This is a genomic window from Leptospira paudalimensis (assembly GCF_026151345.1).
GTDB classification, from domain to species: Bacteria; Spirochaetota; Leptospiria; order Leptospirales; family Leptospiraceae; genus Leptospira_A; species Leptospira_A paudalimensis.
The window spans coordinates 592,902-650,572 of record NZ_JAMQPR010000001.1 but is presented as its reverse complement, the minus strand read 5'-3'; the positions used below and the strand labels follow the sequence as shown (position 1 = coordinate 650,572).

The window sequence follows — 57,671 nt, the reverse complement described above, 5'->3', positions numbered from 1 at the left end:
AAACTTACGTAGTGATGAAATTTTACAATCCGTTGCTCAAAAGATGGTGGAACTCGAAAGCCTACTCGAAACCAAATCAGACTTCCTCGACAATTCCCTTTCTAAAATTGCAGAAACCGCTAGAGAAAAATTATTAACCCATGCTGATGTAATGGTGAATGAAACAGCGGGCCGACTTGACCATGCGAGAAAAGAAATGGATTTACTCCTCGAATCCATGAAGTATGCACAAGGTGACTTGGATGTTCGGCTCACGAAGTTTGAAGACACATCTTCCTTACTTTCAGACAAAGTAGATAAGTTTGATGAAAGGTTAGAAGAAAAATACCAAAGAGCATCTTCCAAAGTAGAAGAGAAAGTATCACTCCTTGAGAAAAAAATCCAAGAACGTTTTGAATCAATCGTAGACCAAGTAAGCCATACCAAAGATTCATTTATGAAAGGTCTAAGCCAAGAAACGGATGCGATCAAACGTGAGATTGAAGACCTCTCTCTCGAAACACTTTCCAAACGAGATGACATCATCAATGAAACCAGAAGGCAAGCGGATGGAATCAACCAAACCATCATCCAATTCCAAGAAAAATACTTAGAAGCAGAGAATAAACTCCTCCGCCAAGCAGACATCCGCAAACAAGAACTCATCCGTGAAATCGAAGCCTTCTCCGAAGAATTTCATAGAATTTCAGAAGAACTCAGAGAAGAAGCAAACACTCTCAAAAAAAGCGCATTACAAGAGTTAAAAGAATTTGATCGTGAACTTGAAACGGTTCGTTCTGGCCAAGAGATGGTGATCAAATCCTCTCTTTTTGAACTCAAAAAAGAGTTAGAAGAGAGAATGCATTCTGATTTCAAAATCCAAAAACATGAAATGGAATCAGATTTAAGTTCTATTCAATCGCAAGTAAAAGAACTGAACGAAACCATCACGGCACAAACCAAAGATGTGGATGAATACGTAGAAGAATTGAAGTCTGCACTCCGCGAATCCGCTCACGAAATCTTAGAAACAGCAGAAGAAAAAGCCAAAGAATCCGAAACCATTGTCACAGAAAAAATCCGTATCGCGAATGCGAATTTAGAACAATTTGTGAGCAAATGGGAAGAAGGACTTGGAAGGATCCGCGAAGACCAAAATTATAGCATTGAAAAACTCCAAGACCGCTTAAAAGAAATCCATGTGGAAGGCGCTGACTTACTTGGTGAATTCCAAAACCAATTCCAAAAAGCAAAATCCAATTTGGAACTTGTAGCCGAATCCAAAACCAAAGAAAGTATCTCGCGATTGGAAGAAGAAGCAAAACTGGCACGAAGTGAAGTCGAAAGGATTCTCAAACACTTAGAAGAATCTGGGGAATCTTTTTTCAATTTACAAGAAGAGAAGATGGATCGTTTGAACGAAACCATCGATTCCAAAATCTCACACCAACTTACCAAACTTCTCGACAAAGGCAATGTCCAACTTGGTCAATTGGAAGAAAAAATTTCGAATCACCTAAATACAGTTCGTCGCAACCTAGAAGAAAGTATCAAACGTTCCAAAGACGAATCCAAAAAACAAATTGAGACTTACCAAAGGGATTACGAAAAATCCTTCAAAGAAATTGCAAAAGAAAGCCAAGATTTCTTAAAGGACAGCCTGAACCGTTTCCATGATCTCAAATATGAAATCCAAAATGGATTAGAATCCTTAAACGAAACCAAAGAAGAAACTTTATCTGGTTTCCAAAACGAACTGGAATCACTCAAAGAAGAAATCTTAACTTTATCGAGTGAACTTGAAACTGTCAAAGAACACTCTGATTTATTTGCATCCGCCAAACAAATTGCAGACGAATCAAACAAAGCAGTGGAAGAAATTTCAGAAGCCTTACGTTCCTTGGAAAAAGGAAAACCAGATTTGGAACTTGTACAATCTGCCATCTCTGAATTCAGCGAAATGAGATCTCAAATCGCAAACGAACTTGAGGCATTGAAAGAAGCACAGTTCCAATCAGAAGACATTGATAAACAAATCCAAATCCTTGCATCCAATTTAGTCCATGTTTCCGAAACTATGGAAGGGTTTGAACAGAGTCTAACAGAGATTACGTCCATCGAATCTCGAGTGACAAATCTTACAAAAGAACAATCCAAAATCGAATCCTTTTTGTCTTCACTCCAAGAGTCACAAGATTCTGTTTTCCATTTGGTGGAAAACTTGGAAGGTCAAAAACACAATGCACGGGAATTACAAGCTCGCCTCGACATCCTCGACCGCGAAATCGACGTGGTGGAAGCGAGAGAAAAAGAACTCACAGAAACCATCCGCCAAGCTGAGAACCGCACTTCTTTCCTTGTGGAACGAGAAGCACAAATTGATTCCGTCGAACGCAAATTTGACAAAATCGAAGAACTGCTAGGTGACCTATCGGACCGCCACCGCCAAATCCTCACCCTGCAAAAACGTTTGGAAGACCTGAAGGATTCCACAAAGGACACCAAGGATGATTTGGAATCCCTCCTTGGGGAAGCAGACGAAACCTTCGAAAAACTCTCCCAATTTTTGGACATTGTGCAAGGAGCGATGCAAAATCCCACCGCTTCCCCCAAAATGGACCGCAAAAATTCGGGAAATCCCTTGGTCGAGCGAAAAAGAGCGACCATCCAGAGCCTTCACGACAACTACCAGTGGTCTTCCGAGGCAATTAGTGAAAAATTAAATATTGAAAAATCCCTCGTGGATACCATCCTCGGAGTTAGAAAGAAATAACCGAGGTATCCATGTCCGAAGAACAAACAGAAACAACGTCGAAAGAATCCCTTATTGTCACTTCTAAAGTGAAAGCTTACATCAAAAGTAAGGGATTTATGACTTCCGGGGATGCCATTGACGGTATCAACGAAGAAATTTACCGTTTGATCGACAAAGCTCTCGAAAGAACTTCTGCCAACAAAAGAACAACGGTTCGGTCGACTGATTTCTAATCCGTGATTTATATCAAAAACAAATCAGAAATTGAAAAGATGAGGAAGGCGGGTAAATTTGCCGCCGAACTCCTCGTTTATTTGGAACCCTTTGTGAAATCGGGTGTTTCCACTTTGGAACTCAACGATATCGCAGAAACCTATACCAAAAAGAACGGACACCGTTCTGCCCCACTCGGTTACAAAGGATTCCCGAAATCCATATGTACATCCATCAACCAAGTGGTCTGCCATGGGATTCCCAAAAAAGAAGACGTTTTACAAGACGGTGACATCGTGAATTTAGATGTCTCTCCCATTGTGGATGGTTACATCGGAGACACTTCCAAAACCTTTATTGTGGGTGGAAAAACCTCTCCCGAAGCTGAAAAACTGGTAGCTGATACCGAAAAAGCCATGTGGATTGGAATCGAACAAATCAAACCGGGGAACCGCATTGATGATATCGGGAACGCCATTGATGATTTTTTAACCCCAATGGGGTATGGAATCGTTCGTGATCTAATGGGCCATGGTGTAGGAAGAAATTTCCATGAAGAACCACAAGTGCCCCACTTTCGTTCTCCCCGAAAATTAGCCAAAATGGAAACAGGTATGATTTTTACCGTAGAACCGATGGTCAATTTGGGAACTTGGGAAGTGAATTTTGATCGTTCTGACAAATGGACGGTCCGTACCAAAGACGGAAAATTATCAGCACAGTTCGAACATACCATCCTTGTCACAGACAAAGGGTATGAAATTCTAACCAAAGTCTGAAGAAAACGTTCTTGCATTCCCCAACCAATTGTCGTCTAATCGAGAGAGAGGATTTCGTATGAAATTAACAGTGAGTTTAGTATCCATTTTATTTTTTGTTACTTCTGCATTTGCCATTTGCCCAGGAAAAGAAAAACGTTCCTGCCCAGGCCATGACAAATTGCTTGAGTGCCCACACGACGGAAAATAATTCCAATGAACCGTGCCATCCTCTTCGTCGATGACGAACAAATCATATTGATGAGTTTGAAATCTCAGCTGAAAAAACATTTTGGGAACGAGTATCGTTATGAAACTGCCCAGAATACAGAAGAGGCATGGTCCATCATTGAAGAATTAGCAGAAGAAGGCATCAATATCCTCATCATCATTTCGGATTGGCTTATGCCGAACCAACGTGGTGATGAATTCTTACGCGAAGTACACAAAACCTACCCCAAAATCAAAAAAATAATTATTTCCGGACACATTGATGAACATTCCCTAAACCAATTAAAAGGGGAAGTGGATCTCCATAGTTTTTTAAACAAACCTTGGTCGGAATCGGATTTAATCAAAAAAGTAGAAGACGCTATAACGAAGATTGCCTAGGTTTTCCTAGGAAACCTCCGTATGTCCCAAAACATTTTAAAAAATACAATCGAAGATTTAGAACTCCTACGTTCAACAGTCCCTTTAGTTCATAATATTACCAACTACGTTGTGATGAATAACACTGCAAATGCACTTCTTGCCATTGGTGCTTCTCCCATTATGGCTCATGCCATTGAAGAAGTGGAAGAAATGGTTACAATTTGTTCGGCAACTGTCATCAATATTGGAACTCTATCAGAACCTTGGATCCAAAGTATGGAAAAAGCAGCTAAAAAAGCTGTCACCATTGGCAAACCATTGGTTTTAGATCCAGTGGGTGCAGGAGCAAGTAACATTCGTAATACGGCAATTCGAAGAATTTTGGATGCAGGACACCCAAGTATTGTCAGAGGCAATGCATCAGAAATTTTATCTACACTTTCATCTTCCGGAAAAACAAAAGGTGTGGATGCAACTGATTCCTCCGAGTCCGCTGTGGACACAGGGAAGTCTTTATCCAATGTCACAGGTGGTGTGGTAGTCATCTCTGGTGCCACTGATTATATCTTAAAAGGCACAATCCAAGCCCAAATCTCCAATGGTGATGCACTGATGACAAAGGTGACAGGCCTTGGTTGTACAGCTTCTGCACTTTGTGGTGCCTTTGCAGCGGTACAAAAAGACCAGTTCCGTGCGGCAACTTCTGCGATGGCAGTGATGGGAATTGCTGGTGAGATGGCAAAAACCAAAACTTCCAGCCCAGGCAGTTTCCAAGTGGCATTCCTTGATGCCCTGTATGAACTGAATGCAGATACCATTAAACAAAGGTTAAATGCAAAATAAAATCCAAGGGGTGTATCTGGTGACAGATAGGCCTCTTTGTATCCACCATCGTTTAGAAGATGTTGTTCGTTTGTCTGCGAATGGTGGAGTTTCCCTTGTTCAACTCCGGGAAAAAGAAACCCCAACCCGAGAATTTTTAGAACTTGCGATCCACTTAAAAAAAATCCTAAGCCCTTTCCAAGTTCCCCTCCTCATCAATGACCGAGTGGATCTCTGTTTGGCATCGGGAGCTGATGGTGTCCATCTGGGCCAATCGGACCTACCGTGGAATGTTGCAAGGAAACTCCTTGGAGAAAGGGCGATCATTGGTCTTTCCATCGAAACAAAAGAAGATTGGGAAAATTTACAAAAAGAAAATCCCAATCCAACTCTCGATTATTTGGCAGTTTCACCCGTATTCGATACAAAAACCAAAACCAATACAAAACCCGCATGGGGCCTAGCAGGTGTTCAATGGCTTCGAGAAAAATCGACTCTCCCGATTGTAGCCATTGGTGGGATCCATTTAGACAATGCAAAGGATGTGATCGAGGCAGGTGCCAATTCACTCGCTGTAGTGAGTGCGATTTGTTCTGCAAAGGACCCGAAACTCGCGACTGAAACCTTACGAAATTTGTTTTAAGTGGATTGGTTTCGGTTCCAAATCGAAACCCCTATTCTTTCGATTGGTGAATCTTGGAAATAAGTTTGGAACTCTTCTTCGGATAACGTCTGTTTCTCTTGGAAGGATGGATCCTTCCAAAATTCCCTGGGTAAAAAACTAGGTTCCATCGTTTCTACTTGGTTTCGTTTGGCGATGCCTTCATTCCAAGGGCAAACCTCTTGGCAAAGGTCACAACCATACACCCAACCCTGTTTATCCCATTTTAAAAAAGAATCTGTGACTTCTGTATGAGTTCTATCTTCGATGGTAAGGTACGAAATACATTTGGATGCATCGAGCTTATATGGTTCCAAGGCATTTGTTGGGCATACATCCAAACAACGCCTACAACTCCCACAATGGTCAGTTGTGGTTTCCTCTGGATTAGTTTCACCTAACTCTAAATCGGTGAGTATGATGGATAGAAAGAAATAAGATCCTAACTTTGGATGGATAAGGTTTGTATGTTTCCCTTGCCATACGATCCTTGATTCTCTTGTGAGAATTTTTTCGGCGATGGGCAAACTATCAACAGATTGGCGGAAATGATTTTGTGGGTACAGTGCCTTCAGTTCTTTTAGGATTTGGTTTCCTTTTTTTCGTAATACAATATGGTAATCAGTACCAAGAGCATAACGAGATACTTTCCTTTGCATACGAGCTAAAAGGCCTTCCCCTTCAGTCGATCGGTAAACAAATCCCAAACAAATGGCCGATGTGGGTTTAAAACCCAAATTCTCAAATCGATTGCGAATGGAAAGAGCATGGTCTTTGGCAAACCAGTCCATATTCCCGTGTTTTTTTTCAGAAATCCACTGGTCCAAATACGCTAGGTCTTTTGCTGGGATTTTCGCTTTTGTAAATCCAACAAAGGAAAATCCTTCTTTTTCACAAAGCGACTTGATTTGAGATTGGATAGGAAGGTGGGATGGTTCCATGGCAAATGAAGAGAATGAAGTGTATCTTACAAAAATCCAAAACCTTTTGCCAAGCCATTTGTTGGTCCAGGTTCCAAAACTCATCCCGCATTTTCAAAAACTAGAAGCCCTGGTTCCTTTGCCAAAAGAATTACCAGATCTCTTAAAAAAAGGGATCTATTTTGCCCTCTTACAATCGGTGGTCCGCCTTTTAAACAGAGAAACGGATCCCCTGTTACCAGAAATTGTTCCTGAATACAAGGAACTCATCCGCACCATTATCGAAACCTATGAAACTCTCAAACCGGAAGTGGAATCAAATTGGTTAGAGGAATGCATCCAGTTTGGAGATAAATCTGCCTACCATTGGGAGTGGAAACATTTTGATTCCAAAGAGTTGTTTTAATACTGATCGGAAAGGTAGTCCTTGCATCACATCCTTTCCTTTTCCAAACTCATTCGGAATTCTTTTGGAATTGGTAATTTTTTCTTTCCTCTGTAATCAAAATACACTTGGACTGTTTTTGCTTTTACATACAAAACATCTGTTTTTTGGTTTTTGATTTCATATGAAAATTCCCAAGAACTATTTCCAATTTGAGAAACCCAAGTATTTACATAGATGGAATCTCCTGGCAAAACAGAAGATACCAAATCCATTTCCACACGTGCTAAGACAAAGGGAATGTCTTCTAAGCTTGTAACAGATAAATAGCGATTACAAAAATCAAGTCTTGCCAACTCTAAATACGCCGAATAACTTGCGTTATTCACTCTTCGCATCGGGTCCATATCATTAAATCGTATTTGGATTTCAGTTCGGATCATCTCTCTGACAAAAATGCTATGACATTCAGATTTGTCACCCTTATCCTAAAATAGAAAGTTTGATTCCAACGGATCGAAACCTTTCTCTTTCTTTTGCTGTTCTCCCAAAAATTGGCTCCAAGGAGTCAGTTTGGATCACATCAGGATCAATTCCCAATGAGACCAAAACTTGGCGGATGTAATGGACCCTTTCTTTTGCCAATTTTCGATTTTTTGCCAAATTGCCCGATGTGTCTGCTGAACCCACAAGTAGTACTGAATCTAACGTTAGTTTTAAAAAAGGGCTCATCCATTCTTTGAGTTTTCGTATTTCCTGATGTTCCAATTTAGATTCTCCCGCAGGGAAATAGACCACACTTTCTACCATTTGGGAGATTGGTTCTATTGTTTGTGATGAGGACAAATTGTACGATGGAGTAACAGTTTTTATCCGCGGTCTGTTTCTTTTTGGCCAAAGCCAATAGAGAAAAACGAACAAACTAACCAAGATTAGGGAAATCCAATACATACACGGATTAGACTAGAAAAAGTGAGATTGGAATCTAACAAACCGCTAGACAATATATTTCCCGTTTGGTAAAATCCTCCTTATGGGTACAACACGATCTAAGATTCTAACCTATGTTTTGTTCTATGTTGTGCTCTTCCAATGCAAACCACCTGAACTGTCCAATGCCTGTGATGGAAAATCAAATGGTTATGCACTTGGTTCACTCATTCGTTTTGTCACTGGAGATCGATCTCCTTCTTGCCTTCCCTCTTTTGATTTCCAGGACCTATGGGGAGTTTTCCAAGCTCCGTCAGGTGATGTGGGTGTGAATGCGATGGCAAGTTACAAAGACCAAATCATCATTGGTGGAAATTTTCAGTTGATGGGACCTTCTACGGGGAGTGCTGCCTTCTTACAAACATCAAATGGGAAAGTGGTACCAAACCGGTATTGTCGTTATCTTAAAATTGTGGGCACTACCTTGATTGCCATCCCCGATGGAGGAGGTGGATTTTATATCGGTGGAGAATTTTATGCCGTCCAAGGGGAAGCTCGGTATGCTGTTGCTCATATCTTACCCGGTTGCCAAGTGGACCGTGTCTTTAAAGTCCCGAGAGATATCACAGATTCTCGTCTCATCTATTCCTTATCATTGAACGGTGAACACTTGTATGTGGGAGGAGACTTTACTTCCTGGGGAGACACATCCCAAAAATACCTAGTTCGATTAAATCGTTATACTGGTGACATTGATACATCGTTTTCAGTCCAAAACATAGATAGTACAGTTTTTGATTTAGATACGATCTTCAATTCTCTTTATGTTTGTGGTGGTTTTTCACAGATAGGTGGTATCACCAAACGAGGAATTGCAAAAGTTTCATTCGCCAATGGTGCTGTCGATACATCGTTTAACCCATCGATTACGACAGGATCTTGTCTTGATTTACATTTCGGAACCGATTCTCAAGGTAGCCCCAATCTGTTTATCGTTGGGGACTTCACTGCACCTAGCAGGAATTATGCTCTATCTGTGACTCCAGACGGAACTTTGACAAATTGGAACCCAAATCCCAATGCACAAGTGAACTCAGTCCAACAATACCAAAACAAAATTTACTTGGGTGGAGGGTTCACAACGATAAACGGTGGAACAGTTGCCTCTTATATGGCTGCTGTAAACCAGGATACTGGCACAATCATCACCAACAATTATGCACTAAATGCATACGTTGCTTCCTTACAAGTCATTGAAAATACTTTGTACATCAGTGGTCAGTTTACAACTGTAAAAGGAATCCCTAGAATTTCAATGGCTTCCCTTGATCTAACAAATGAATCTGTGACTCCCTTTGATCCAAATTTTGAAGGTGTGATCAGTAACCCTGGGTCTACTTTTTTATCTGCCGGGAATGGGATTATATTCGTTACGTCTGACCGATCGACTGTGAATGTAGTACCCAGAAATCATTTTGCAGTCATCGATGAATACACGGGAGCACCTATTGAAGGAACTCCTAACTTTGATTATCCGATCAAATCAATGAATGTGAATGGAAATCGATTGTTTGTGGGAGGAACGTTTACAAATATTGGAGGCCAATCAAGAACTTCCTTTGCCATTTTAGATTTACCCCATTACCAAGTAAGTTCCACGAATATTGTTCTGTCTGGTTCTCCCGAAATCCGTACCATTACAAGTGATGAGTCAAAAGTGTATGCTGGTGGGATCAGTTTAGGCACAGTGAATGGCCAAACAAGAAATGGAGTATTTGCCTTAAACTTATCTGACCTTTCCTTAAGTACTTGGAATCCAGATTTAGGTGGTGGAAGTAGTGGAGAAAGTATCCTCGTTGTGAACGACCTTGTATTCATTGGAGGAAGTTTTACCCAAATCAATGGAGTTGGTGGTTACCAAAATTTACAAGCAGTCGACAAACTGAATGGAACAAGATTGGATATTCCAAGTTCTTCTACTTTACCCGGTGGTCTTGTCTATAGCCTAACTTATGCGAATTCCAAAATTTATATTGGTGGATTTTTTTCCTCTGTGACCGGGGTTGGTACGGTTAATAATGCAGCTGTATACGACCTTAGTACGAAAACATACCTCCAACCAAATCCAGTTTCAGCAGAAAATATGGTTAATTCTGTAAAAGCCTATCCAGATGGAAATGTGTTTTATGGTGGATCCTTTGCAAACATCAACGGAGATACAAAATTCAATACCTTTGGCGTTTACCAATCATCTACCAATTCGATGTACCAATGGAATGCGGGAATTACCAATGTTGTTTACACATCCATGTTTAAAAATGGAAGGTATTACTTAGGTGGGATCTTTAGTGTGGCTCTTCGTGAATTGAATGGAGGGCTCGTCAGAACCACATTAACTGAATGAGAACCAACTTCTCGTTAGTTGGAGTATAAAAATAAAATCAAAATGATCTCCTATCACAAATGGATAGTCCATTTCATATCCTTAAAACCAAATGTCATTGATCCCACGACAAAACGTTCCCCTCCAAAACAGTCGACAAGCAAAGACCATTTTTAGAATGGAGTGAATGGTTCGATTTTTCCGAATTTCACTTCGGCTTTTGATTCTTTTCTCTTTCACACTATCCTTTACTTTATGCAAACCATCACCCTTAGAAAGCACTTGTGATGTTGAGTCCAAATCTTTTTTTCTGGCATCCCTTATGAGATTTGCCACTGGTGATAAATCTCCCTCTTGCCTTCCTGCCTTTCCATTTTACGAAGAGTTTGGTTTGTATGGAGGGGTGTTTGGTCCACCCGCAAAAGTATATGCCATGACATCCTACAGGAATCATCTATTGATAGCAGGTGATTTTACGTTAGCTGGACTTGCGACAGGAAGTGTCTCTGTATTACACCCTCAATCAGGGGCTGCCGTCCCCAGTCGTTTTTGTCCTTTTTTAAAAGTGAAGGGAGCCACCTACACCGCCGTATCGGATGGCAGTGGTGGTTTTTACATTGGAGGGGAATTCACCCATGTCCAAGGGTACGCAAGAAGCCAAGTGGCCCATATCCTACCCGGTTGCCAATTGGATCCCAATTTTAATCCAGTTTCGGATCCTTCGCGTTCCATTTACGCCTTACACTTACTTGGTGATAATTTATATGTAGGTGGTTTTTTTGGCTCTTGGGGATCTGGAACTCAAAGTAATCTTGCTTCTTTAAATCGATATACTGGCCAATTGAATAGTGGGTTTAATGCAGGGAATATCGATAACTTTGTTTATGCGATCACATCCTTTGGGTCTTCCCTTTTTGTGGGAGGAAGTTTCCAGACAGTCAATTCAGTCTCTAAATTTGGGATTGTGAAACTATCTGCATCCACTGGGAGTATCGATTCTAGTTTTACAAGCCAACTCTCCAGTTCCGGATCCGCATTTGATTTGTATATGGGTACTGATTTCCAAGGAAGTCCAATTTTATATGTGGGTGGGAGTTTTACAACACCTAGAAATAACGCAGTAGCCTTTTATCCTGATGGGACATTAACAACTTGGAACCCAAATCCCAATGCCACTGTTGAATCCATCCAACAGTATGAAAATCAAGTGTATCTAGGTGGATCGTTTACTTCTGTTACAGGAGCGGCAACAACGAACGGTCTTGTTGCAGTGGATAACCAATCGGGAACTGTTACCAATAATACGTTTGGTGTAAACCAATCGGTATCTACCATACAAATCATCGGGAACCAATTGTATGCCCTTGGCCAATTCACAAATGCGAAAGGGATTCCCAGAAATTATGCAGCTGGTTTTGATCTGCCCAGTGGTACTCTAAACAATTGGAATCCTTCCCTGGAAGAACCTGTTACAAATCCTGGTGGTGCCATCATACCTTATGGAGGTGCCATAGCACTAACAAATGCTAAATCATCAGTGAATGTCCAAGCAAAAAGAAATTTTGTTGTGATTGATGAAGCGTCTGGTGCTCCCATTGATGGTACTCCTCAATTCGATTATCCAATTAAATCCATTCATGTAAAAGACAATCATCTCTATCTTGGTGGCAGTTTTGAAACCATCAATGGCATTGCGAGAAGAGGATTTGCAGTTCTCAATTTACCAACTTACGAATTAAATCCGACTAACTTACAAATCACAGACCCTTCGCTTGAAATCAGAACCATCACAAGTGCCAATGGCCAAATTTTCTTTGGCGGAACGGGGATGACCACTGTGTCTGGGCAAACACGAAACGGAGTTGCTGCCATTTCTTCTGATACATTCCAACTCACCAATTGGAACCCAAACATCGGAGCCAATAGTGCCACCTCCATGCTTGTGATCGGTGATGCCCTATTTTTAGGAGGGCTTTACACAACGTTAAATGGAAACAATACCATCAGCAACTACCGTGCAGTTGATTTAGTGAATGGAACAGCCATTTCCTTACCTTCCACAAGCAATTATCCATCGAGTGATGTGACAACACAAAGCCTGTATGAAGGGAAAATTTATTTAGGAGGGATCTTCACATCAATTTCAGGGATTGGGAGTTTTCCAAACTTTGCAATTTTTGATTTAGGCACACAATCTTATGTAAACCCTTCTCCCATTTATGCAAATGGTTTTGTGAATACCATCACACCTGGTGCGGATGGAAAATTTTTTGTAGGTGGATCGTTTACGGGACTCAATGGCTCAACAACTTCCAATTATGCAGGAGCGTTCCAATCAAAAACAAATACAATCGTGAACTGGGCACCAAACCCTGATAATACGGTATTTGTCAGTATGTATCGGAATGGGAAATGGCATGTTGGTGGTGAATTTATCCATGCCTTCAACAAACCATATGGTGGATTCTTTTTAACCGACTTAACAGAGCCACCTAACAACTAAGACAAACAATTATTTTGTTTTTTTCTTACGTTTGAGAATGAATTGAATGGCTTCCTCTCCTTTTTTGACACCGAGTAAGGCTGTTTTGTACAATTTAGTACGAATGGTGGTCGTGAGTTTGACAGGTAGTGGTTCGTCAGGAGCCACTGTGATGATCTTTACTCCTCTCGGAGGTTTTACCACAATTTCTCTCGCTAAATTAAAATGAAAATGGTGGAGTTTACGCATCATCCTTCGGATGGTTCTGTGTTTTGGGAAGGCGAGTAAACTTGTTAGGCGAGTGAGTGGCCCTGATATATGACGAATTGGTGAATTCATAATCACTACAATTTCTTTATAACCAGCTTCAATGATATCTTGGATGGGAAGAGGATTGAGGATGGCTGCATCTGAATACAATTTCCCATTTAACATGTGTTTTCCTCTAGTTGCAATTGGCAAAGATGTTGCCGCTTTTAATAAATCAAAAACATTACTTGATGTTGCTTTGATGTATTCAATGGAATGTGTGTGTAAATTACTAACAGCAATGACAAAATGAGGCAATTTTTTGGAATCCAACGTTTCGGATTCCAAACGAACTTTTTTACGAAAGATAAAATCAATGAGGTATTCTTGGTTTAAGAATGTTTTCCCTTGGAATGGGTGAAAGTAGGAAATGAGTTTACGGCCGGAGAGATCTCTGTACCAAACCCCAAGTGCTTTTTCACTTTTCACAGGTTCCACTTTTGGCATCGACACATAATACGCCGCAGCACAAGCTCCAGAGGAGACACCCACCACCAAATCAAAGTAATTTGGTCTTAAGAACCGATTCCAAGCATAAAGGACACCACCCGAAAAGGCTCCCTTCATGCCACCACCTTCCACTAACAGGGCCCGTTTTGTCCCTTTTGCCTTGGGAATTTTGGGAGTTTGGTTCGGATTTTGGTCAGTCATAGGTCTCTCCATACCAGAGTCTTCCCACCCAGATTTGGTTGCAAAAAGGATTCAAAAAAAATGGAAAGAGGACAATAAAAATCGCTACGAAGGCAATTGATTTGTATGCTCGGAATTCGCACCATTGAAATCGAAGTCGAAGGTGATTCTGTTAAGGGAACCTTACAATGGTCTACCAATTCCTTTTACCAATTGGAAATGTATGTCCCTTACTCAGGACCTGTGTATACATTTTCCTTTCCGAAATTATTCCCACCCTTCCAAGAAGAAACTTTGGCAGAAATCGAACAAAATGCTAAAAGCCACCTTCGCACTTTGTATTATAAATGTGAAGGCATAAAGAAGGAAATCCCTAAGATAGAAACTGTTCTCAAAGAGTTTTGGATGGAGATCCAATCAATCCCCGTACTTTCCCCAAGTGAGTGGAAACAAAAAAATGAATTTTTAAAACAGGCTATGCTTGCAGGTTATATGGACAAAGCCATATACGAAAAAACAATTTATGATCTAACAACTGTCATGGAAAAAAAACAAAATGAACGCGAGAAACGTTGCGAATCATTTTTATCTCAGTACCTTCCCGAGTTTTCTCACTTACAAAATCATTTTTCGTGGATTCGTTTCTGTTATGAATTCACAGAAAAAAAACACTTACTCCTTCTTTAAAAAATCCTTTTTCTTGCCAAAGAGATGCGGATGGACTTTACTTTCCAATAGATGGGAAATTTATTTCCCGTTACTATAGAATAGAACTTGGAAATTAGCTATGCGACCAATGGACCAAATCACAGGCAAAGAACAAAAAAACCATGTGATCTTACACTATTTAATGAACCAGGAAATGAAAGCCAATTGTAACGGTCAGGTGCAAACCATGACGGTTATACAAGAAGTGCCTGGTGGTGAAGAAATTATTGTACAATGGGCTGAAGTTTGGCCTATTGGTGAGGGAACTACTATTGTTCTTTCCAAGTTACTTGCTCGTTATCTAGAACTCCATTGTACCTTTGTCAAACAATTGGCCCCACATAAAATCCAATTAAAGGTCGAAAAAGTACTTATTGCAAAAAAAGAAAGGTTAAACCCTCGATTTACCATCACCGAAGAAGGAATGGTCAATGTAACCAACATCGTCAGTTCCAAAACCATCATCGAAGCCAATATGTTTAATATCCCAACACTTGTACGTGTGAACTTTGAAGACTATCGCAAACGTATGATGGTTCGTTCTGGTGAAGCTGGGATCATGGATATTTTTAAATCGGGAATGGAACGTAAGTTTGATGTTGTGAAATCAACTCAAAAAATTTTGTTCATCAAAGATGCAACTAATCCAGAAAGTTACCGAATGGATGAAGAAGGTTTTTTAAATTACGAAGAAGATATCGAAGAGAATGCCGACAAACTTGCGTTCGCCGCTCGTGATAAAAAAATCAAATCAGAACTTATATTACCCATTTTGTACAAAAACGAATTAGAAGAAATTATACCAATTGGATATTATTTCTTACAAACCAAAGACAAAAACATCACCGAAGACGATTTAAAGTTTTACCAAACACAAATTGCAGAAATGATCGAAAGGATCAAAGATGCAAACTTGATGACAACTGTGGAAAAATTTCCAGTCATCGACTTATCTACGACAGGTCTCAAACTAAGAATCACAAACAGCAGTTTGGTGGAAACTCTACCCAAACAAAAAGGAATTTTATTAGAATTGGTATTCAAACTCCAAACCCCTTTCCGTTTTTTTGGGAAAATTGCTTGGTCTCATAAAGAAGAATCAGGTGATTTGCTTGTGGGAGTGGAATTTTCTGGAAAACGAACCTATGCCGAAAAAGTTCGTTTTGAAGAGAACATTGAAATCATCAAAAACAATGGCAGGACTGCTGCCTAATTTTTTAACGAATTTCCAATTTGATTGTTTTTGTAAATTTGGGAATTTCGTAAGCGCAAACATAGTATAACATCTTTAAGTCGATGTAATCATAGGCTCTTGCCAAATCCTTTTGCCACATGGTATCCATTTTTTCCCAAGGAAGATTTGGGTACTTTTGTTTTTCCGAATTCGGAATTTTTAAAGATTCCGTTTGAATGGTTTTTAACATTTCTTCTGCAAAAAAACTATCATGTTCCCCTTCTTTGAATTCTTGGATTTGATTTCGGAAAATAAAAGCTTCCAATTCTTTGCAATAAAAGACCAATTCATGAAACATGGTTTCAACTTAAAATTCGAAGTTCCCTAGGCTAGTTTTTTTCATTGGCAAAGTTCTGCCGTTTCTTTACCCTTTCGATAGATATGAAACCATTCCTTTCCATTTTGATTTCGATACTGTTTCTTTTGGTTCTCCCCATCGCTTCCGCAGAAAAAGATTTCCAGATCATTGACCTTGTCATTGGCAAAGGGGATGAAGCGTTTTCTGGTTCTTATGTGACTGTTCATTATGTAGGCAAATTGCAAAACGGAACCAAATTTGATAGTTCCAGAGACCGCAACCGTCCCTTTGAATTCAATTTAGGTGCTGGGGAAGTGGTGAAGGGATGGGACAAAGGGATCAAAGGCATGCGTGTGGGTGGTAAACGAAAACTCATCATCCCTCCAGAACTTGGGTATGGAAGTAAACGTGTGGGAAACATCCCTCCTGATTCCACACTCATCTTTGAAGTCGAACTATTAAAGATCTATTAGTACAAAGACTTAACTAGTTTCGAAGATTCGAAAGCAAGGAATTTCGATTGGGGAAATTCCTTGACAAGACCTAGAATCATTCTATGCTGTTTCCTCTATGGAAAGGAAACAAATTTTAGCGACCACCTCTCTTCTCGTACTCTTCGTACTTCTCCTCACAAACTGCAAACCCAAATCAGACTCTGATGAAGATACCTTACTCTTGTTAGCTGTAGCAGCTTCTAGAATTTGTGCCAATTCAGCATACACAGGAACCACTGTTGTGGCTTCTACTGCCACTTTGGATACAAACACAGATTGTATCACTGGTATGACCTCTTCTATGTCAGCTGACTTACCTGCTTGGATCCGTAACAATTTTAAATGTGCAGTGGGTACTGTATCCGGAAGTAATTATGTATTCCGTTCCCAAAATATCCCAAATAACAAAAGTTTTTATTTTGGTTCGACGTCTCCTCGATACGAAGCTCTTGCGAATGGACAAAAATCTGCGGGGAACAACCAAATTTCGTCTCAGTGTTTGGTGTATACGATTCCTAGTTCCCCTGCTGCCAAATCAAATCCACTCACTGGAACTCAAAGTGGGTATGCTTCCGTTGGGATTACTGTGAATGGTCTTGCTATTTTTAATAACGCTGCCGCTGCCCCTGATACTCTATCCACAGAAGCACAAACATTCGATAAGTACAATGGCCACCCACAAAATGCAGGGATCTACCACCACCACTCACAACCTTTGAATGTTACTAATGACAATGCAAATTTGATTGGGATGTTAATTGATGGCTACCCAGTTTATGGTTTAAAATGTGATAATGGAACTGCCAGCACTGCCGACGATGATACGCCTGGAAATGTTGGTCCAGCACTTGACACAAATCATGGACATACTGCTGCAACTGTTTTGTTTCCTTCTGGAATTTATCATTACCATTATGCGTATGATTCAACTGCAACAATCAATACTTTAATCGGTTCTTATTTCCATGGAACACCAGGAACGGTTTCCAACTAACAGGATCTTGTTGTTCCCACTTCGATTTGTCTTTGTTTCTCTTTTGTTTTTCCTTTGTTTGTCTTGTGGCAAAGAAACGGTCAAACAAGGGGACAAAGACCTTTCGGAAGACCAAAACCATTTTCTATTGTACAAGGGAAAACCATTCAATGGGTTTTACGTGGCCGAAAATACCGTCCTTGCCGAAACCTATGAAACCGAATTTTACAAAGGTGTACCTCACGGAAGTTATACGGTAAAATCCTTTTCGGGTGTCTTACTCGAATCTCGGCACATTCGGTACGGGCAAAAACATGGAACCCAAACCTTGTATTTCCCATCGGGCCAAATCCGCCAATCTTCAGAATATGAAATGGGAGTCCCTGTCGGCGAACATTTTGAATACTTTGACAATGGACAATTGGCAACCTACCAAACCTTCTTCCCTTCTGGGAAACCCAAGGTGGTGAAAAAATGGAACAAACGGGGACAAATTTATTTGAACCAAGTGTTTTTGGAATCGGGAGAAAGTTTTGGCCGTCCAGGGAGTAAACTCTGTGATCCCATCCCAGAAGAGACAGTGAACCAAACGGGCATTAACTCTCCTAACACCACCACCAAACTTTGATAAGTCGATTTAAGGGAAGGTACCCTTTTACAAATGAATGAAACAAAACCAAGTCTGAATCTGATAAAACCAAATTTCTTTTTTCAGAAATCGATTCTTAGAACCATTTCCATCTTTCTTTTCTGTTTGGTAAGTTTGTTTGTTTTGGGAAATTGTAAGGAAAACCAGTCTTCTCCCGAAACGGATTCTTTGCCTTATTTTTTTGGAAAAGACTTTGATCCCATTTGGACAAAAGTTCCAAACGAAACCTCTGGTTTACACCAAATCCCCGAAGGATTCAAACTCATAAATCATTTGGGAAACCAAATCCTACTCAGAGAACATTCCCCTAAAATCAGTTTGGTTGTTTTCTTTTATGCAACCTGTCGTGGGATTTGTCCGATGATCACAAAAAATATCATCCAAATTGAACCACAGTTAGCCGAATTCAATGACTTAGAAATTCATTCCATCTCCATCAATCCAAAGGAAGACACACCCGCAGTTCTTTCCAAGTACCGCACTCTCTACAAAATCCAAAACCCAAACTGGAATTTTTATACAGGGGAACTTTTGGACATTGAATCGTTTGCCAAAACCACATGTGGGGCGGAAGTCGAAGGATTTTCTGTGGAAAAAAACAAATACGAATTTGTTCATACCGAAAATATTTTTTTATTTGATGGAAACAAATACCTTCGGGGGATTTACCGCGCCAAAGGTACGGGCGATATACAGAGGTTAGTCGCAGACCTTAGGATCCTCACCAAATAATTGGTTGGGTTCCTAAGGGGAATCGAAGAGAACGAATCGAAGATTCTAGGGATCTTAATTTTTGATTTTGTACCCAGTACGAAAGATAAGCCATGTGACAGTCAAACAAACCGAAAGGAACACAAGGATCATCCCAATACTCACTGACAAAGCAACATCCGCTCGTTCAAAAAAACTATAACGAAACCCACTCACCAAATACAATACTGGGTTAAACATACTGATTTTTTGCCAAAAACTGGGTAACATTTGGATGGAATAAAAACTCCCACCGAGAAACACAAGAGGAGTGATAACAAGCATCGGAATCATTTGTAGTTTTTCAAAACTGTCAGCCCAAATCCCAATCACAAACCCAAACAAACTAAAACTAATGCATGTTAGTAGGAGAAAAAATACCATCAGAAATGGATGGTCAATGCGAATGGGAACAAAAAAAGAAGCAGTGATGAGCATAAGAATCCCGAGCATCAGTGATTTAGTGGCCGCAGCTCCCACATACCCAATCACCACTTCCCACATGGTCACAGGTGCCGAAAGGATTTCATAAATGGTTCCATTGAACTTGGGAAAATAAATCCCAAAGGATGCATTGGAAATACTTTCTGTGAGGAGTGATAACATCACAAGGCCTGGTACAATAAAACTTCCATAATGGATTCCATCAATCTCTTGGATCCGAGACCCAATCGCAGATCCAAATACAATGAAGTACAAAGATGTAGATAAAACAGGAGAGGCTATACTTTGTAATAACGTACGAAATGTACGAGCCATTTCAAATTGATAAATCGCTTGGATTGCATGGAAATTCATACGGGCTCCTGTAATAACTGAACAAAAATTTCTTCTAAGCTACTTTGTTTTGTACTCAAATCACTGAATTGGATTTTTTCTTTTTTGAGATCATCCAAAAGTTTGGTCATCACACTACTATCATCCGAACGATCATACGTGAATACAAAGGTGGTATTGTTATCTGAAAGTTCTAGTTTGTACTTTGATAACGACTTTGGAATCGATTTGATTGATTTTTTCAATTCAATCCGCAATTGTTTGGTTCCCAATTGTTTCATGAGTTTGTCTTTGTTTTCGGTGAGGAAAATTTCTCCCTTACGGATCACAGAGATACGGTCGGCAATTAACTCTGCTTCTTCGATATAATGGGTTGTGAGGATGATGGTGACACCATTTTTACGAAGGGATTCTACAATCTTCCACATATCCTTACGGAGTTCCACATCCACACCAGCACTTGGTTCATCCAAAAACAAAATTTTTGGTTCGTGTGACAATGCTTTGGCGATTAAAACCCTTCGTTTCATCCCACCAGATAAAGTCATGATCCTTTGGTCTTTTTTGTCCCAAAGAGAAAGGGATTTTAATACTTCTTCGATGTATTTAGGATTTGCTGGTTTTCCATACAAACCACGAGTAAAACTCACACTCGCCCAAACGGTTTCAAAAGCATGGACACTGAGTTCTTGTGGGACAAGTCCAATGAGAGACCTTGTTTCTTTGAAATCTTGGATGATATCGTATCCAGAGACTTTCACCTCACCGGAACTAGGTGATACGATCCCACAGATCAAATTGATTAAAGTGGTTTTCCCAGCACCATTGGGTCCAAGTAGGGCATGGATCTCTCCCTCACCCACTTCCCAATTCACTGATTTGAGTGCTTGGAAACCATTGTCATAGGACTTGGAAACTTGTTTTACAGTTAGGATTGGTTTCAAACGGTTTCATCCTTCCAGCCAATGTCACTGAGGAAGTCGTCATAACCACCATCATAGACAAAAACTCGGTCATCATCGAATACAATGAGTTTTGTGGCCACAGCGCGCAAGTGCATTTCGTTGTGGGTAACCATGATCACAGATCCATCAAAGTTATCAATCGCCTCAATGAGCGAGTCACAAGATTGCATGTCCAAGTGGTTTGTGGGCTCATCTAAGTAGAGTAAGTGGCAAGGAGTCACAAGGATTTTTCCAAGTAACACTCGGCTCTTTTCTCCCCCTGAAAGCACTTTGATTCTTTTTAAGGCAAGGTCTTCCGAGAACATCAAACCACCAGCAATATTACGAGCTTTCCCTTCCGAACAGTTGGGATCAGCACTCATAATTTCTTGGACAACCGTATTACTTTCGTTCATGTTCAGTTTGTTTGTTTGCCCAAAGTATCCTTCTTTTAAGATAGGGTGTTTTTTCACACTACCTGTCACAGGAGTGAGTTCACCCGCTATCAATTTGAGAAGGGTTGATTTTCCTTTTCCGTTTTTTCCGATGATACAAATTCGATCTTCTGGCCCAACACTGATGGAAAAATTTTCAAACAAAAAAGGAGATTTTCCATCATAAGAAAATGAAACATCTTCTACGCTTAACATTTGGTTGGCGGAAAAAGGCGCACTATTAAAATACAATTCCATATCTTCAATGGTATCAAGTGCCTTCATCTCACCTTGTTTTTCTAATTTTTTGACACGAGATTGTGTGCGACTTGCAAAACTTGCTTTTGCTTTGAACTTAGCGATAAACATCTCTTCTTGTTTGCGTTTTTTGGCTTCATTCAATCGAGTTTTTTCATAAATTTCTTCGGCTTGGTTGATTTGAGTGTACAACTTTTCAGTATCACCTTGCACTTTGATTGCCTTTGTACGGTGGATGGCGACTGTATGAGTCACAACACTGTCCATAAAACTTCGATCGTGTGTGATGAGAATGATCTCTCCTTCCCATTCCTTAAGGAATTCCTCTAACCAACGTATGGTGACAATGTCCAAATAGTTGTTAGGTTCATCCAAGATGAGCATATCGGGTGCAGACACTAAAAGTTTTGCCAAGTTCATTCGGATTTGGTACCCACCGGAAAACTCTTCGGGGCTACGTTCCATGTCTTTTTCGGAGAAGCCAAGTCCGAATAAAATGCGTTCTACCTTCCATGTTTCGTACTCATCCCCTTCCGGTAGACCCAGTGCACATTCTTCGAGTACGGTTGGTTTGGTGAAGACCAAATGTTGTTCCAAGTGGCCGATTCGGTATCCTTTGGGAATTGTGATGTTTCCCGAATCAGGTTCGGTTTTTCCTTGGATGATTTGGACAAGGGTTGATTTTCCATGTCCATTCCGACCGACAAGTCCAACCCTTTCCCCCCGATTCACACTGAATTGTAAATCATCAAATAAAACGTTACCATTGAATTGTTTGTTTAAGCCAGATATTTTGATCATATAATTTCCGAAGGGAGAGTAGAGATAAAACCAAGATGCAAAAAGTATCCGAAAGGACGAGTAGAAAGAATTGGAATCAAATGTGTTTTTTAAGGATTTAATGAAAAATTTCTGACATAATCACTAAGGCACAAACGTTAGAAATTATGAACTTTTTTTGGACTCCCAAAAGACCGAAACTGTACTGTGCGAACTTATCTTTTGTATTTACTAGGAGGCCTTTGTTTGTTAGGAGTGGACTCGTCCTACTCGAATGGAAACTTACAAGTGGCCTTTGGTGCAGAAGAAAACTACCTCCTCGTTCGTTCCCTCGATTCCAGTGTCATCCATTTAGGAGACGCGGAAGATAAAATAGAATACCGAAACATCATCGATGAATACCTACGCTTCAAAAGCCTTCATATCCAAGGAAATTATGGAGAAGCTTACCTTGCTGTTCGTTCAACACAATACAAACTCATCCAACTTTATGATAAAATCCTTACAAAAAACATAACACTTGTTCGAAGTGAACTTGAGTTACTTGGCAGAAAAGCAAGAGACAAAGAAAAAACACAAACCAAGGCTTTTTTACGTTTGGCGTTACGTGATGTCAGTGAAGCGGAACAAAAATTGGTGATGGCAAGGAACATACGTCCCTATTTGTATCTTTTGAAACTGAGAGAAATGTTGTTTGCTCTCAAGATTTTAAAACATTCTGGCAAGTTTGTTATTTTTTTAAACTTACTCCATGATGGACAGTACATGGATTCAATCGAGTTTTATGATTTTGAAACCATTGAATCAGAACTCATTCGTGGTTTTGGTCCGAGTTCCAAATACCTCGCCATCCATTACGACAATGCCTTTCTCCCCTTCCGAGAAGAAAGTATCTATGAAGACAAAATGACAAATTTCAAAACCCAAACCATCAACCAAAACGAAACACTGAAATAAAATCTGTGTTGGCCAATCGATTAATCCTTTCAGATGTTCCCATTAGGTAGTTTTTAATTGGATGAAGTCCCTTGCACGATTTGCTTTTTCTTTTGCTTCCTCAATGGTTTTGCCAAGTGCTAAGCTAACTCCCATTCGGCGTTTTCCAACCACTTCTGGTTTTCCAAAAATACGAATGTCAACTCCTGGAATCGACAAAGCTTCCTTTAGTCCCACGTATTCAGGTGACTTGGTATCTCCTTCGAGTAAGATCGCAGAACTAGCGGCTGGTGTTTGGAATATGAGTTCAGGGATTGGTAGGCCAAGTAGTGCTCTCGCGTGCAATGAAAATTCAGAAATATTTTGAGAGATCAGGGTGACAAGTCCTGTGTCATGTGGTCTTGGAGATACTTCACTAAAGTACACTTCGTCCCCTTGGACAAAAAGTTCTACACCAAAGATTCCAAAACCACCAAGCCCTGTTGTGACTTTTTCAGCAATTTGTTTTGCAGATTCTAATGCTAAGTTTGACATTGGCTGGGGCATCCAAGACTCCACATAATCTCCATTAACTTGTCTATGCCCTATTGGTGGTAAAAAACTTGTACCACCAATGTGACGGATTGTGAGTAAAGTAATTTCAAAATCAAAAGGAATGAACTCTTCAATGATCATCTTCCCTTTGCCAGTGCGCCCTCCTGTTTGGCCGTATTCCCAAGCTTTCTGGATGTCAGATTCTGTTTTGACCAAACTCTGTCCTTTTCCAGAAGAACTCATGATGGGTTTTACCACACAAGGGTATCCAATCGTATGGATGGCTTTTGAAAAATCATCTTCTGTATCTGCAAATAGATAAGCAGATGTTTTTAAACCTAATTCTTTTGCTACAAAATTTCGAATTCCCTCACGGTTCATAGTGAGGTTCACGGCTTTGGCACTGGGAATGATTTTGAATCCCTCGGATTCTAAACGGACTAAAGTTTCTGTATGGATGGCTTCAATTTCAGGCACAACATAATTTGGCTTTAACTCGCGTATGGTTGCTTCTAACTCTTTTGGATCGAGCATATTGATGACACGAGACTCTTGTGCCACAAGCATAGCAGGTGCATTTGGATAACGATCCACAGCAATGACATGGACACCCAATCGATTGGCTTCTATTGCTACCTCCTTTCCTAATTCTCCTGAACCAAGAAGGAGGAGTTTTGTTGCCTGTTGCGTAAATGGTGTTCCTATCATAATCGTAAAGATTTCGACACCTAGTTGTACGACAAGAACGAATCGTTACATCAGATAACGTTTTCCGAGTTTGTCTCTTTGGTAAATATTGGCACCCATCCGAATGAGTAAGTCAGACAATTCGCCTAGTCCATCAAAACTATTGGCAATGTGTAAGGCAGTGACACCACTCGGATCTGCGGCATTGGGATTTGCACCTGCATACAATAATACTTCCACTGCTTCGATATTCCCTGTTTCTGTGGCTTTATGAATTGGATACAAACCCATGTTATCTGGTTCGTCGGGATTCAGACCAATGGCGAGTAATCGTTTTAGAAAATAAAGATCAGATACTTCGACCACTGCAAGCCCCAGTAGTAAAGCAGACTCAGTTAAACAAATTTTTTTTAATTCTGCATCGGATAACAACAAATCAAAACTATCTCTGTCACCCCTGGTGATAGCAGAACACAAACTGCGAAGCCGAATATTGGATTTGGATTTCAATGCGAAATCGATTATGTTTTGGATCATACCCATATCGTATCACTTATCCTCGTTTGATTGCTTGTAAAAATGAGACATTTTTTCAAATTCTGCAAACCAATCTTTTGGGATCGTTCCCGAATTCCGTTTAAAATCATGATTAAAATGAGACTGGTCTGCATATTCAAAATTCTGTGCTATATCGGTTAGACGAAGATTTGGATTGTTTGTTTGGTAATGTTCGGGATTCCTTACAAGAGATAAAACGCGATGGACAGAACGGTATTCGGATGGATTGAGTCCCACCACTTCCTGGAATTTTCGTTCCAATTGTTTTCTTGAGATGCTTAATTTTTTTGTAAGCGAATTGATACTGGTTTTAGGATTGGTTAATTCCATCAGTGCAAATCGAATATAAGTCGGAACATCTGTTTGTTTCCCAGGAAAATTCTTTAAGTACTCCGACAATGATTGGATGAGATCTGTTTCCTCAATTTTTGCTCCTTGGAAAACCTTATCCAAATGCTTGTTAAATGGTATTTCAGGAAATTGATTTTTTAACGGTAGACCTTGTTTGGAAAAGAGAGCATAGAGAGATGCCACATAAAAACGGATGGAGACTAAGTTTAAGTGGGAAGGTGAGAGAACACGCCACCTTCTTGTTTGTGGGCCAACCAGATGGGATTTAGGCAATAAAAAGGTTTCACCCGATTCTGTTTCTACCATCGGCGGTTCTCCCAAATGAAAAACCATCTCACATTCGTAAGACGGTATGATCCAAGGTAATTCGATTGATTTTACTTCCCTCCAAACCCAAAACTCTTTCACAAAAGTTTCCCATTCAGAAGGAGGTTTTATAAATTGAATGTCCACGAATTGGTTCCTAGTGTTTCTCTCTTTATTTTCCTATTTCCATCGACTCATACGAAGCGCATTGAAGACAACGGACACAGAACTAAACGCCATGGCAGCACCACTTACCCATGGAGCAAGTAAACCAGAAGCAGCAATCGGAATTCCAAGTAAATTGTATCCAAGCGCCCATCCAAAATTTTGGCGGATATTCAATACTGTATCCTTACCGATTTTGATCAAGTCCACAATCCTTTGGATATCACCATTCACAAGTACAACATCCGCCGTACTGATGGCAATGTCTGATCCTGTTCCCATCGCAATACCGACACCAGCAGAAGCAAGTGCAGGAGCATCATTGATCCCATCTCCCACCATTGCACTATGGATATTGGAATCCTTCAGTTGTTTGATGATTTTTGCTTTTTCTTCGGGTAACAAACTGGAATACACAGTAGTGATCCCAACTGATTTCGCGACTTTGTTTGCTGCTATTGGATTGTCTCCCGTTAGAAGGACGGGTTCTACTCCAATGGAACGTAAGTCGTCAATCGCTTGTTTTGCGGATTCACGGATTTGGTCTTCGATGCGAAAAACGATCATACCATCGATTTTCCCTTTGATTCCAACGAACACCAAACTCACACCATCATTCTTCCACTCTTCGACACCAGTTTTGATACCAGCTGGAACCAAAAACCCCTTCTCTTCCACAAACGATTGTTTGCCGGCATAATATTCGTAACCTGCAATTTCGGTTTGGATTCCCCCACCAGGAGAAGTGATCGTTTTTACGATCCCAAGATCACCAGATCGATAGTCCTTCTCTTTTCCAAAGGCCAAAATGGCTTTTGCCAAAGGGTGATCGGAAGTTTCTTCCATAGCAAGCACATGTCCAAAGACTAAAGATTTTTGATCTTCCGAAACGTCAGATGCGAGAACACCTGTTACCTTAGGTTTTCCTTCCGTGAGAGTTCCCGTTTTATCAAAGAAGATCATATTGATCTTTGAAACTGATTCCAACGCCTCTGCACTACGAAAGAGTACCCCGCGTTTGGCGGCTCTTCCTGTTCCAACAAGGAGTGAGATTGGAGTTGCAAGCCCAAGTGCACAAGGACATGCAATAACAAGGATGGCGATACTTGTTTCAATCGCCTTTGTAATCTCACCAGGTGCCAGAATCAAGTACCAAACAAAAAAGTCTAGGACACTAAGGGCAATGACTACTGGTACAAAATAACCTGATATTTGGTCGGCAATCCTTTGGATGGGAGCTTTGGTTCCAAGAGATTCCTCTACCGATTTGATGATATGGGATAAAGTGGTATCATTTCCTACCTTCATGGCTTTCACAACCAGTGACCCATTCCCATTCACTGTTCCACCGAGGATTTTATCTCCTAGTTTTTTCTCCACTGGCATACTCTCACCAGTTAACATGGATTCATCGGCAAAACTTTCTCCTTCTGCAACAATTCCATCCATTGGAAATCGTTCCAGAGCTTTCACAAGAACCAAGTCGCCTTGTTTTAGGTATTCATTGGGAACTTCTGTCCAAACTCCATTCGATTTCACTGTAGCAGTTTCTGGGCGAAGTGAAAGTAGTGCTTTTATCCCATCACTACTTTTTCCTTTAGCCATATGTTCAATCCACTTACCACCTAATATAAATGTGATGAGGACAGCTGATGTCTCAAAATATAAATCTTTACCAAAGATACTATACCCATACGCCGCCGTTGTTCCAATCACCACAAGTACATCCATATTAGCTGTTCCATTGCGAAGAGCACGGTAGGCAGATTGATAAAAAGGGAACCCTATCAAAAATTGAACAGGAGTTGCGATGATCATCTGCACCCATCGGTCCATCAAAATATGGGGCATTGGTAAAAATGATAAAAATTGGAAATGTGTCACCATTCCATAAAACAGAGGAACTGAAAAAAGTGTAGAAAGGATGAATCGAATTTTTAAAACTCGAATGTGATCTTTCTGTTTTTTTTCTGTTTCTGATTGTTTGTTTGGATCATGTTCTGTTGCTTGGTAACCAAGAGACTCCACTGTTTTTAAGAGTGTATCAACTGGTATTTGTTCTTCTGCCCGAAGGAAAACCGATTCACGAGCAAAATTGACTCTCACATCCGTTACACCTGGGAGTTTGGAAAGGCCCTTCTCAATTCGAAGGGCACAATTCGCACAAGTCATCCCAAAAAGGTCTAACGTATGTTCTGTGGTTTTATTTAACGTTTCCAAGGGTATAACCATCCTCACTCAAACGGTTTCGGAGTTTTTCCAACTCCTCTTCTGTTAGAGTCTCATTCACTGATACAATTTCATAATCTACATCAGCAGTTGCTTTTTTTCCATTTGCAGAAAATATTTTTTCTACAGTCATCTTACAGTGATTACAAGTCATTCCTTCTATTTTATAATTAACCATGGTGATGCTCCTTCTTCTCTTCTTTTATTTCATTTAATGGCAGTTTGTATTTTACCTTTGCCCCTTTTTGCCCTTTCCAAACAGGAGAAAGAAGTAACTCTCCTTCTGTTGGTGTGACCCCTTTTGGTAATTCACAGTAAAAGTGATCTGGGTGGCCAGCACACTTCAGTCTGACTTCTTTGCCGGCATTCACAATACTAGCAGTCACATTCGAATTTTTGGAAGTCGGATTTTCAAAATTAATATCCAAAAGATATACTTTAAATCCGAGATTCTGGTAAGCCAAAACTTCTGTGTGAAATGCACCAGGCATCTTGATCACACCTCCATTTGGCCCTGGTTTGTGTTCTCCGTGCGCGGCGATGGGTTGGATCGCTAGAAACGCCGAAAAAACAGTGATTTTAATAAGATTTTTCATTGTTTTTATGTTAACTCCTTTGTTATCATGAATCCTAGTGTAAACCTTCCAATCGTTGGAAGGTCAATAGGCGATTTCGTTTTTTTTACTTTTTTTTTCAAATATTTTAGGAGGAAAATTGTGAATATTGGGGAACTTTCCAAATCATCTGGAGTCTCATCCAAACTCATTCGCCATTACGAAAGTATTGGACTTATCCCAGAGACAAGAAGGAATGATAATGGTTATCGACTGTACACAGATGATGACGTACACTATGTACGTTTTATCAAACGATCAAGAGAACTTGGATTTTCATTGGAAGACATTAAAAGTTTATTAGGTCTTTGGAAAAACAAATCCAGAAGTAGCAGACAAGTGAAACAACTTGCCGAAAAACACCTAGAAGATCTCAATTTAAAATTAAAACAAATCAAAGATATGGCAGATACATTAAAACATTTGGTCCACAATTGCCATGGTGACCATAGGCCCGACTGCCCTATCCTAAAAAATTTAGAAATGAATTAGAGAGAAAATTACATTGATTGTTTGATGGCATCTGCAATCAAACGATTTGCCTTTTCATTGAAGTGAATGTCTTCTTTTTGCAAAAGTCGGTTATGAATTCTAAAAATTTTACGCATATCAATCAATTGTATCTGGTTTGATTCACTAAAAGTTCGTAATGCGAGAATGAATTCCGAATCGCCAACCAACCATTTTCTATCCATTGAAAATCCAATTTTTTGATACACATCAAATCGTTTTGGATCAAATTCCACATCAAGTGGGATATAAATGATTGTAAAGTTCTTATGATTTGTTTGTAAGTCTGAAAACAAACGTAACAAAATACGATTCCATCTTAGGAAATTTTGATTGGATACTGAATTCACATCCAAGGATTCTTTGAAATAATTTGGACTGATGGAATATAAAGTTCGAAAGGAAGGAAATGTTTCCTCTCCCGTTTCTTCTTCATTGAAAGGTGGGGTACTTTGTTTGCTTGGGTAATTGGTATTAGCAAATTTTTGAATCTCAATTTCCATTCTCTTTTGGACTGAATCAAAATATTGTTTTTTTAATACGAGCCAAGTGTAATTGGGTAGAAACAATCCCAAAACTTTGGTGGTCCATTTTTGTTTGTCTACAAAGTGGATATAATCAGGTGTCTCTCCTGTTTCATAAATATCATTGCCATACACAACTAAATATACATGTTCAAAAGGTATCTCATTTTTGATCTCTTGAAACATTGCATATTCATTTTCCAATGTAAATCCAGGCATACTTACATTTGTCCATTGGCAGTTTGTTTCTTCATTTAAGATTTCAGAAAAAGTATCCTTCCAAAAAATACCAGAACCAAACGTTTGTGAGTCTCCTAAAAATAGTGAGTGGCAATTAGGTTTGTTTTTTAAAGTTGATTCACGAATACCAAATTTCCCAATTTTACCAGGTTCCGGTACTCCCTTTCTAAAGAATGGAATTGTTTGGTCCTTTGGATAATGAAAATGTCCATAAGGCAAATTGTATTGGAATTGATTTTGGTCGAGCCAACGTAGTCCAAAACAAAGAACGACAATCAAAGAAAGGAATACTCCCAGTTTTGACCAAGGTCTCGATTTTGATTGAGAAACTACTTTTTTCATTGATGATACTTTGAATTGATTTAATTGTGTTAGTTTCGATTGCAAATGATCCATTCTAAAAAAGCAATAGGTTTCTTATATGGAGTTGGTTTTTTAACCATCCTTTTCTTTTTCTTCAAAACAATCCCAACTGTATCATTCTCCGATTTTTCCTTGTTTGAATGGCAATTGAAACAAGTTTTGAAAGGATCTTTACACCTACCTTATCTTTTTATCACTACAGACCCGAACTTAGATTTTTTCCCCTTACCGAATGTATTCTTTCACCTAACTAACAACAGTATCGATTCTACCTTCCCTAATTTATATCCCATTTTATTTTCTCCCTTTTATTGGATCGGAGGAAAAACGGGGATACAATTGATCCAATTCATACTTTTCTTTTTGGTTATACGGCTCTTTTTTTTAATCAAACGAGACCATTCCCTTTCTCTTATTCTTTTGTTTGGTTCTTCGATTCCAATTTATACCAACTTAATCCACGATACGATTTTTATATTTTTTTTAGAAGTTCTCTTATTGTATATCATCCACAAACAATACGTTTTCTTCGCATCCTTACTAAGTGTATTTTTGTTATGGATGAGACCGGAATTTGTTTTTGTGATTTGTTTACTTCCCTTTTATTTTGAATGGAAAAACATTTGGAAACAATACTTAAAGTGGTTTGTTCTATTCATCTTCCTCTTTCTTACCACCAATTTTATTTTATATTCTACCGTTTTCCCTCTTCGGCTTTTCAAAAATTCCACATACCATTGGAATTTGGAAATCGTTGTTTATTTATTTCGTTTGTTAATCGAACAAATTCCGGCATTCACTATATTTTTAATTTTAAGTGTTATTAGTATTTTTCAAAAAAAAATCAAATTACAAAATCTAATTTTATTTCTCTTTACTTGCTTGATTATATTATCATCACCTAACACCGGAGGACACAATACACCGAGATATCTATTTTGTTTAGTTCCTTTTTACGTTTTATCATTTCATTCCAATCTTTACGAAACATTACATCGAAAGAATGTTGGTATCCTTTTGGTGATACTTCTCACGATCTATTCTATCTACCAATGGCAATACCAAACAAAGGAATTGATTAAAATTTCAAAATTCCAATCCAATACATTGGCATCCTTAAACCAAATCCCCGAACAAACAATTGTATTTAATAATTCAGATTTTTCCTTCGTTGCCTTACCACTGATTGAACAAAACAAAAACCTATTTTTACTAAAGAAAAATCCAGAAGAGAATGCCTTTGGTGCATTTTTGGCGAAAAACCACATCAAATCTTTTGTGTTTGTCGAATTACCTCCGTCACCTTATCCCATCCCCAATCCGCTTGTGATTCCCAACTATGACAATGATTGCGAATTCCGCTTTGTGGACCAATACCCATTACCAAATGCAATGTTGCCAATTATGGTTACACGTTACCAAAGGGTATTCCCATGAAATTAATTTCTCGCTTGCTTTCTGAAAAGTTTGAAACCATTCTTTACCAGGTAAAAAAATGACCCAATCGAAACAATGCCCAAGTTGTGGTAGTACCAATATTTATCAAGAATCTGCAACCGTGTACCGGTGTTCCGATTGTTTCGACAAACTACCATCAGGTGCCATTTACGACTCACCACCTCCTAAAGTTTATGGAACACAAAAAAATTCTGATCCAACTAATTTTGCAAAATACAAATACATTATAATGTCTGTCGTGATTGGTTGGTTGATCCTTGGGAGCACATTCACTGCATTTTTCCAAAACATCACAACAACTTCTACTCAAGTAGACGAGACTCAAAACACCATCATCAACCCAAACAACAATACATCTGAAATCCATCCTGAAGGGGATTTTGATTACACAAATGAATTACCGGATACCATTGGAAATTCTTACTTTGTAGGAACCTTTACCAATACGAGTGGATCTACCATACTCATGCCAAAATTCACTGTGACCTTATTCAATGAGGATGGGTCAACCATTGGTTCCAGTGATGGATATGGAGAAAAAAATCTAATCGCAAATAATGAATCTGTTATATTTGCAGTTTTGTGGTCCAAAATTCCAAGATACCATCATTACGAAATAACAGTGACAGCGACAACACATGAAGGAGATTTGAATCGTCCTGATTTGATTTTAAAATCGATTGAACTTAAAAAAATAAAAAACAAAGGTACACTCCTAACGGGGAAAATCCAAAACCAAGGAATCTCCATTGCAAACTTTACTCGCATCAATTGTTTGATCATAGGAAGTGATAATTTAGTGAGTGATTATGGAAGTTTTGTTTTGGAGAAAGAAAATTTTTTACCAAAGGAAACACAAAAGTTTACCTTTGAATTTTACAGAACAAATGAATTTCCGACTTTATATTATTGTGAAGCTGATGGCATGAATCAAGACACTGGTGCAAACTAATCCCATTGTTTGTGTAGGACTTGGTAAAAGTTTTCGATGGATTTGTCTAAATTATGAGAACGCCAATAAGGATTATTTTCTAGAGAGATTTGAACATGTTTCACTACACTTCGAATGAAACTGGTTCTGTCGATTTTTGATCCACTTTCAAGTTTTTCGAATGTCGTTTGCCTGGCAGATAACTCTTTTTTCAGTGCAGAAGATATCACCAATACCGCATCATCTGTTGTTAGGCGGTGTTCCATAACAAGTAACTCCGCCGCTTCCTTGATTAATTTGATTTGGCGATTGCTTACGGACATAGGTAAGAAACTATTCAAACAATTTGAATCCTAAAAAACAAGACAGAATTTGCCATTTGTCATGAAAAATTCTTTCAAATTTTTCAATACGGAAAAAAAAGAGAGAACATTGGCAGTAGTGATTCAAATCAAAAACGAAGATATTTCTTTCGATGGGCTGAGTGGGTTTCGTGAAAGGATTATGTCTACCATTCAAAATTCGAAAGAAGATGTTCAACTCGATTTTTCGGAGATCACTATGTCCTTGGATAGTGCAACCATCGGTGAATTGATGAAATACCATGCCGCACTTGAATCTCAAAATCTTCAGTTAAAACTTTCTGGAGTGAATAAATTGATTCGAACCGTCTTTCGACTGAACAAACTCGATACCATTTTACATTTAATCGATTAATCTACGGAAACGTACGAATTGAACCTAACAATTCTTCCTTAGTTCCTTACAAACTTGTAAGGGTATGAAATTTGATTCCGTCATACTCCTTATGAAGTGAACATTCTTCCTATTTCTAATATCCATTCTGCTCTTACAAAGTTGCGAAAAAAAAGAACAAACTTCTTATTTATGGGTTTTGGCACTTCTAGGATCAAACTCATCACAAAATTCAAATTCAATTCCTGAAACTCCTAATCCCATCCAAGATCCAACAGTTCCTACAACAATCCATCTTACCATACTTGCTCCACCTTCCACGGATGAATTTTGTCCGATTTATGGTGGAGTATTTATCCAATACAAAAAAGGAGATCTTAAAACTTGTGCTTCTCATGAATTGAATACAAACTGTGTTACGTTTTTATACAATGAGGATGGTTCCATCAAAACCACTGATCCTAGAAGTTTTGTTGGTCTTTCAATGGTGGAAGAACTAGAAGTACCTGCTGAAACGTATCCATCAAACTCCAAATCAAATTTGATCTGTTTTCGCCAAGAGTTCCCAAAAGACAAAGAACATATTGAAATGTATAGTTTCCAATTGCAAACAAACAAATTAAAAAACATCCAATGTGAAACATATTGGAGTGATAATCAATGTATTGATTCATTTCCTATTTTTGGAAAAGCAGAATTCTTAATGCCCAAGGAATTTCCAATCTTGACGAATGATGGTGATGGACATGCAGGATCACATACTCTTCTATTAAAATTTGTAACAGAAGATTCTTTTTTTACAACTTGTACATTCTTTGGAAATGAACATCGTAAATTGGAAGGTTATCTAGAGAATGCATACATTGCTGGTAACCTTCAGAATGCAAGTGATCTTGGTAGTTGCAAACAATGTGAAACCAATTACTGTGGAACCACAAATCCAAACACTGGCCAACTTTATGATAGTAATCCCATCAATGTCTTTCCAATCCCTGTTGGTACTTTGGTTACGATCCAAAAGGAAATGATTTTACAAGTGGAGAAAGGACAGGGTCCAGGGAAACACAGTGTACGATGGAATATCAATGGATTCAACCAATGGATCTCTTCGAATCAAATGCCAATCTTTTTATCGAATAGCAATGTATTATTTGCCTTTTTGTTTCCGATCTTTATTACAATGTTAGTGGTTGTGTTAAAATTAAAAAAGCGACATTCACATAAACACTAAAAAGACCCCAACTTAAGATTTGTTCATCAGTTGGATCGGTAAAGCAAGTTGAAAGGCTACTTTGGTTTTCGGATTCCCATTCCAATCCAAATGGTCTTTCACATTAAAAATTGATATTTTGCCATCATGTTTTTTGATACAGGTATCGACATAACTCAAACCTAAACCGAAATCAAGTGTTCCATACCGCTCAAAAACATTTTTTGACAACCGATAAAATGGTTCAAAAATTAAATGCTCATATTGAATTGGGATACCAATCGTACCATCATAATTTGGGATTGGTTCGTTGTATACAGCACATTTAAACCATTCCAGTTCCACTTTAATAATGACTGTTATAGTAGAATTCGGAACAGAGAATTTACAAGCATTTGTCATAATCTCTATAAATGATTTTTTAAAACAGATTCCATTCACTAATAAAAATTTTACTGAATGGTTTTGGTTGATATCACTGATAACAACTTTGTGATTCTGAATCTTAAGAATATCTGAAATTTCATCGAGCCAAGTTTTTAATTCCTGATAAAACTCTTGGATTGTGTATTTTTTTAGGGTTACATCTGAGCTTATCAATGAATCAATCTCCGCAAATTGATTTAAAGACTTCTCTGCCATATCAGCGTTTGTTTGGATTAACTCCATTAACTCTGTTTCGATTTTGTAAAATTTTCCATCAAACTCACAAGTATCTCGAATCATTTTTAAAATGGAAACCAAAGCACCGAATCCAGCACCTTGGCAAAAACTATGTTTTAAACTTTCAAAGAGATTTTGGTTCTGTCTTTTGAATTTTCCAACAGAACTCATCTTTTCTTTCCATTGGATCCATTCTAACTGACCTTCTAATCTCAATTGTTGTTCTTTGCGTGAGATTGTTTCAACACGTTTCATCCCATAAAATTCGAATGCTCGTTTCACTTTGATGGCGATTTCAAAATCTTGAATTGGTTTTATGATATAATCAAAAATCCCCAATTTCATCACCTTCACGATAAATTTTGGGTCAGTATTCCCAGTGATCATCATGATAACAGGCTCAACATCATATGCGTTTACAGCGGTAATCAATTCTTCGCCGTTCAAACCTGGCATTTCATGGTCTGTAATGACGACAGGAAATGGATTGTCCTGAAAATACTGCAAGGCAAGTTTGCCATCTTTTGCATGTACTACTTGGTAACCAAGTTCTGTTAGTTGTTGTTTTAAATAAAATCCTAGAACTGCATCATCTTCTGCAACTAATATACGTTTCCCTTCCAAAATGGATCCTTTCTCCAACTCGATCCACTGAATCGGTTATGAGTCTATGAAAGTTACTTGGATCAGCATTTTATCATTGAAAGCGAAAGACTCGTACATTAACTAGCGTAATGCTTAAGAATGATTCTAAGTATACATTAGTTTTTTTCTTCTAAAGTATTTTACAATTTCTGAATACAGTAACAAAACCACTGTTCCGTGAAAGGAAAATAAGTAAACATGAAACGGTAGAGGTGCAAAATAATAGATAGAACTTAAGGAAGTATAAAAAAATAAATAACATAACAGGAATGAAAATCCAATTCCAAACCATATGATTTGATTTGAAAATAAATTCATTTGAAACACAGACTCAGTTCTCGACCTTTTACTTAAAACATTGGCAATTTGCACTGTAATTGTGGGAAAGAAGAATGCTGTTAAAGATTGCAAATATTCAGGACTTGCTTTTGTCATATTCAGTCCATCGGGAGAAGATGGTATCACACCACCACACTCCGTATACACAAAGTAAAAATAAGTACTAATACAAGCACCGAACAAAATCATCCCTTCTTTCAGATACGATCTAAGTATAAATCCTAAAGAGATCAATTTTTCATTTCGATTTCTAGGTGCTCGGTTCATGATACCTTTTTCTGGTGGTTCTGATCCTAGTCCCATAGCAGGGATTAGGTCAGTCCCCACATCCACAGCAAGGACTCCCATCACTGTCATTAACAATGGAAAACCAGGGAACATGGCCCAAAGTAAAAATGGAATCAGTTCTTGTGGGTTAGAATTTAAAACATAAGCAGAGAATTTTCGTATATTATCGAATACACCTCTGCCTTCTTCAATAGCGGATACGATGGTTGCAAAATCATCATCCACAATGATCATCCTTGCTGCTTCCTTCGCAACTTCTGTTCCTCTTTTCCCCATTGCAATTCCAATATCTGCTTTTTTCAAAGCGGGACCATCGTTGACTCCATCTCCAGTGACAGCGACAATTTCACCTAACTCTTGCAATATGGTTACAATTCTTAATTTTTGAGACGGAGAAACACGTGCAAAAATTGGTTCCCCCTTTCTCACCCACTCCCTCAAACTTGTATCTGACATTTGATCCAACTGGACCCCAGTGATCACAACAGGTTTATCTCCCCCAATTCCAATGGAATGCCCAACCGATTCCGCAGTCAAAGGATGATCTCCCGTGATCATAAGAATTCGAATCCCTGCTGTATGGCATTTTTTTATGGCTTCTGGAACCTTAGGCCGGATTGGATCTGCCAAACAACAATGGCCTAAATACACCATATTGGATTCAACATCCGATTCAGTTAATGAATCCAAGGAATCAATTTCATTTGTGTACAGTTTATAAGAGAATGCTAAGATTCTATTTCCTAATCTTGCGGATGCATCGGAAGCAGTTTGTAATTTTTTTCTCTTCTCGTCATCCAAAGGCACAACACTTCCATTTTCATATACATGAGAACAAATTGAAAGAATTTCACCTGGTCCACCTTTCGCAAATGCCGTTGTAAAATTTTCTTTTGTTAGGATCACACTCATACGTTTCCGAACAGAATCAAATCCATTGGTTAAAATTCTTTTTCCAGATGTATTTACAATCCGTCCTGATGCTAAATACAACAAAGCTAACTCAGTGGGGTCTCCTAAAGGATTTGGTTCTAGGGAAGCATTATTACAATAATAACCACATTCGATTAATAATTGACTTCCTTCTAGTTTTGTTAAGTCATCTGGAGAAACATTCTTCGAATCAAAATAAACTTCAACAACACGCATTTGATTCTGAGTCAGTGTCCCAGTTTTGTCTGAACAAATCACTGTTGTACAACCTAGTGTTTCCACACTCGACAAATCTTTTAGAATCGCATTTCGTTTTGCCATTCGTGAGACACCCAAAGCTAGAGACAAAGTCACAGTAGGAAGTAATCCTTCAGGAACGTTTGCAACGAAGATTCCAATGAAAAATAAAAATGCTTGGACGAAACTAAGTCCAGCAACCCAATACCCAAGGATTAAAAAGATCACTCCAATGCTAAATGCAAATAATGAAATCGATATAACCGTTTGTCTTAATTGGATTTGAAGAGGGCTTACGACTCTTTTAATTTTAGAAGTGAGTCCCGCAATTTGACCAATTTCAGTAGTTTGGCCTGTTCCAAATACGACAGCTTTTGTTTTGCCTTTGATGAGTGAACTTCCTGCAAAAAGAATATTTGGCATCTCTAACCACAAAAACTTTCCTTCTAATACGATTTCACTCTCCGATTTATACCGCCTTGCAGATGTAGATTCTCCAGTTAAAGATGAATTGTCTACTTCAACATCTTCTGATTCAATGATCCGGCAATCAGCAGGTACAATATCACCTTCTGCCAAAACAATCACGTCACCAGGTACAATTTCATCGGCAGGTATCGTTACTATCTTCCCATCACGAATCACTGGACATTCATTTGCTAGTAACTTACGTAAGGCTTCAACTGCATGATCAGATTTTGATTCCTGAAAAAATGAAAAAATTCCATTGATGAGTACAACAATAAAAATCGCGACACCTAACTCTGGCATGTCGACTCCTGGAACAAAACAAAGCCCAGTTGCTACCCATAATAAAACAGCAAAAAGATTAAAAAAACTTTTGATAAATTTCCAAATCATTGGAACAGACTTTTCTTTTTCGATTACATTTTTACCAAAGGTTTGTAATCGAACCTTTGCTTCTTTTTCACTTAAGCCCAATTCTATGTCGGTTTGTAATTCAAATGCGATTTGTGCTTGGTTCAAGTTTTTGTAACTTGGTTTCATATTCACTTCGCCGCGTTGCACTACATCCAAAACCTCTGCTTCTTTTTCGCAGACCATTAGTTCGTCAAAAATTTGAGGTAATAAAGAGGAAAGTCCATGTAACAATCTCAGATGAAGCGAAGGTAAGTTTTCTGGTATCATTTGGAATAATACCAATCTGATTTTCTGTTCCCCAACTGAGATTCCTTTGGGGATTACAAACAAAAACAATTCGGGAGTTTTGATTTTTTTAGAACGAAAATGTGGGATGAGAATACTTTGTCCGATGGATTCAAATGTTTGGTTCGGAATCGAATGAAAATGGAATTGGATTTCTTCTTGGATTTCCAATTCTCTAATTTTACTTAATAGTGCGGTGTGAACATCATCCCAAGTTTTTGAATCATTCAAAATTTGAATGGAATCAACATTTAAGTATTCCAGTAACATGGATCAATTGGGACTTGAAAGGAACAAATTTCTATCCATTTTTTCCTTTCAAAGTTTTGATGCCAAAAAAAGTAAAATTACATTCTGAAGTGCAACTTTAATGACAATTCTCTATTCTTGGAAAATTTCTTTTGGTGCTTTTGGATATCGTTGTTGGATTCCGTCCCACCAAACATCTGTACTAAATGCTGCTGATTCTGATATTTGCCATTTCCCATTGTTTTTTTTGTATAAAGCTTCTACATGACAACAATCATAGGCTATGTCTTCGGTTAGTTCGATTTCTCTTCCATCTTTTCGTTTTGCCGTCCCACGAAACCAAGCATACTCTCCAGAAACTTTAAAGTGTTCGACTACAAAGATAAATTCCTGTTTGAATTTGTTGGACATTCTCGCTCGTAACAAATCAAGCAAATAGGTCCTTTCAATTTCATTACTTTTTGACTTGGTTTTGTAATCCAAAATAACATTCTGTGAAAACAGATTCACACTTAGGAAAACAACCATGAATAGGTAAAAAACTCTCTGCTTCAAAACTCTAATCTCCTATCTTACTTTTACGTTTTGGATCATTTTAAAAAACAAAGAAGGAAGAATCGTTTGTAAAAACAAACCAAACTTTTCTTTGATCCCTGCGATCACAACTTCACGTTGTTTATTTGCGACCGCGTGAAGGATTCTATGTGCACATAATTGGACAGGCAAACCAGATGCAATTACAGAATCCATTTTTCCTGTCGAAGATCCATCACCTTGTAATGCATTTTTTGAGATATTGGTTTGAATAAATCCTGGATAAACCATTGTTACAAATAAACCAGTTTTTTCTTCCTCCGCTCGTAACGAATGGAAAAATCCCACAAGTGCAAATTTAGATGCAGAATAGGCAGAACGTAATGGACTTCCCATTTTTCCTGCAACACTTGAAATTACAGCAAAATGGATTGGTTTCTTAATTTCTGGAAGTATAGCGCGCGTTAACTCAACAGCGCCATAAAAGTTGGTATTCATAATTTTTTCGATCGTCGTTAAATTGGTTTCCCTTGTATAAGACCTTTGGCTAATCCCACCGTTATGGATGACCACCTTCGGAACTCCATATTTTTTAAGGCATCGTTTGGTAAAAATAGAGACTTGTTTATAGTTTTCGAGATCCAATTTTTCAATCGCGTATCTCCCTTTTTCGAGTCCAAGTTCTTTGGCAATTTGTTCCAAATCTTTTGTTTTTCGGGATGCAAGTAAAAGTTTTGCATTTTGTGCAGAAGCTTGTTTCACCAATTCTTTCCCGATCCCAGAAGAGGCACCTGTGATCCAAACCCATTCATCTCGGTAAAATTCGTTCATAGATTCCCCTTAATCCGAAAAAATAAATCTGAGAAAATTTTATACGTTAGGTATTTTTCACAACTTGTTTTTCTAAGAGTGAAAAGATTGTATAGTCTGAGATAGAAGTATTAGGAATCGGATGGTCTCTTCTTTGAATAAAGAACAGACACATCCTTTTGATATGTGATTAATGTAATTGGAAGGAAGGGCACTCCACTCTGTATGGATATTTTTTCAAATCACTTGATAAGTAAATTCCTTCATGTACCAATCGGTACTCTCCTTCCGAATCAGTATCACTAGATTCCCAAATAAGATCTGATTTTCCAATGCCTTTGTCAAAAAATCCAGGTTTGTGGAACACAAATTTTGTATCAAAATCAGCATCGGATTTCATACGATTCCAATCTGTTCCTACTTTTTTTTCAAGCCATAAGTAAGAAGTGACCTTCGGATAACCAATATTGGGACTAACCGCATTCACCTGGCAAACCACTTTGTCTCCTTTTTTGTAATCACCTGCACTTGGTTTTAACACCTGTTTTGGTATTTCGGAAACAATTTCTGAATCTGGAAGTTTTAAGGGATGGATTCGATCGGATAAATCGAGAGGCATAGGATTTGAAACTGATGATTTCGAAAATTCAATTCCTTTTACAAGATCTCTTGCCATTTTAGAAAATTCTTGGCGCAGTGCATTTAAACTTTGTGATCCATGTAAGGTGTGTCCACCTTCATAATTTTGTGTAGAATATTCTTCTGGAGTTGTTATGTAGCCAGAAAAATCATTTGTTAATCCAGATAAAACAATTTCAGAAATTTTATCCTTCATAACAACTTTTACTTCCTTTTTTAATCTACGGCTAGACATTGTTGTGACTTCATGGGGCAATACTAGTATCGAAAAATCACCAACTAACACAATACCGTATGGCAATATTTGAGGTAGGCTTGGAAGTGGTTTTGTTTCACCCATAGGGAATAAAACTGCTTTTGGTTTTTGACACTCTCTTAATTCTTCAGAAGGTGACTGTAACATGAATTTGGCGATCCAATCGATATAGAATTTTCGATTTTTCTCTGTCATACCTTCATGGAATAACCAGTGACCTCCACCTTCTTCTGTTGATCCAGCAGCAAAAGCATATCCATATGCAGAAGGACAAGTAAATTCAGTTTTCCCTGTCCCGGAGAATTCACTGCTAACAGGGTGTTTGCTCATATCGATGAATGTATGAGAAAATTGAAGTCCACCTTTTAAGATTTTGCCATTTGCTTTTAAAATCTCTTGGCTTGCCAAAAACTGTCGTTTCCCAATGATAAAACTACTATCGTAAATATCCTTCCCTGGTCCTGTATTGTCCAAATTTAAATTTGGAGATACATCTCCTTCGTTGGCTTGTGCAAAAATGGCAACAAAGGATGAATTTCCATTTTTGATTGCTTCTTTTTCTGCAAGTAAAGATGCGATTCCTTTATTGTCTGAAGAAATCAATCGATTATCAAATGTTATGTTAGTCGGATGTACTCCATACCAATTCACAAATCCAATTGGTTTACCTTCTACAAAAACATTGAGTTGTACCATCTCTTTATCTATATTGTCTGGGTATAATTTCCTTTCCGATTCTGGGTTTGCCATATAAGCAGACAAACTTCGGTTCACACCTGCATCTTTCACATATGTTTTACCAATTTTTAATTCTGCTGGTTTTCTTTTTTGATACGCTTCCTTGATGGCTTCGAAAATTCCATCGCGTAACACAGTATAGGAGTCACCATAAAACTGAGTGGAATAAAAAGAAATTTCTGAATAATGAAAATGACCTGCAGGTCCACTATGGGTATGAGATGCATTTAATAAAACATTCCCCAAATGAAAATTTGGATCTACTTCCTTTTGTAATTTAGAAACCACCTCTCTTTGGATTTCAAATGGAATCCCTCCTACTTCTGCTGTGACATAGGCAAATGGTTTTTTTGTCGTTGTATCTTCGATTACCAATGCACGTGCATATTGTCTGGTTTGGATTCCCATTCCTGTTTGGTCTTCGCGGGCATAACCCCAAAACATAACTCCAACCGGAGGTCCTGTGATGTCTTTTTTGGCCATCCCAGCAAAAAACGACCCTGACTCATTTGCCAATAGAGGAAGGGAAAAGAAGAGAAAGAAGGAAAGGTAGTTCCGAATTTTCATCCTTCTCGTTTTATGTGGTTCCAAGAAAAATGTCAATCCCGAACAATTGTCGACTAATCAGATCGGAATGAAATCCTAGGAGAGGAAGTTTTTTCGTTCAAAAAAGAACAAATGGCAGAAGAGTTGGTTTTCAGAGAACCACTCCGACCATTGGTCACAAAGAATGTACGGACGAATTCCAGGTCACCAAGTTTGTTGGTGGTAGTAAAAAATAGGGAGTTTTATGATCACTCTAATCAAAACGAAACTAGGTAGGTTCCGAATCTTGGCATTTCTGGAAGGAGTTTCCTTTTTAACAATTCTATTTGTAACGATGCCTCTTAAGTATATCTACCACAACCCAGAACCAAATAAAGTGGTGGGACTTGTACATGGTCTGTTGTTTCTTTTGTATCTAGTTGAATTATTCCAAGTGAAAGTAGAACTGAATTGGAAACTGAAAAAAACATTTCTCGCAGCACTTGCATCTGTGATTCCATTTGGAACTTTTTGGGCTGAAAAATATTTATACTTAAAACCAGATAATGACCAAAACCATCAAAACTGAAATATGAAAACAATGAAGATTCTCCTCTCAATATTCATATATATTTTGTTAGTTGATTTGTCATATGCACAGTCAAAACAAAATAAAAAACAATCTTTGATCAAACCAGTTGTTGAACCACCAATTGAAGTCGAAAGAACTAAACCAAACAATCCTGACCAATACCAACTTCGTTTGATCATGGAAAATGATGCATTTGGAGGTTTTTCAGATCGGTACTACACAAATGGATCAAGATTAGAATTTCATATGAGTGCAGGGGAATCGAATCCTACTAGAAAAGTTTTCAGTTATTGGAATGATTTATTTATCACACCAAACGAAAAAACAAGATACCTACAAGGATTTGCAGTAGGACAGGAATTTTACACGCCCACAAACATCACAAAGGCGGATGTATCTTATGGAGATAGGCCATATTCCAGCAGAGGTTATTTTACAAATTCATTAACAACCTTTACTGAAGATACAAGTATCACCACAGAACTTGAGTTAGGTATGATAGGGCCATCTGTAGGAGGGAAATCAGCACAAATCAATTTTCATAACTTCATTGGTTCCCCTACTCCGCAAGGTTGGGACACACAAATACCAGATTCTTATTCTGTTGCGTTAAAGACTGATATCCGAAAATTTTACCATCGATTTTTTGGAACCCAATACAATGTAAATTTAGGAAATATCCAAACAGATGTTTCTTTTGGACTGATTTTTCGATTTGGTAATGTGGATAAAACACCAGGGCCGGGCAGTTCAGCACTCCAACCAGGATCTCCCATCCTACATGAAGATGGAAAAGGTTATTGGTATTTTTATGTAAATCCAGGTGGCACCTTACAAGCGTACAATGCAACGATCCAAGGGCAAATGGGTTCGGATAAAGCATATAAATCACAAAACAGAAGTTCGTCGTTTAGTAACTGGGATAGTTTTTTAAACAATCCAACTCCTAATGTGGGAGAAAAAGAGTTACAATACAGATTGTTATCTGAAGATAACGGAAGGAATACTTTACAACGGTATATTTTGTTTAATGAATTTTTGGTAAATGGTACATCAAACCCATATAACATTGGATTAAATTATTTAATTTTTAATAATATCTTTAATGGCGCTGAGGAAATTGAGCGTACCACTCGATTGTTTTTATTATCGAATTTAGCAGCACAGTGGGACCAAATTCCCACAAATGCAAGAGCATTGGCCATATATTCAATCTTTAGGCCGGAAGGAGGAAAACTCCCTCCCATTATTCGCTATTATTCCTATGAAGTTCTTTCTCAATTCATTTTGGACCCTAAACAAAGAGAAACTCTATTACAGTTGTTACGCGAAGAAATCGAATATAGAGATAACAAAACCTATATTGCAGACCTAAAACGTGCAGTTGGATTTATCAGAGCAGGATTTGTTTCAGTTTCGAATGCAGGTTTTTTATTTGGCCTACATTACAATTACCAGACGATTGATTTCCAAGCAGCAAAAGGATTACCCCAACAACACCAATGGATTGGTTTCCAACTAGGGAAGGTCTTTTAGGAACAAATGGGTATTTGAATCAGCCTAAAGTTTTGAACCAAATTCAAAAATAAGAGTCGCCAAACAGACAGACTTTTAGGAAAACTGGGCGATCATGAAAAATCACAGTTTGAGTGGACGTCTTTGGTTTGTTCTAATATTATTCGGTCTTGTTGGCCAAATCGCTTGGTCTGTAGAAAACATTTACTTCAATTTATTTATCTACAATACAATTTCTAAAAGTACATCATCCGTCACTCTTATGGTGCAACTGAGCGGAATTGTTGCGACTTTTATCACTTTGTTCGCAGGAATTTTATCTGATCGTCTCGGGAATCGAAAGTATTTTATCTCTCTTGGTTATTTGTTTTGGGGATTTCTTACTTTATCGTTTGCTTTCGTTTCGAAGGAAAACACAAGCCTTTGGTTTGGGATCACAGACGAAACACAAATCATCCAACTCACAATCGCCATTGTCATCACTCTCGACTGTATCATGACAGCATTTGGATCAACAGCAAATGATGCTGCCTTTAATGCATATGTTACCGATAATACAGGGAATGCTAGAAGTTTGGCCGAAGGTGTTTTATCGGCAATGCCACTCATCGCAATGTTAATCGTTGCTGGAGGGTTTGGTATGATCGTCATTGCTCTCGGATACCCTGGACTATTCATTGCTGTTGGAACCTTGATGTCGTTATCTGGTTTGATTGGTATATGGTTCATTAAAGATCATCCGAATCTTAAAGCGCAAAAATCAGATTTTATTTCCGATTTATTATACGGTTTTAGAACTTCCGTAATTCTAAATCATAAACGATTGTATTTGTATTTCGTTGCAATGGGGATTTATGGAATTGCTAGCCAGATTTACATGCCATATTTGATCATATTTATGCAAGAGTATCTCAGTTTTAATGCCATACAATATTCAATCGTTCTCGCTTGTGTGATATTAGGTGCAAGTGTCATTACCATACTCCTTGGAAAACAATTCGATGGGAAAGATAAAGACAAATTGCTCTTACAATTTTCTACTATTTATATCTTTGGAATGGCATCATTGTATCTAGTCGCAAAAACATTAAAAGGCTACGACTCTACAATATTAATGGTATCTGTTGGTTTTACTAGTTTGGTTTTAATCACAGGTTTTGTTCAAGTTTTAGCGCTTCTTGGTGCTCAAATCAGAGACTATACTCCAATTGAAAATACTGGAAAATTGCAAGGAATCCGGATGATCTTCTTTGTCTTAATTCCAATGTTCATCGGACCCATGATTGGACAAAAAATCAACGAATCCACGAATTTAACCTATATTGATCCAGCCAATGGGAGCATAGCACATGTTCCATCTCCAGAAATATTCATAACAGGAGCCATCTTTTGTCTGTTTATCTTTTATCCATTAATGCTAATTAGACGAGGAAATCAAAACTAGAATGAAAATACCTCACACTGAATATCCAAGACCACAACTCAAACGAGACAGTTATCTAAATTTAAATGGAGAATGGTTTTTAGGACATGTAAAAAAAGGTGAAAGTCTCGAATACCAACACAAAATCATTGTTCCATTTTCGCCAGAGTCAAAGGCAAGTGGGCTTGGTAATTTGATTCTAAAACCTAATGAAGTTTTATTTTACAAAAGAGAATTTGAAATCAGTTCTGATTTTATAAAGGATATCACATTTTTACATTTTGGTGCTGTTGATTATTCCTGCATTTGTTATATCAATGGAATTGAAGTTGGATACCATCAGGGAGGTTTTTTACCATTCTTTTTTAATGTTTCGAAAGCGATTAAAATTGGTAAAAACGAAATTAGACTCACTGTTACAGACCCAACAGATACAGGAAACCAATCGAGAGGCAAACAAAAACTAAAACGAGGTGGCATCTGGTACACACCTCAATCTGGAATCTGGCAAACTGTTTGGTTGGAAAGTGTTTCCGAAGATTATATTCAAAATATAAAAATAACACCTAACATAGAAACCAAGTCAGTAGAACTCGAAGTCAATTCTGATACTGATGGCATCACAATTCAAATTCTAAACGGCGATGAAGTGATTGCAGAAAGTTCCAAAAAAACTTGCACATTACAAATCCCAAATATGATTTTATGGTCTCCTGAAAACCCGAAATTATATGATATCAGGATCAAAACCAAAAACGATGAGGTGACATCTTATTTTGGCATGCGTAAATTTTCCATTGGATATGATGGAAAATTTAAGAGATTATACCTTAACAACAAACCATATTTTCATAATGGACTTCTTGACCAAGGTTATTGGTCAGAAGGACTTTTGACTCCTCCTGACGACGAATCAATGATCAATGAAATCCAATTAATGAAAGAAATGGGTTTTAACACATTAAGAAAACATATCAAAATTGAACCGTTACGGTGGTACTATCATTGTGATCGATTGGGAATGTTGGTTTGGCAAGACTTTGTTTGTGGTGGAGGTCCTTATGAAACCTGGAAAGTCGCCTATCTACCGTTTATTGGCTGGAAAACCGATGATACAAAACATCGGTTTTTAAATCGTACGGATGAAAAAGGGAAAAAAGAATTTATAGAGGAAATGGACCAAACTGTAAACCTTTTGTATAATACCGTTTCTTTATCTGTTTGGGTTTTATTCAATGAAGGATGGGGACAGTTTGATAGCGTAAACCTCACCAAAAAACTAAAAAATCTGGATTCGACTCGAACCATTGATAGTGTAAGTGGTTGGTATGACCAAGGGAAAAATAGCAGTGAACTAAAAAGTTTACACCTGTACTACCAAAAGTTAAAAGTTCCCAAAAAAGAAGATCGCGTAATCGTATTATCTGAGTTTGGTGGGTATTCTCTTAAAACAGAAAACCATGTGTATGATGATAAAAAACTTTTTGGATACAAAATCCTACCTAATAAAGAAACCTTACACCACGAATATAAAAAATTGATCGAAAATGAACTGATTCCATTAATCCCAAAAGGACTTAGTGCTTCAATTTACACACAAGTGAGTGATGTGGAAGAAGAAATTAATGGAATTGTTACCTACGACAGAAAAGTTGTTAAATTTGACATTCCTTTCATGCAAGAACTGAATTCAAAATTAAAGTACAAATAAGAATGATATTTGGAAATATTTACATTACAATCAGTTTGATTCTTGTCTTTGTTTTTTTTGTGAATTATTTCATCAATGTAGTTGAATCTCCAACACTTCGATTCATTGATACGGAATTTTCTTCGAAAATTATTTCTGAAACACCCAAGTTATTAAAACGTTATTTTCCAACTTTTTGGTGTTACAACCCCCATTTCATGTTATTTCTTTTGATGTTTCGTGAATCCAAAACAAAAGATTTTGTTTATGATAAAATTGAACATTTAGAAATGAAAGATGGTGGTACAACTGGTCTTGCATGGTCAGGAATCCAATCTGTCAATCACAAAGACAAAACTCCAATTGTCGTTGTTTTTCACACAATCAGCGGAGATGAACAAGACATTAAATCAACGGTCTCTCATATCAGAGATACACTGAATTGGATCGTGGTAGTTTGTGTCCGAAGAGGTCACGGTAACCTTCCACTCACAAAACCAATCATCAATACGATGGGATCAACTTCTGATTTAAAGGAACAATTAAATCATATTCGAAAACAATTCCCAAGTAAACCTTTGTTTGGTGTTGGTATCTCTGCTGGTTCAGGGCTATTAGCACGTTATTTAGGAGAGGCTGGCGCAAAAAGTCTATTCCAAGCTGCAGTTGCAGTATCACCCGCATATGATATCGAAAAAGCATTCCACCGTGTCCATCCTGTGTATAGCAAGATCATGGGCCAAAGAATGATTAACTACTTTCTGAAACGACATTACAAAAGTTTTGCCAATGTTAGAGGGACCGAAGATTTATTGAATGTTAAAACACTTGGAGAATTTCAGGATAAACTCCATTCCATATCTGGTTTTAAAGATAAAGACTCTTATTATCAATATTCAAATCCTATACTTGTTGCGGATCAAATCAAAACTCCCCTCTTGGTTTTAAATGCTGCAGATGATCCTATATGCGTAAATTTGAATGTGTTAGAAAACTTACATTGGCTTGAAAACCTCAAAAATACGATACATGTGCACACCAAACGAGGTAGTCATATTGCATTTTATGAAGGTTTTTCTGCCAAATCTTGGTCGAACCAATTGATTGGTGAATATTTTTTGTCAGTTTTCAATTGGATCTCTTCAAAAAATTCCAGTAAATAAAAACCAAATTTAAAACTGACTTCTAATTAATCACGTTCTAATACAAAAAAGAATGGTTGTTTCATCCCTTTATAATCCATACATCCAAACAAAGTGTTTTCATTAACTTTACGAAAAACATCATGGATTGGTAGATTATCATAGATCATTGCAGAGGAAACTTTTCCTCTAAATTCAATTTGTCTTACACGAGCTTTCGAATGTTTCGTTTGGAATAAAAATCGAACTAATAAAAAAAGATAACGTAATGGCCATAGTTTTGTAGATGGAATAAGTGTAGCTAACCTTACGGGCATTAACGAAGGATTTACCTTAAACAATGTTTTTCCAAACGATTTAAAAACCAGAGGATGAACATTTTCAAGATCAACAAATTCCTTTCCATACCAGTTAAATGTCTCTAAGGCTCCATCCATAGTATGACCTGTATGAAATCCTGATCCATGCCAACGCCCCATCATTTCATTCAGTGGAACTACATCCAATGCATCATAGAGTGCAAATGAATCTTCAACAGAGTTGTTCTTTTTAGCACGCATCTCGTGAAATCTTGTTTCAAGCTTTTTGTCTTTCATATATAAATAACTTATACCTGTTTTTGCAATCCTCCATTTTTAGGAAATATTTATCCAATGAAGATCAGATTTTTTAGAATGCGAAAGGAGAACAAAATGATATTGTTTTCTTTGTTTATGAGTGATTTTACTTACACCGATTACTTTTTCTTGAAACAGAATTGGATTGGAGAAAGTCAAAGGACTTCCTTTAGGTGATATAAATCTTAAAGAAGAATTCGTTTTTCTATGACGTGACTTGTCATTTTTCCATAACAGGATATAATCATTTTATGAATGTTCAAGATTCTGAAATTAAATCCTTACTCCAATCCTATCCCACAATTACGGTGTATGGTTTAAGCCAAGATCCATTAAAACCTAGTCATTATGTCCCTGTTTTCATTCGTGATAAAGGTTGGAATGTCATCGGAACCTATCCCAAAGAACATACGATAGGCGGATTTCAAATTTACAAAAGTTTACAAGACATCCCAAAAGAAAATCGGAAGTTCATCGATGTCTTTAGAAGTTCTGACAAAATCCCAGAGGTGGTAGATGAAATTCTAACGTTAGGTGGAACTGAAGTTTTGTGGTTACAATTGGGAATCTCTCATCCAGAAGCAGAAAAAAGAGCAGAAAACGCAGGGATCAAAGTTGTTTCCAACCGTTGCCTCATCATTGAGTACAAAAAGTATTTTTAAATCCCTTCTCCATTGCACTTTTTCGTTACATAAACATGTGTCTAAACAGCCAAATCGATCCCCCTTTTAGAGGGGAACGTTTCTAAAATATATGATTTTGCGCCTCATTCTCATTATTGCTTGACAAAATGGACCGTGCCCAAACCATGCCGGTATGTCCCTTTTATTTGAGATCAATTCTCAATTAAAGTCTAAACCAAAAATCATACCACGATGGCGATTCTGTGATCGATCTGACCTGGTTTTAGTGGCCTTCGCCTGCCTCTGTTTGACGCCACTCCCAGTTCCATATGTTTTCGCGCAAACAGGTGAACCCAAATCAAAACAAGAAAACGGGATCCATGTTACAGGGAAAAAAGACCAAAGGGACCGTGAAATCTTAAGAACGCCTAACAGTATCAGTCGATTGAATGAACAAGAAATCCAGGATGCCGGGATCAATCGAACTAGCGATATCGACAAACAAGTTCCAAATTTTTCCATCATTGATTCAGGATCTCGTAACTTCACATACTTTAATATACGAGGTATGAGAAGTATTGCCTTCAGTGAACCAGCTGTCGGACTGATTTTAGATGGGATCCCATTAAATGATAATGTAGCTCTTAATACAGAGTTATACGGCCTTGAAAACATTGAGGTTTATAGAGGAAGCCAAGCTACTCTATTTGGTAAAAATTTTCAAGGTGGTGTGGTTGAAATCAAAACAAAAAAACCTACCAATTTATCCGAGGGAAAAATCACATTTGATATAGGGAACTACAAGAAACAAGAAACATCAGTATATTATAATTCTCCAATAATATATGATAAACTATATTTCGGAGTCGCAGGTAAAACAACAGAAAGAGAAGGATATTTATCTAACGTAACTGGATTCTATTATCCCAATAATAGACCCTATGAACTCCCTGTCGAAATCTATAAAACACACCCCGATGGAAGAAAAGGTAATGCAGGTAGATTTCGATTGTATTTTACCCCGAATCAAATCTTTGAAGCCGACTTACAAATTAGTGCTGAAAGTTTTGATGATGGATCCCTTAACCTTGTCAACTATTTGGGCGCGAAATCAGAGAGAGAAAAAGCCCTGCTACAAGGATGTGTTGCAGCACCTTCCAATTGTTCAAAGTTATACGGAACGTATATAAATCGAGTAAATGGAGATAGAAAAGTATATTGGGATTACGAAGGAAAAAGTAATGTCACCGGGAATACATATTCACTATCGACTACAACCAAATTACCACACTCTAACTTAAAATCAGCAACTGCTTTACGCAAAATGGACATTGATCCAATCACTGCTGATTCCGATTTCACAAAAGTGGACCAAAATCGATCGATCTACATTGAAAAATCTACAACATTTCTCAATGATATTTTTCTAGAGTCGAATGATAAGCAAAATCCATTTCAATTCAAAATAGGAATCTATGCTTCCAATAAAATAACGAATATTGACCAAGCAAAAGAACATAGAGTACAACTCTATGTGATCAATGATTTCCCTGGTTTAAATGCACCTACCCAAGAAAAAAACCTATCTAAGTTAACTGACAAAAACATAAGCATCTACACACACAATAGTTACACTTTCTTTGAAAGATTTACGATTACATTGGGAGCAAGGCTCGAAAGACAAGACAGCCAATTATCACATTCAGAACTTGCCGTCGGACCTTCAATTTCAAATCCTGCAGGTGATACACTTCTTTTATCCGATCCGTATTCAATTCAAAATCGATATAACTATAATGTATCTAGAATCATTTTTGATTACAAACCAATTGAAAATCTTATGTTTTTTATCGGTGTAAGCAGAGGATACAAAAACGCTGGTTATAGCACTGTTGTCAACATTCCATCCAAAGCAGGTTTTAAGCCCGAAATTAATGACACGATAGAAGCTGGAATCAAATCAGAATTTTTAAAAACAAATTTGGACTGAAGTATACACAGTTTTATACAGAGACTCAAGACTTTCATGTAATCCGAGCAATCAATCTTTCTCAATACGTAAATCTTAATGCTGAGTTAGTTACAATTAGAGGTTATGAACTTGAGAGCTATTTAAAACCACAAAAAGATACCAAAATAGGTTTATCTGCTGGTTATACAGAAGGGATATTCAATCGGTTCCAAGACACAGTACTCAATCGAAATTTTAATGGTAAGTGGGTTCACTTTATACCGAAATACGACATACTCAGCTACCTTCAATACAGGAATGATTTTGGGATTTTTTTAAGAGGAGAATTCCAGGCTGTTGGTCAAATGTACTTCGCGGCAGATAACACTGTGTATAGCGATCCTTACTATGTATTAAATGCAAGAGTTGGTTATGAAAAAGAAAATCTCTCTGCATACCTCTATGTAAACAATCTCAACGATAGATACTATTTCACCTCATACATAGATGGAACATTCCAAGCAGTTCCAGGGGCACCAAAAACATACGGATTTATATTAACCTATAAAATCTAAATTTGCGGAGAACAATATGAAAACAAAAATTAAAATTCTATCTCTATCTTTTTTCATTGGAGTAAACAGTTTCCAATGTAACCTTTTTGATCCTAAATCAAAAATCACAAACAATGAATTGGTAGAAATTGTAACATTGCAACAATTAAATGCAAACAGTTTGAGTGAAGGCCAAAAACTAGGACTAACGATTGCTTATAGCCATCGATTTAGTATTAAAAATGGTCCGCATTTATTTTGTCGGGAATACTCAACAGCATACTTAGAAAAACAAGCTGAATGGGAATTAAATATTGAACAAACTTACGCCACTATTGGAAATGCGATTGGAATTGATATAGTAGTAGAAAGGATCAATGGACCCTGTGCTATCAACAATAAAATAAGTGCATGCCATTATGATGGAGTGGATGGTATCAATGATTTGATCCCTTATGCTTATTCCACAGAAGGTGAACACAAATATTTGATTCCAGCTTACATTTATTATGGAATTAACAATTTAAAAAATGCAAAAGAAGCATGCGAAGGGTATAACGGAACATATGTTTGTTATGATCCTACAAAGTGTTGGCAATAAAGATTAGATCAGATTACAAACCAAGAAGAACCCAATTTTTAAGATTGGGTTTTTTGTTTTAGAACTTTCCTTTTATTTTTTCGTTTTTGATAAAATATCATAATCCCACTCACAGATAAAACTGCTGGGGATAGACCACAAAGTATCCAAATCACTTTACTGAAATGGTTTGCAAAGGTTCCAAAGTGGAGAGGACGAAACGAATCTAAAAATTGATTTTGGATTGGTTCTCTCGAAATATCAACGAGTTTCAACAATTGGTTTGTGTTTGTATCAAATAAAACATAAGAACCGTATCGACTTTCAAAACCATTCGAATTGTTTCGGTTTCCATATAAACCGATTGGTTCATCCTTTGAATGATGCGGAAATGAAATATATCCTAAATTAAAACCATGTATTTTTGTTTTAGTATTTTCTATCAAAGATTCGATAGACTTAGAGTTTGTCCATAGTCCATGAACAATTTTTTCTTCTGACTCGGTCCGAATGATTGTATCTCGTATGCTCCACCAAGCACCAGTGACTGATAAAATTAAATGAAACCATATAAAATTAATTCCGACAAACTTGTGTAAATCGGAAAATAAGATTTGAATACTCTCTTTCCATCGAAAACGAAATAAACTAATCCAAAATCGTTTGTACAATTTGATTCCCGTAATCACGAGTAAAAAATATACAATTGCAAAACATCCTGTTAAAAAATATCCAATTTTCCCAAAAAATAAACTATAATGTAGTACTAAAATAAATCCATAAATACTATCACTGCGATCTTCATTTAATGAACCAATGATCTTTCCATTGTAAGGATCAAGTAAATACACAACTTCCTTACTCGGAATGTTTGTGTCATGAAACCATATTTGATCGGGTTGGTTTGAAAGATCAGACACCAACCAACCAGCAATACTCCCCTCAGGCAGTTGCGGAACAAGCCGTTGGTAAAGAACATCAAATGAAAGTCGATGCGTTAGGTTTGGAATTTGTATGGGAGTCAAGAAAGACTGGATTTCTTTCCCATAAACAAGTAAGGATCCTGTGATCCCAATCACGAGTAAAAAACTAGATCCAAAAATTCCTAGAAACAAATGGAGTTGGTAGAAACGTTTTGCTTTCAATTTTGTTTCCATTCCTCTGATTCTTCCATTTATTTGAGATTAGGTCTCATTTTCAAGTAACTTCTATCAAAGGATTCTTTCTAATTTCACTTTTTTAATAGAGCGTTAAAATACAGTTTCTGATCTATTAAGAAGCGGACAACTTACACATAACTATGTGGAAACAAAAAGATTTTGCCTTCAATCGGAATGAAATTGCAGGTGCTTTCGGCGATATTGGAACTGATTTTCCAATTCTCATTGCGATGGTGTTAGCGGCAGGGCTTCACGCTCCAAGTGTTTTCATTATATTTGGTTGTATGCAAATACTAACAGGCATTATCTACAAAAGACCAATGCCTGTCCAACCTCTTAAAGCAATGGCAACAATCGTAATTACCGGAAAAATTGCAGGCCCTATCGTGTTAGGTGGAGGTTTAAGCATTGGAATTCTAATGTTGTTTTTTTCAACGACAGGAATACTCGAAAAAATAGCAAAATTTGTTCCAAAGTCAGTTGTCAGAGGGTTACAACTTGGATTAGGAATTAGTCTGAGTATGCTTGCCTTCAAGGAATATATCCCTTCTGAAAGTGCTAAAGGTTATATATTGGCTGGAATCTCCTTTCTGTGTATCATTCTACTGATCGATAATCGAAAAGTTCCTGCTTCAATAGTTGTTATCTTTTTTGGATTTATGTATTCTTTATTCTTTCATTTTGAAACATATTCAACATTTTCAAAATTTGAAATCAATCTACCAAAAATATACGTTCCAAATCTTGAAATGATCTTAAAGGGATTTATATTATTAACACTCCCTCAAATTCCTTTATCAATAGGGAATTCAATCCTTGCCACAAAACAAATATCAGATGACCTATTCCCAAATAAAAAACCAGTCACAATTAAAAAGATTGGTTTTTCTTATTCTATCATGAATTTGATCTCACCATTTTTTAGCGGGATACCTTGTTGTCATGGTGCTGGTGGAATGGTAGGTCACTATACATTTGGAGGTAGAACAGGTGTTTCCGTTCTATTGTATGGCTTGTTTTATCTCTTATCTGGTTTATTTATGGGGAATGGGTTAGATATTTTGATAAAAGCGTTTCCTTTACCTATCTTAGGTACATTACTTTTTTTTGAATCATTATCACTTATTTTATTGATCAAAGACTCATTTCAGAATAGCAAAGAGTTTATCATCGTGATTATGACAGGTTTACTTGCCAGTGGATTACCTTATGGATTTCTGATTGCGATGATTGTTGGAACGAGTATCCACTATACATCCATTGGATTTAAAACATTTACTTCCATTGGAGATAAAAATAGGATCTAAAATCCAATCAAAAATATAAAAGGATGAATCTTCTAGGAATATGAATTGGAGACCATATTTTTAATGATCTGACTCACTTCTGGCCGGCAACTTCCGCAACCAGTCCCAGCTCCCGTTTTTTCCATCACTTCTGCTAAATTTTTAGCACCGCAAAGAATTTCATCCTCGATATTCCCTTTTCCAACGCCATTACAAGAGCAAACCAAGGCACCTTTTGGCTGTTTGGCGGTTGAAATGCTAGATAAAAGTTGGTTTCGTTTCTCTCCTAACTCTAATCCTGAAGCGATTAGAGTTTTATATTCTACAAATTCCGATTTATCTCCAACAAGAATAGCACCTACCAGTTTGTCACCTTTTACGATACATTTTTTGTATTTGCATCTTTTCCGATCGAGGAAAACGATTTCTTCATATTCATCAGTTAAATTCTCAAATTGAATGCCTGGCAAACGAAGAGAAACAAGTTCTAAACCTGGAATTTTTAAAAGATTCGAATGTAAAGACCCAGAATAAGATTGGAACTGGTAACCATAAATGTGATTTGCTGCTACTTTTGCTTGTTCTTCGGCGGCAAGTACCGTTCCATATACACCTGATGTGTGTTCAGCGACTTCTCCAATTGCATATATATCAGGATCTGATGTTTGTAAAAATTCGTTTACTTTTATGCCTTCACCAATTTCAATACCCATCTCTTTTGCCAAAGTCAAATTGGGGCTAGTTCCCATCGCATATACGATTCCATCAGGATAAAGTTTTTTTCCATCCTTTAATTCAACATAAGTGACTCGATCGTATCCATGTACTTTTTTAATTTCGGAATTGAATAAAACTTCAATTCCACGGCTTTCAATTTCCTCTTTCAAAATATCACAAGCAACAACATCCAATTGTTTGGACATCAATCGATTTGTGCGAACAAGAACTGTCACTTTGACACCAAGAGACTTAAGTGCTGAAGCAAGTTCCAATCCAAGTAGTCCACCGCCAACAATTAAGGCAAAAGAATCAGGGACAAAAAAACCTTTGATTTTATCAGCATCTGTTTTTGCTCTTAAACTAAATACACCCACCATTGATGGAGAAATTGATTTTGGAATTTGAGGACTACTCCCTGTTGCAATGATTAGTTTATTATAGGAATAAACATTACCCATCGAATCCTTAACAATTTTTGCTTCAGGTAAAATTTCTGTTACGGAGGTTGAAGTATGTAATTTAATCTCCCAATTCTCAACCTCTTCTCCACTGACACTAGCTAACTCAATGAATTCTTTTTCACCACTGATGAAATCAGGTAATAAAATCCGATTGTATAATGGATTTTCTTCCTTACATAAAACAGTGATTTCATCTTCTGGACAAAGTTCTTTGTAATGTTTGATAAATGCAGAAGTACTATTGCCACCACCGATGATGAGGATTTTATCTTTTTCTTTTTTATATGGAATGACCTTTACCGCAGATATTTTGAACCCAGGTTGTTTGGAAAAAGGATCATACTCTTTATTCGTTAAATTATTGGCTCTAAAAGCATCATTCTTATTTTTTTTTCCCCAATGCATCGGCAAAAATACAGTTCCCATTTTGATAGAATCCGTGAGTTTCGCTTTCACACGAACACTTCCTCTTTCATTCAGAACTTCAACAATACTACCATCAATAACCCCAATGACATTTGCATCTTTTGGATGGATTTCAAGGTAAGGCTCCGATTTGTGTTCCATTAGTTTTCGGACTTTCCCTGTCCTTGTCATTGTGTGCCATTGGTCTCGGATTCTACCTGTAGTGAGGATCAAAGGATATGTTTCAGAAGTTTTTTCTGAAGTATCATCTGGTGTGACATCAAAAATCTTAGCTTTGCCATTTGCACGATAAAAAATATGATCTGTAAATAATCTAGGAGTTCCATCCAAACTATTTTTAGGAAAAGGCCATTGTACTGATCTCTTCTTCTGTAATATCGAATAATCTAATCCACTAATATCAATCTTTGTCCCTTCCGTCAAAGCACAATGTTCTAAAAATACATCTTCTTCCGTTTTGTATGAGAAAAATGAAC

55 protein-coding genes and 1 pseudogene (2 of these 56 cut by a window edge) are annotated in these 57,671 nt (G+C 37.7%); 31 read left to right on the top strand and 25 right to left on the bottom strand.

Annotated elements, in window-relative coordinates:
- The 7 genes in view from ND855_RS03010 to thiE are tightly spaced (at most 58 nt apart) and all read left to right on the top strand, a layout consistent with a single transcriptional unit that may run on beyond the window.
- A protein-coding gene (locus ND855_RS03010; protein ID WP_265357139.1) for a SpiroCoCo family coiled-coil protein crosses the window boundary here: on the top strand, window positions 1–2,752 show its 3' portion. The gene continues 479 nt to the left of window position 1, outside the view; 2,752 of the gene's 3,231 nt are visible here — the last part of the coding sequence; the start codon falls outside the window, past its left edge; the stop codon is at window positions 2,750–2,752.
- A gap of 11 nt (window positions 2,753–2,763) precedes the next feature.
- Window positions 2,764–2,967 (top strand): hypothetical protein, encoded by a 204-nt coding sequence (locus tag ND855_RS03005; RefSeq protein ID WP_002978419.1) that lies wholly within the window; start codon window positions 2,764–2,766, stop codon window positions 2,965–2,967.
- Between the two features lie 3 nt (window positions 2,968–2,970).
- Window positions 2,971–3,726, top strand: coding sequence for a type I methionyl aminopeptidase (gene map, locus ND855_RS03000; protein ID WP_265357138.1), 756 nt, complete (start codon window positions 2,971–2,973; stop codon window positions 3,724–3,726).
- Between the two features lie 58 nt (window positions 3,727–3,784).
- On the top strand, window positions 3,785–3,916 hold the full coding sequence (locus tag ND855_RS02995; RefSeq protein WP_265357137.1) for a hypothetical protein: 132 nt from the start codon (window positions 3,785–3,787) through the stop codon (window positions 3,914–3,916).
- 5 nt (window positions 3,917–3,921) lie between these two features.
- A complete protein-coding gene (locus ND855_RS02990) occupies window positions 3,922–4,317 on the top strand; it encodes a response regulator (protein WP_265357136.1) in 396 nt (131 codons plus the stop codon).
- 21 nt (window positions 4,318–4,338) lie between these two features.
- The gene (gene thiM / locus ND855_RS02985; RefSeq protein ID WP_265357135.1) at window positions 4,339–5,142 is read left to right on the top strand and encodes a hydroxyethylthiazole kinase; all 804 of its coding nucleotides are present in this window, start codon (window positions 4,339–4,341) and stop codon (window positions 5,140–5,142) included.
- Window positions 5,132–5,764: a thiamine phosphate synthase gene (gene thiE / locus ND855_RS02980; protein WP_265357134.1), complete on the top strand. Its 633-nt coding sequence runs from the start codon at window positions 5,132–5,134 to the stop codon at window positions 5,762–5,764. Before thiM ends, thiE begins: the two co-directional genes overlap by 11 nt.
- Here thiE and queG read toward each other — a convergent pair.
- Window positions 5,761–6,723, bottom strand: a complete 963-nt coding sequence (gene queG, locus ND855_RS02975) for a tRNA epoxyqueuosine(34) reductase QueG (RefSeq protein WP_265357133.1) — start codon at window positions 6,721–6,723, stop codon at window positions 5,761–5,763. The genes thiE and queG overlap by 4 nt on opposite strands.
- On the opposite strand from queG, the gene ND855_RS02970 reads away from it, so the two are divergent.
- Window positions 6,722–7,108, top strand: a complete 387-nt coding sequence (locus tag ND855_RS02970; protein WP_265357132.1) for an LIC_11502 family protein — start codon at window positions 6,722–6,724, stop codon at window positions 7,106–7,108. The genes queG and ND855_RS02970 overlap by 2 nt on opposite strands.
- A 26-nt stretch (window positions 7,109–7,134) precedes the next feature.
- Here the strand turns inward: ND855_RS02970 and ND855_RS02965 are convergent, their stop codons facing one another.
- Together ND855_RS02965 and ND855_RS02960 are read right to left on the bottom strand one after the other, a co-directional pair.
- Window positions 7,135–7,530, bottom strand: coding sequence for an acyl-CoA thioesterase (locus ND855_RS02965; RefSeq protein ID WP_265357131.1), 396 nt, complete (start codon window positions 7,528–7,530; stop codon window positions 7,135–7,137).
- Window positions 7,531–7,570: 40 nt separating this feature from the next.
- Window positions 7,571–7,855, bottom strand: a complete 285-nt coding sequence (locus ND855_RS02960; RefSeq protein ID WP_265357130.1) for an OmpA family protein — start codon at window positions 7,853–7,855, stop codon at window positions 7,571–7,573.
- Between the two features lie 265 nt (window positions 7,856–8,120).
- Here ND855_RS02960 and ND855_RS02955 point away from each other — a divergent pair, with 265 nt between their 5' ends.
- Complete coding sequence (locus tag ND855_RS02955) at window positions 8,121–10,421, top strand: Kelch repeat-containing protein (protein WP_265357129.1); 2,301 nt, start codon at window positions 8,121–8,123, stop codon at window positions 10,419–10,421.
- 81 nt (window positions 10,422–10,502) lie between these two features.
- Here ND855_RS02955 and ND855_RS02950 read toward each other — a convergent pair whose 3' ends face one another.
- Entirely contained in the window at window positions 10,503–10,736 is a 234-nt protein-coding gene (locus ND855_RS02950) for a hypothetical protein (RefSeq protein WP_265357128.1), read from the bottom strand.
- Here ND855_RS02950 and ND855_RS02945 point away from each other — a divergent pair.
- A complete protein-coding gene (locus ND855_RS02945) occupies window positions 10,723–12,903 on the top strand; it encodes a hypothetical protein (protein ID WP_265357127.1) in 2,181 nt (726 codons plus the stop codon). The genes ND855_RS02950 and ND855_RS02945 overlap by 14 nt on opposite strands.
- 9 nt (window positions 12,904–12,912) lie before the next feature.
- Here ND855_RS02945 and ND855_RS02940 read toward each other — a convergent pair whose 3' ends face one another.
- Window positions 12,913–13,842 (bottom strand): patatin-like phospholipase family protein, encoded by a 930-nt coding sequence (locus tag ND855_RS02940; protein WP_265357126.1) that lies wholly within the window; start codon window positions 13,840–13,842, stop codon window positions 12,913–12,915.
- A 105-nt stretch (window positions 13,843–13,947) separates the two neighbouring features.
- Between ND855_RS02940 and ND855_RS02935 the strand changes: the two genes are divergently transcribed.
- Window positions 13,948–14,508 carry a hypothetical protein gene (locus tag ND855_RS02935; RefSeq protein ID WP_265357125.1) on the top strand — a complete coding sequence of 187 codons (561 nt, stop codon included), beginning with the start codon at window positions 13,948–13,950 and terminating at the stop codon, window positions 14,506–14,508.
- Between the two features lie 100 nt (window positions 14,509–14,608).
- On the top strand, window positions 14,609–15,742 hold the full coding sequence (locus ND855_RS02930) for a DUF1577 domain-containing protein (protein WP_265357124.1): 1,134 nt from the start codon (window positions 14,609–14,611) through the stop codon (window positions 15,740–15,742).
- A 4-nt stretch (window positions 15,743–15,746) separates the two neighbouring features.
- On the opposite strand, the gene ND855_RS02925 is transcribed toward ND855_RS02930, so the two are convergent.
- Window positions 15,747–16,061 carry a HepT-like ribonuclease domain-containing protein gene (locus ND855_RS02925; RefSeq protein WP_265357123.1) on the bottom strand — a complete coding sequence of 105 codons (315 nt, stop codon included), beginning with the start codon at window positions 16,059–16,061 and terminating at the stop codon, window positions 15,747–15,749.
- 83 nt (window positions 16,062–16,144) lie between these two features.
- On the opposite strand from ND855_RS02925, the gene ND855_RS02920 reads away from it, so the two are divergent.
- The 4 genes from ND855_RS02920 to ND855_RS02905 all read left to right on the top strand — a co-directional run bounded on the left by ND855_RS02920 (window position 16,145) and on the right by ND855_RS02905 (window position 18,909).
- Entirely contained in the window at window positions 16,145–16,534 is a 390-nt protein-coding gene (locus ND855_RS02920; RefSeq protein WP_265357122.1) for an FKBP-type peptidyl-prolyl cis-trans isomerase, read from the top strand.
- A gap of 112 nt (window positions 16,535–16,646) precedes the next feature.
- On the top strand, window positions 16,647–17,549 hold the full coding sequence (locus ND855_RS02915; RefSeq protein ID WP_407658730.1) for a YHYH protein: 903 nt from the start codon (window positions 16,647–16,649) through the stop codon (window positions 17,547–17,549).
- A complete protein-coding gene (locus ND855_RS02910) occupies window positions 17,521–18,156 on the top strand; it encodes a toxin-antitoxin system YwqK family antitoxin (protein ID WP_265357120.1) in 636 nt (211 codons plus the stop codon). The genes ND855_RS02915 and ND855_RS02910 overlap by 29 nt, the downstream gene beginning before the upstream one ends.
- Window positions 18,157–18,189: 33 nt before the next feature.
- The gene (locus ND855_RS02905; protein WP_265357119.1) at window positions 18,190–18,909 is read left to right on the top strand and encodes an SCO family protein; all 720 of its coding nucleotides are present in this window, start codon (window positions 18,190–18,192) and stop codon (window positions 18,907–18,909) included.
- A gap of 54 nt (window positions 18,910–18,963) precedes the next feature.
- Here the strand turns inward: ND855_RS02905 and ND855_RS02900 are convergent, their stop codons facing one another.
- Genes ND855_RS02900 through ND855_RS02890 form a run of 3 tightly spaced genes read right to left on the bottom strand, consistent with a single transcriptional unit; the run spans window position 18,964 to window position 22,141 of the window.
- On the bottom strand, window positions 18,964–19,725 hold the full coding sequence (locus ND855_RS02900; protein ID WP_265357118.1) for an ABC transporter permease: 762 nt from the start codon (window positions 19,723–19,725) through the stop codon (window positions 18,964–18,966).
- Entirely contained in the window at window positions 19,722–20,648 is a 927-nt protein-coding gene (locus ND855_RS02895) for an ABC transporter ATP-binding protein (RefSeq protein ID WP_265357117.1), read from the bottom strand. Before ND855_RS02895 ends, ND855_RS02900 begins: the two co-directional genes overlap by 4 nt.
- The gene (locus ND855_RS02890) at window positions 20,645–22,141 is read right to left on the bottom strand and encodes an ABC-F family ATP-binding cassette domain-containing protein (protein WP_265357116.1); all 1,497 of its coding nucleotides are present in this window, start codon (window positions 22,139–22,141) and stop codon (window positions 20,645–20,647) included. Before ND855_RS02890 ends, ND855_RS02895 begins: the two co-directional genes overlap by 4 nt.
- A gap of 186 nt (window positions 22,142–22,327) precedes the next feature.
- On the opposite strand from ND855_RS02890, the gene ND855_RS02885 reads away from it, so the two are divergent.
- Window positions 22,328–23,077 carry an adhesin OmpL37 family surface protein gene (locus tag ND855_RS02885; protein WP_265357115.1) on the top strand — a complete coding sequence of 250 codons (750 nt, stop codon included), beginning with the start codon at window positions 22,328–22,330 and terminating at the stop codon, window positions 23,075–23,077.
- A 42-nt stretch (window positions 23,078–23,119) separates the two neighbouring features.
- Here ND855_RS02885 and purT read toward each other — a convergent pair whose 3' ends face one another.
- The 6 genes from purT to ND855_RS02855 are packed head-to-tail and all read right to left on the bottom strand — an operon-like array spanning window position 23,120 to window position 28,482.
- Window positions 23,120–24,298 carry a formate-dependent phosphoribosylglycinamide formyltransferase gene (purT, locus tag ND855_RS02880; protein ID WP_265357114.1) on the bottom strand — a complete coding sequence of 393 codons (1,179 nt, stop codon included), beginning with the start codon at window positions 24,296–24,298 and terminating at the stop codon, window positions 23,120–23,122.
- Window positions 24,299–24,343: 45 nt separating this feature from the next.
- Window positions 24,344–24,814: an ankyrin repeat domain-containing protein gene (locus ND855_RS02875; RefSeq protein ID WP_108959518.1), complete on the bottom strand. Its 471-nt coding sequence runs from the start codon at window positions 24,812–24,814 to the stop codon at window positions 24,344–24,346.
- Window positions 24,815–24,826: 12 nt separating this feature from the next.
- Window positions 24,827–25,639: a helix-turn-helix domain-containing protein gene (locus tag ND855_RS02870; RefSeq protein WP_265357113.1), complete on the bottom strand. Its 813-nt coding sequence runs from the start codon at window positions 25,637–25,639 to the stop codon at window positions 24,827–24,829.
- Between the two features lie 33 nt (window positions 25,640–25,672).
- Entirely contained in the window at window positions 25,673–27,877 is a 2,205-nt protein-coding gene (locus ND855_RS02865) for a heavy metal translocating P-type ATPase (protein WP_265357112.1), read from the bottom strand.
- Window positions 27,861–28,064, bottom strand: a complete 204-nt coding sequence (locus ND855_RS02860) for a heavy-metal-associated domain-containing protein (RefSeq protein WP_265357111.1) — start codon at window positions 28,062–28,064, stop codon at window positions 27,861–27,863. Before ND855_RS02860 ends, ND855_RS02865 begins: the two co-directional genes overlap by 17 nt.
- Window positions 28,057–28,482, bottom strand: coding sequence for a hypothetical protein (locus ND855_RS02855; RefSeq protein ID WP_265357110.1), 426 nt, complete (start codon window positions 28,480–28,482; stop codon window positions 28,057–28,059). Before ND855_RS02855 ends, ND855_RS02860 begins: the two co-directional genes overlap by 8 nt.
- Window positions 28,483–28,602: 120 nt before the next feature.
- Between ND855_RS02855 and cueR the strand changes: the two genes are divergently transcribed.
- Window positions 28,603–28,992: a Cu(I)-responsive transcriptional regulator gene (gene cueR, locus ND855_RS02850; protein WP_265357109.1), complete on the top strand. Its 390-nt coding sequence runs from the start codon at window positions 28,603–28,605 to the stop codon at window positions 28,990–28,992.
- 8 nt (window positions 28,993–29,000) lie between these two features.
- Here the strand turns inward: cueR and ND855_RS02845 are convergent, their stop codons facing one another.
- The gene (locus tag ND855_RS02845; protein WP_265357108.1) at window positions 29,001–30,116 is read right to left on the bottom strand and encodes an SGNH/GDSL hydrolase family protein; all 1,116 of its coding nucleotides are present in this window, start codon (window positions 30,114–30,116) and stop codon (window positions 29,001–29,003) included.
- Between the two features lie 45 nt (window positions 30,117–30,161).
- Between ND855_RS02845 and ND855_RS02840 the strand changes: the two genes are divergently transcribed.
- Together ND855_RS02840 and ND855_RS02835 are read left to right on the top strand one after the other, a co-directional pair.
- Complete coding sequence (locus ND855_RS02840; RefSeq protein WP_265357107.1) at window positions 30,162–31,574, top strand: LA_3751/LA_3752 family putative glycosyltransferase; 1,413 nt, start codon at window positions 30,162–30,164, stop codon at window positions 31,572–31,574.
- Window positions 31,575–31,632: 58 nt separating this feature from the next.
- Window positions 31,633–32,547 carry a hypothetical protein gene (locus ND855_RS02835; protein ID WP_265357106.1) on the top strand — a complete coding sequence of 305 codons (915 nt, stop codon included), beginning with the start codon at window positions 31,633–31,635 and terminating at the stop codon, window positions 32,545–32,547.
- Here ND855_RS02835 and ND855_RS02830 read toward each other — a convergent pair.
- Window positions 32,544–32,849, bottom strand: a complete 306-nt coding sequence (locus ND855_RS02830) for a hypothetical protein (protein ID WP_265357105.1) — start codon at window positions 32,847–32,849, stop codon at window positions 32,544–32,546. The genes ND855_RS02835 and ND855_RS02830 overlap by 4 nt on opposite strands.
- A gap of 61 nt (window positions 32,850–32,910) precedes the next feature.
- Between ND855_RS02830 and ND855_RS02825 the strand changes: the two genes are divergently transcribed.
- Complete coding sequence (locus tag ND855_RS02825) at window positions 32,911–33,243, top strand: STAS domain-containing protein (protein ID WP_108959454.1); 333 nt, start codon at window positions 32,911–32,913, stop codon at window positions 33,241–33,243.
- Window positions 33,244–33,421: 178 nt separating this feature from the next.
- Window positions 33,422–34,453 (top strand): hypothetical protein, encoded by a 1,032-nt coding sequence (locus ND855_RS02820; protein WP_265357104.1) that lies wholly within the window; start codon window positions 33,422–33,424, stop codon window positions 34,451–34,453.
- 12 nt (window positions 34,454–34,465) lie between these two features.
- On the opposite strand, the gene ND855_RS02815 is transcribed toward ND855_RS02820, so the two are convergent.
- From ND855_RS02815 to ND855_RS02795, 5 genes are all read right to left on the bottom strand, one after another.
- Window positions 34,466–35,737: a hybrid sensor histidine kinase/response regulator gene (locus ND855_RS02815; protein WP_265357103.1), complete on the bottom strand. Its 1,272-nt coding sequence runs from the start codon at window positions 35,735–35,737 to the stop codon at window positions 34,466–34,468.
- A 108-nt stretch (window positions 35,738–35,845) separates the two neighbouring features.
- A complete protein-coding gene (locus tag ND855_RS02810) occupies window positions 35,846–38,974 on the bottom strand; it encodes an HAD-IC family P-type ATPase (protein ID WP_265357102.1) in 3,129 nt (1,042 codons plus the stop codon).
- A gap of 111 nt (window positions 38,975–39,085) precedes the next feature.
- Window positions 39,086–39,481, bottom strand: coding sequence for a hypothetical protein (locus tag ND855_RS02805; protein WP_265357101.1), 396 nt, complete (start codon window positions 39,479–39,481; stop codon window positions 39,086–39,088).
- A gap of 39 nt (window positions 39,482–39,520) precedes the next feature.
- Window positions 39,521–40,318 carry an SDR family NAD(P)-dependent oxidoreductase gene (locus ND855_RS02800; RefSeq protein WP_265357100.1) on the bottom strand — a complete coding sequence of 266 codons (798 nt, stop codon included), beginning with the start codon at window positions 40,316–40,318 and terminating at the stop codon, window positions 39,521–39,523.
- Between the two features lie 169 nt (window positions 40,319–40,487).
- The gene (locus tag ND855_RS02795) at window positions 40,488–42,497 is read right to left on the bottom strand and encodes a neutral/alkaline non-lysosomal ceramidase N-terminal domain-containing protein (protein ID WP_265357099.1); all 2,010 of its coding nucleotides are present in this window, start codon (window positions 42,495–42,497) and stop codon (window positions 40,488–40,490) included.
- A 223-nt stretch (window positions 42,498–42,720) separates the two neighbouring features.
- Here ND855_RS02795 and ND855_RS02790 point away from each other — a divergent pair, with 223 nt between their 5' ends.
- The 5 genes from ND855_RS02790 to ND855_RS02770 all read left to right on the top strand — a co-directional run bounded on the left by ND855_RS02790 (window position 42,721) and on the right by ND855_RS02770 (window position 48,838).
- On the top strand, window positions 42,721–43,044 hold the full coding sequence (locus tag ND855_RS02790; protein ID WP_265357098.1) for a DUF3817 domain-containing protein: 324 nt from the start codon (window positions 42,721–42,723) through the stop codon (window positions 43,042–43,044).
- A gap of 12 nt (window positions 43,045–43,056) precedes the next feature.
- Window positions 43,057–44,583: a lipid A deacylase LpxR family protein gene (locus ND855_RS02785; RefSeq protein WP_265357097.1), complete on the top strand. Its 1,527-nt coding sequence runs from the start codon at window positions 43,057–43,059 to the stop codon at window positions 44,581–44,583.
- Between the two features lie 94 nt (window positions 44,584–44,677).
- A complete protein-coding gene (locus ND855_RS02780) occupies window positions 44,678–46,006 on the top strand; it encodes an MFS transporter (protein ID WP_265357096.1) in 1,329 nt (442 codons plus the stop codon).
- 1 nt (window position 46,007) lies between these two features.
- The gene (locus ND855_RS02775) at window positions 46,008–47,696 is read left to right on the top strand and encodes a glycoside hydrolase family 2 protein (RefSeq protein ID WP_265357095.1); all 1,689 of its coding nucleotides are present in this window, start codon (window positions 46,008–46,010) and stop codon (window positions 47,694–47,696) included.
- A gap of 2 nt (window positions 47,697–47,698) precedes the next feature.
- On the top strand, window positions 47,699–48,838 hold the full coding sequence (locus ND855_RS02770) for a YheT family hydrolase (protein WP_265357094.1): 1,140 nt from the start codon (window positions 47,699–47,701) through the stop codon (window positions 48,836–48,838).
- A gap of 26 nt (window positions 48,839–48,864) precedes the next feature.
- Here ND855_RS02770 and ND855_RS02765 read toward each other — a convergent pair whose 3' ends face one another.
- Window positions 48,865–49,413 carry a DUF4334 domain-containing protein gene (locus tag ND855_RS02765; RefSeq protein WP_265357093.1) on the bottom strand — a complete coding sequence of 183 codons (549 nt, stop codon included), beginning with the start codon at window positions 49,411–49,413 and terminating at the stop codon, window positions 48,865–48,867.
- Window positions 49,414–49,685: 272 nt separating this feature from the next.
- Here ND855_RS02765 and ND855_RS02760 point away from each other — a divergent pair, with 272 nt between their 5' ends.
- From ND855_RS02760 to ND855_RS02750, 3 genes and pseudogenes are all read left to right on the top strand, one after another.
- The gene (locus tag ND855_RS02760) at window positions 49,686–50,096 is read left to right on the top strand and encodes a CoA-binding protein (protein WP_265357092.1); all 411 of its coding nucleotides are present in this window, start codon (window positions 49,686–49,688) and stop codon (window positions 50,094–50,096) included.
- Window positions 50,097–50,364: 268 nt separating this feature from the next.
- A pseudogene (locus tag ND855_RS02755) lies at window positions 50,365–52,583 on the top strand (TonB-dependent receptor).
- 16 nt (window positions 52,584–52,599) lie between these two features.
- Window positions 52,600–53,163 (top strand): LIC_11695 family lipoprotein, encoded by a 564-nt coding sequence (locus ND855_RS02750; protein WP_265357091.1) that lies wholly within the window; start codon window positions 52,600–52,602, stop codon window positions 53,161–53,163.
- A 38-nt stretch (window positions 53,164–53,201) separates the two neighbouring features.
- Here the strand turns inward: ND855_RS02750 and ND855_RS02745 are convergent, their stop codons facing one another.
- Entirely contained in the window at window positions 53,202–54,299 is a 1,098-nt protein-coding gene (locus ND855_RS02745) for a PepSY-associated TM helix domain-containing protein (RefSeq protein WP_265357090.1), read from the bottom strand.
- Window positions 54,300–54,442: 143 nt separating this feature from the next.
- On the opposite strand from ND855_RS02745, the gene ND855_RS02740 reads away from it, so the two are divergent.
- On the top strand, window positions 54,443–55,609 hold the full coding sequence (locus tag ND855_RS02740; protein WP_265357089.1) for a putative sulfate/molybdate transporter: 1,167 nt from the start codon (window positions 54,443–54,445) through the stop codon (window positions 55,607–55,609).
- Window positions 55,610–55,641: 32 nt separating this feature from the next.
- On the opposite strand, the gene ND855_RS02735 is transcribed toward ND855_RS02740, so the two are convergent.
- A protein-coding gene (locus tag ND855_RS02735; RefSeq protein WP_265357088.1) for a nitrate reductase crosses the window boundary here: on the bottom strand, window positions 55,642–57,671 show its 3' portion. Its footprint extends 1,489 nt past the window's final position; the window shows 2,030 of its 3,519 coding nt (coding positions 1,490–3,519); its start codon lies off the right edge, out of view; its stop codon occupies window positions 55,642–55,644.

What these genes read in the sequence shown, in the direction of transcription:
- ND855_RS02930 (WP_265357124.1), top strand. Translation starts at nt 14,609, where the DNA reads ATGCGACCAATGGACCAAATCACAGGCAAAGAACAAAAAAACCATGTG.
- queG (WP_265357133.1), bottom strand. Translation starts at nt 6,723, where the DNA reads ATGGAACCATCCCACCTTCCTATCCAATCTCAAATCAAGTCGCTTTGT.
- purT (WP_265357114.1), bottom strand. Translation starts at nt 24,298, where the DNA reads ATGATAGGAACACCATTTACGCAACAGGCAACAAAACTCCTCCTTCTT.
- ND855_RS02995 (WP_265357137.1), top strand. Translation starts at nt 3,785, where the DNA reads ATGAAATTAACAGTGAGTTTAGTATCCATTTTATTTTTTGTTACTTCT.
- ND855_RS02745 (WP_265357090.1), bottom strand. Translation starts at nt 54,299, where the DNA reads ATGGAAACAAAATTGAAAGCAAAACGTTTCTACCAACTCCATTTGTTT.
- ND855_RS02775 (WP_265357095.1), top strand. Translation starts at nt 46,008, where the DNA reads ATGAAAATACCTCACACTGAATATCCAAGACCACAACTCAAACGAGAC.
- ND855_RS02835 (WP_265357106.1), top strand. Translation starts at nt 31,633, where the DNA reads ATGACCCAATCGAAACAATGCCCAAGTTGTGGTAGTACCAATATTTAT.
- ND855_RS02785 (WP_265357097.1), top strand. Translation starts at nt 43,057, where the DNA reads ATGAAGATTCTCCTCTCAATATTCATATATATTTTGTTAGTTGATTTG.
- ND855_RS02790 (WP_265357098.1), top strand. Translation starts at nt 42,721, where the DNA reads ATGATCACTCTAATCAAAACGAAACTAGGTAGGTTCCGAATCTTGGCA.
- ND855_RS02765 (WP_265357093.1), bottom strand. Translation starts at nt 49,413, where the DNA reads ATGAAAGACAAAAAGCTTGAAACAAGATTTCACGAGATGCGTGCTAAA.
- ND855_RS02760 (WP_265357092.1), top strand. Translation starts at nt 49,686, where the DNA reads ATGAATGTTCAAGATTCTGAAATTAAATCCTTACTCCAATCCTATCCC.
- ND855_RS02925 (WP_265357123.1), bottom strand. Translation starts at nt 16,061, where the DNA reads ATGTTTCATGAATTGGTCTTTTATTGCAAAGAATTGGAAGCTTTTATT.
- ND855_RS02805 (WP_265357101.1), bottom strand. Translation starts at nt 39,481, where the DNA reads ATGGTTGTTTTCCTAAGTGTGAATCTGTTTTCACAGAATGTTATTTTG.
- ND855_RS02990 (WP_265357136.1), top strand. Translation starts at nt 3,922, where the DNA reads ATGAACCGTGCCATCCTCTTCGTCGATGACGAACAAATCATATTGATG.
- ND855_RS02840 (WP_265357107.1), top strand. Translation starts at nt 30,162, where the DNA reads ATGATCCATTCTAAAAAAGCAATAGGTTTCTTATATGGAGTTGGTTTT.
- ND855_RS02750 (WP_265357091.1), top strand. Translation starts at nt 52,600, where the DNA reads ATGAAAACAAAAATTAAAATTCTATCTCTATCTTTTTTCATTGGAGTA.
- ND855_RS02910 (WP_265357120.1), top strand. Translation starts at nt 17,521, where the DNA reads ATGGAACACCAGGAACGGTTTCCAACTAACAGGATCTTGTTGTTCCCA.
- thiM (WP_265357135.1), top strand. Translation starts at nt 4,339, where the DNA reads ATGTCCCAAAACATTTTAAAAAATACAATCGAAGATTTAGAACTCCTA.
- ND855_RS02945 (WP_265357127.1), top strand. Translation starts at nt 10,723, where the DNA reads ATGAGATTTGCCACTGGTGATAAATCTCCCTCTTGCCTTCCTGCCTTT.
- ND855_RS02855 (WP_265357110.1), bottom strand. Translation starts at nt 28,482, where the DNA reads ATGAAAAATCTTATTAAAATCACTGTTTTTTCGGCGTTTCTAGCGATC.
- ND855_RS02890 (WP_265357116.1), bottom strand. Translation starts at nt 22,141, where the DNA reads ATGATCAAAATATCTGGCTTAAACAAACAATTCAATGGTAACGTTTTA.
- ND855_RS02905 (WP_265357119.1), top strand. Translation starts at nt 18,190, where the DNA reads ATGAATGAAACAAAACCAAGTCTGAATCTGATAAAACCAAATTTCTTT.
- ND855_RS02955 (WP_265357129.1), top strand. Translation starts at nt 8,121, where the DNA reads ATGGGTACAACACGATCTAAGATTCTAACCTATGTTTTGTTCTATGTT.
- ND855_RS02920 (WP_265357122.1), top strand. Translation starts at nt 16,145, where the DNA reads ATGAAACCATTCCTTTCCATTTTGATTTCGATACTGTTTCTTTTGGTT.
- ND855_RS02935 (WP_265357125.1), top strand. Translation starts at nt 13,948, where the DNA reads ATGCTCGGAATTCGCACCATTGAAATCGAAGTCGAAGGTGATTCTGTT.
- ND855_RS03005 (WP_002978419.1), top strand. Translation starts at nt 2,764, where the DNA reads ATGTCCGAAGAACAAACAGAAACAACGTCGAAAGAATCCCTTATTGTC.
- ND855_RS02770 (WP_265357094.1), top strand. Translation starts at nt 47,699, where the DNA reads ATGATATTTGGAAATATTTACATTACAATCAGTTTGATTCTTGTCTTT.
- ND855_RS02800 (WP_265357100.1), bottom strand. Translation starts at nt 40,318, where the DNA reads ATGAACGAATTTTACCGAGATGAATGGGTTTGGATCACAGGTGCCTCT.
- ND855_RS02970 (WP_265357132.1), top strand. Translation starts at nt 6,722, where the DNA reads ATGGCAAATGAAGAGAATGAAGTGTATCTTACAAAAATCCAAAACCTT.
- ND855_RS02830 (WP_265357105.1), bottom strand. Translation starts at nt 32,849, where the DNA reads ATGTCCGTAAGCAATCGCCAAATCAAATTAATCAAGGAAGCGGCGGAG.
- ND855_RS02965 (WP_265357131.1), bottom strand. Translation starts at nt 7,530, where the DNA reads ATGATCCGAACTGAAATCCAAATACGATTTAATGATATGGACCCGATG.
- ND855_RS02845 (WP_265357108.1), bottom strand. Translation starts at nt 30,116, where the DNA reads ATGAAAAAAGTAGTTTCTCAATCAAAATCGAGACCTTGGTCAAAACTG.
- thiE (WP_265357134.1), top strand. Translation starts at nt 5,132, where the DNA reads ATGCAAAATAAAATCCAAGGGGTGTATCTGGTGACAGATAGGCCTCTT.
- ND855_RS02825 (WP_108959454.1), top strand. Translation starts at nt 32,911, where the DNA reads ATGAAAAATTCTTTCAAATTTTTCAATACGGAAAAAAAAGAGAGAACA.
- ND855_RS02780 (WP_265357096.1), top strand. Translation starts at nt 44,678, where the DNA reads ATGAAAAATCACAGTTTGAGTGGACGTCTTTGGTTTGTTCTAATATTA.
- ND855_RS02875 (WP_108959518.1), bottom strand. Translation starts at nt 24,814, where the DNA reads ATGATCCAAAACATAATCGATTTCGCATTGAAATCCAAATCCAATATT.
- ND855_RS02810 (WP_265357102.1), bottom strand. Translation starts at nt 38,974, where the DNA reads ATGTTACTGGAATACTTAAATGTTGATTCCATTCAAATTTTGAATGAT.
- ND855_RS02860 (WP_265357111.1), bottom strand. Translation starts at nt 28,064, where the DNA reads ATGGTTAATTATAAAATAGAAGGAATGACTTGTAATCACTGTAAGATG.
- ND855_RS02795 (WP_265357099.1), bottom strand. Translation starts at nt 42,497, where the DNA reads ATGAAAATTCGGAACTACCTTTCCTTCTTTCTCTTCTTTTCCCTTCCT.
- ND855_RS02900 (WP_265357118.1), bottom strand. Translation starts at nt 19,725, where the DNA reads ATGAATTTCCATGCAATCCAAGCGATTTATCAATTTGAAATGGCTCGT.
- ND855_RS02740 (WP_265357089.1), top strand. Translation starts at nt 54,443, where the DNA reads ATGTGGAAACAAAAAGATTTTGCCTTCAATCGGAATGAAATTGCAGGT.
- ND855_RS02940 (WP_265357126.1), bottom strand. Translation starts at nt 13,842, where the DNA reads ATGACTGACCAAAATCCGAACCAAACTCCCAAAATTCCCAAGGCAAAA.